General features: G+C 72.7%; 58 protein-coding genes (1 of these 58 only partly in view). 21 read left to right on the top strand and 37 right to left on the bottom strand.

Features of this window, described 5'->3' with window-relative positions:
• On the top strand, positions 1-97 hold the end of the coding sequence (locus tag AB0K80_RS12235; protein ID WP_365668508.1) for a helix-turn-helix domain-containing protein. The gene continues 500 nt to the left of window position 1, outside the view; the window shows 97 of its 597 coding nt (coding positions 501-597); its start codon lies off the left edge, out of view; the stop codon is at positions 95-97.
• A 6-nt stretch (positions 98-103) separates the two neighbouring features.
• Here the strand turns inward: AB0K80_RS12235 and AB0K80_RS12230 are convergent, their stop codons facing one another.
• The gene (locus AB0K80_RS12230; RefSeq protein WP_365668506.1) at positions 104-820 is read right to left on the bottom strand and encodes a M23 family metallopeptidase; all 717 of its coding nucleotides are present in this window, start codon (positions 818-820) and stop codon (positions 104-106) included.
• 384 nt (positions 821-1204) lie between these two features.
• Between AB0K80_RS12230 and AB0K80_RS12225 the strand changes: the two genes are divergently transcribed.
• Positions 1205-1867: an HAD family acid phosphatase gene (locus AB0K80_RS12225; RefSeq protein ID WP_365668504.1), complete on the top strand. Its 663-nt coding sequence runs from the start codon at positions 1205-1207 to the stop codon at positions 1865-1867.
• Between the two features lie 81 nt (positions 1868-1948).
• Here the strand turns inward: AB0K80_RS12225 and AB0K80_RS12220 are convergent, their stop codons facing one another.
• On the bottom strand, positions 1949-4474 hold the full coding sequence (locus tag AB0K80_RS12220) for an ATP-dependent Clp protease ATP-binding subunit (RefSeq protein WP_365668503.1): 2526 nt from the start codon (positions 4472-4474) through the stop codon (positions 1949-1951).
• Between the two features lie 763 nt (positions 4475-5237).
• Between AB0K80_RS12220 and AB0K80_RS12215 the strand changes: the two genes are divergently transcribed.
• Positions 5238-5822: an SCO3374 family protein gene (locus tag AB0K80_RS12215; protein WP_365668501.1), complete on the top strand. Its 585-nt coding sequence runs from the start codon at positions 5238-5240 to the stop codon at positions 5820-5822.
• 49 nt (positions 5823-5871) lie between these two features.
• Here AB0K80_RS12215 and AB0K80_RS12210 read toward each other — a convergent pair whose 3' ends face one another.
• The 10 genes from AB0K80_RS12210 to AB0K80_RS12165 form a co-directional block, all read right to left on the bottom strand.
• Positions 5872-6207, bottom strand: coding sequence for an Lsr2 family protein (locus tag AB0K80_RS12210; protein WP_365668499.1), 336 nt, complete (start codon positions 6205-6207; stop codon positions 5872-5874).
• Positions 6208-6461: 254 nt separating this feature from the next.
• The gene (locus AB0K80_RS12205) at positions 6462-6995 is read right to left on the bottom strand and encodes an amino-acid N-acetyltransferase (protein ID WP_365668497.1); all 534 of its coding nucleotides are present in this window, start codon (positions 6993-6995) and stop codon (positions 6462-6464) included.
• Positions 6996-7004: 9 nt separating this feature from the next.
• The gene (locus AB0K80_RS12200) at positions 7005-7496 is read right to left on the bottom strand and encodes a BlaI/MecI/CopY family transcriptional regulator (RefSeq protein WP_365668495.1); all 492 of its coding nucleotides are present in this window, start codon (positions 7494-7496) and stop codon (positions 7005-7007) included.
• 161 nt (positions 7497-7657) lie between these two features.
• Positions 7658-7843 carry a hypothetical protein gene (locus AB0K80_RS12195; RefSeq protein ID WP_365668493.1) on the bottom strand — a complete coding sequence of 62 codons (186 nt, stop codon included), beginning with the start codon at positions 7841-7843 and terminating at the stop codon, positions 7658-7660.
• A gap of 19 nt (positions 7844-7862) precedes the next feature.
• Positions 7863-8588, bottom strand: a complete 726-nt coding sequence (locus AB0K80_RS12190) for a hypothetical protein (protein WP_365668590.1) — start codon at positions 8586-8588, stop codon at positions 7863-7865.
• A 182-nt stretch (positions 8589-8770) separates the two neighbouring features.
• The gene (locus AB0K80_RS12185; RefSeq protein ID WP_365668491.1) at positions 8771-9568 is read right to left on the bottom strand and encodes a type III pantothenate kinase; all 798 of its coding nucleotides are present in this window, start codon (positions 9566-9568) and stop codon (positions 8771-8773) included.
• A 16-nt stretch (positions 9569-9584) separates the two neighbouring features.
• A complete protein-coding gene (gene nadC, locus AB0K80_RS12180) occupies positions 9585-10562 on the bottom strand; it encodes a carboxylating nicotinate-nucleotide diphosphorylase (RefSeq protein ID WP_365668589.1) in 978 nt (325 codons plus the stop codon).
• Positions 10563-10567: 5 nt separating this feature from the next.
• Positions 10568-12295 (bottom strand): L-aspartate oxidase, encoded by a 1728-nt coding sequence (locus AB0K80_RS12175; RefSeq protein ID WP_365668489.1) that lies wholly within the window; start codon positions 12293-12295, stop codon positions 10568-10570.
• Entirely contained in the window at positions 12292-13284 is a 993-nt protein-coding gene (panC, locus tag AB0K80_RS12170; RefSeq protein WP_365668487.1) for a pantoate--beta-alanine ligase, read from the bottom strand. Before panC ends, AB0K80_RS12175 begins: the two co-directional genes overlap by 4 nt.
• A 73-nt stretch (positions 13285-13357) precedes the next feature.
• Positions 13358-14377, bottom strand: a complete 1020-nt coding sequence (locus tag AB0K80_RS12165) for a DUF2520 domain-containing protein (protein ID WP_365668485.1) — start codon at positions 14375-14377, stop codon at positions 13358-13360.
• A 184-nt stretch (positions 14378-14561) separates the two neighbouring features.
• On the opposite strand from AB0K80_RS12165, the gene AB0K80_RS12160 reads away from it, so the two are divergent.
• Positions 14562-15746 (top strand): beta-eliminating lyase-related protein, encoded by a 1185-nt coding sequence (locus tag AB0K80_RS12160; RefSeq protein WP_365668483.1) that lies wholly within the window; start codon positions 14562-14564, stop codon positions 15744-15746.
• A gap of 60 nt (positions 15747-15806) precedes the next feature.
• Here AB0K80_RS12160 and AB0K80_RS12155 read toward each other — a convergent pair whose 3' ends face one another.
• Both AB0K80_RS12155 and AB0K80_RS12150 read right to left on the bottom strand, forming a co-directional pair.
• Positions 15807-16478: a response regulator transcription factor gene (locus AB0K80_RS12155; RefSeq protein WP_365668481.1), complete on the bottom strand. Its 672-nt coding sequence runs from the start codon at positions 16476-16478 to the stop codon at positions 15807-15809.
• Positions 16479-16591: 113 nt separating this feature from the next.
• Positions 16592-17794, bottom strand: coding sequence for a sensor histidine kinase (locus AB0K80_RS12150; RefSeq protein ID WP_365668479.1), 1203 nt, complete (start codon positions 17792-17794; stop codon positions 16592-16594).
• A 118-nt stretch (positions 17795-17912) separates the two neighbouring features.
• Between AB0K80_RS12150 and AB0K80_RS12145 the strand changes: the two genes are divergently transcribed.
• The gene (locus tag AB0K80_RS12145) at positions 17913-18935 is read left to right on the top strand and encodes an SAM-dependent methyltransferase (protein ID WP_365668477.1); all 1023 of its coding nucleotides are present in this window, start codon (positions 17913-17915) and stop codon (positions 18933-18935) included.
• Here AB0K80_RS12145 and AB0K80_RS12140 read toward each other — a convergent pair.
• Positions 18900-20051 (bottom strand): NADH-quinone oxidoreductase subunit D, encoded by a 1152-nt coding sequence (locus AB0K80_RS12140; protein ID WP_365668475.1) that lies wholly within the window; start codon positions 20049-20051, stop codon positions 18900-18902. The genes AB0K80_RS12145 and AB0K80_RS12140 overlap by 36 nt on opposite strands.
• On the opposite strand from AB0K80_RS12140, the gene AB0K80_RS12135 reads away from it, so the two are divergent.
• Both AB0K80_RS12135 and AB0K80_RS12130 read left to right on the top strand, forming a co-directional pair.
• Positions 19993-20613 carry a PH domain-containing protein gene (locus AB0K80_RS12135; RefSeq protein WP_365668474.1) on the top strand — a complete coding sequence of 207 codons (621 nt, stop codon included), beginning with the start codon at positions 19993-19995 and terminating at the stop codon, positions 20611-20613. The two genes, AB0K80_RS12140 and AB0K80_RS12135, sit on opposite strands and share 59 nt — an antisense overlap.
• Before the next feature lie 281 nt (positions 20614-20894).
• Positions 20895-22184 (top strand): PH domain-containing protein, encoded by a 1290-nt coding sequence (locus AB0K80_RS12130; RefSeq protein WP_365668472.1) that lies wholly within the window; start codon positions 20895-20897, stop codon positions 22182-22184.
• An 87-nt stretch (positions 22185-22271) separates the two neighbouring features.
• Here AB0K80_RS12130 and AB0K80_RS12125 read toward each other — a convergent pair whose 3' ends face one another.
• Together AB0K80_RS12125 and AB0K80_RS12120 are read right to left on the bottom strand one after the other, a co-directional pair.
• The gene (locus AB0K80_RS12125; RefSeq protein WP_365668471.1) at positions 22272-23480 is read right to left on the bottom strand and encodes a hypothetical protein; all 1209 of its coding nucleotides are present in this window, start codon (positions 23478-23480) and stop codon (positions 22272-22274) included.
• Between the two features lie 115 nt (positions 23481-23595).
• The gene (locus AB0K80_RS12120) at positions 23596-24720 is read right to left on the bottom strand and encodes an alpha/beta hydrolase-fold protein (RefSeq protein ID WP_365668469.1); all 1125 of its coding nucleotides are present in this window, start codon (positions 24718-24720) and stop codon (positions 23596-23598) included.
• Between the two features lie 233 nt (positions 24721-24953).
• Between AB0K80_RS12120 and AB0K80_RS12115 the strand changes: the two genes are divergently transcribed.
• The 6 genes from AB0K80_RS12115 (at position 24954) to AB0K80_RS12090 (ending at position 30279) form a co-directional block, all read left to right on the top strand.
• The gene (locus AB0K80_RS12115; RefSeq protein ID WP_365668467.1) at positions 24954-26807 is read left to right on the top strand and encodes a phosphatidylglycerol lysyltransferase domain-containing protein; all 1854 of its coding nucleotides are present in this window, start codon (positions 24954-24956) and stop codon (positions 26805-26807) included.
• A 165-nt stretch (positions 26808-26972) separates the two neighbouring features.
• Positions 26973-27947 (top strand): dihydropteroate synthase, encoded by a 975-nt coding sequence (gene folP / locus AB0K80_RS12110; protein ID WP_365668465.1) that lies wholly within the window; start codon positions 26973-26975, stop codon positions 27945-27947.
• Positions 27944-28465 (top strand): nuclear transport factor 2 family protein, encoded by a 522-nt coding sequence (locus tag AB0K80_RS12105; protein WP_365668463.1) that lies wholly within the window; start codon positions 27944-27946, stop codon positions 28463-28465. The genes folP and AB0K80_RS12105 overlap by 4 nt, the downstream gene beginning before the upstream one ends.
• 295 nt (positions 28466-28760) lie before the next feature.
• Positions 28761-29120, top strand: a complete 360-nt coding sequence (gene folB, locus AB0K80_RS12100) for a dihydroneopterin aldolase (RefSeq protein ID WP_365668461.1) — start codon at positions 28761-28763, stop codon at positions 29118-29120.
• On the top strand, positions 29117-29728 hold the full coding sequence (folK, locus tag AB0K80_RS12095; protein ID WP_365668459.1) for a 2-amino-4-hydroxy-6-hydroxymethyldihydropteridine diphosphokinase: 612 nt from the start codon (positions 29117-29119) through the stop codon (positions 29726-29728). Before folB ends, folK begins: the two co-directional genes overlap by 4 nt.
• Before the next feature lie 62 nt (positions 29729-29790).
• Positions 29791-30279, top strand: a complete 489-nt coding sequence (locus AB0K80_RS12090; protein ID WP_365668457.1) for a DUF3180 domain-containing protein — start codon at positions 29791-29793, stop codon at positions 30277-30279.
• A gap of 18 nt (positions 30280-30297) precedes the next feature.
• Here the strand turns inward: AB0K80_RS12090 and folE are convergent, their stop codons facing one another.
• The 6 genes from folE to dacB all read right to left on the bottom strand — a co-directional run bounded on the left by folE (position 30298) and on the right by dacB (position 38058).
• Positions 30298-30903 carry a GTP cyclohydrolase I FolE gene (gene folE / locus AB0K80_RS12085; RefSeq protein ID WP_365668455.1) on the bottom strand — a complete coding sequence of 202 codons (606 nt, stop codon included), beginning with the start codon at positions 30901-30903 and terminating at the stop codon, positions 30298-30300.
• Positions 30904-31028: 125 nt separating this feature from the next.
• On the bottom strand, positions 31029-33068 hold the full coding sequence (gene ftsH / locus AB0K80_RS12080; RefSeq protein ID WP_365668587.1) for an ATP-dependent zinc metalloprotease FtsH: 2040 nt from the start codon (positions 33066-33068) through the stop codon (positions 31029-31031).
• 186 nt (positions 33069-33254) lie between these two features.
• Complete coding sequence (hpt, locus tag AB0K80_RS12075; protein ID WP_365668585.1) at positions 33255-33815, bottom strand: hypoxanthine phosphoribosyltransferase; 561 nt, start codon at positions 33813-33815, stop codon at positions 33255-33257.
• Between the two features lie 65 nt (positions 33816-33880).
• Positions 33881-34981, bottom strand: coding sequence for a tRNA lysidine(34) synthetase TilS (tilS, locus tag AB0K80_RS12070; protein WP_365668454.1), 1101 nt, complete (start codon positions 34979-34981; stop codon positions 33881-33883).
• A gap of 192 nt (positions 34982-35173) precedes the next feature.
• Entirely contained in the window at positions 35174-36307 is a 1134-nt protein-coding gene (locus AB0K80_RS12065) for a zinc-dependent metalloprotease (RefSeq protein ID WP_365668452.1), read from the bottom strand.
• Between the two features lie 143 nt (positions 36308-36450).
• Positions 36451-38058, bottom strand: a complete 1608-nt coding sequence (gene dacB / locus AB0K80_RS12060) for a D-alanyl-D-alanine carboxypeptidase/D-alanyl-D-alanine-endopeptidase (protein WP_365668450.1) — start codon at positions 38056-38058, stop codon at positions 36451-36453.
• Positions 38059-38137: 79 nt separating this feature from the next.
• Between dacB and AB0K80_RS12055 the strand changes: the two genes are divergently transcribed.
• Positions 38138-38629, top strand: coding sequence for an inorganic diphosphatase (locus tag AB0K80_RS12055; protein ID WP_365668448.1), 492 nt, complete (start codon positions 38138-38140; stop codon positions 38627-38629).
• Between the two features lie 148 nt (positions 38630-38777).
• Positions 38778-40481 carry a threonine/serine exporter family protein gene (locus tag AB0K80_RS12050; RefSeq protein ID WP_365668446.1) on the top strand — a complete coding sequence of 568 codons (1704 nt, stop codon included), beginning with the start codon at positions 38778-38780 and terminating at the stop codon, positions 40479-40481.
• 6 nt (positions 40482-40487) lie between these two features.
• Here the strand turns inward: AB0K80_RS12050 and AB0K80_RS12045 are convergent, their stop codons facing one another.
• The 8 genes from AB0K80_RS12045 to AB0K80_RS12010 form a co-directional block, all read right to left on the bottom strand.
• On the bottom strand, positions 40488-41438 hold the full coding sequence (locus tag AB0K80_RS12045; protein WP_365668444.1) for a VTT domain-containing protein: 951 nt from the start codon (positions 41436-41438) through the stop codon (positions 40488-40490).
• 232 nt (positions 41439-41670) lie between these two features.
• Positions 41671-42432 carry a MerR family transcriptional regulator gene (locus AB0K80_RS12040; protein WP_365668442.1) on the bottom strand — a complete coding sequence of 254 codons (762 nt, stop codon included), beginning with the start codon at positions 42430-42432 and terminating at the stop codon, positions 41671-41673.
• A 38-nt stretch (positions 42433-42470) separates the two neighbouring features.
• A complete protein-coding gene (locus tag AB0K80_RS12035; RefSeq protein WP_365668440.1) occupies positions 42471-43364 on the bottom strand; it encodes a methyltransferase domain-containing protein in 894 nt (297 codons plus the stop codon).
• A 157-nt stretch (positions 43365-43521) separates the two neighbouring features.
• A complete protein-coding gene (locus AB0K80_RS12030) occupies positions 43522-44292 on the bottom strand; it encodes an ABC transporter permease (protein ID WP_365668438.1) in 771 nt (256 codons plus the stop codon).
• Complete coding sequence (locus AB0K80_RS12025) at positions 44289-45254, bottom strand: ATP-binding cassette domain-containing protein (RefSeq protein ID WP_365668436.1); 966 nt, start codon at positions 45252-45254, stop codon at positions 44289-44291. Before AB0K80_RS12025 ends, AB0K80_RS12030 begins: the two co-directional genes overlap by 4 nt.
• Before the next feature lie 78 nt (positions 45255-45332).
• A complete protein-coding gene (locus tag AB0K80_RS12020) occupies positions 45333-45974 on the bottom strand; it encodes a PadR family transcriptional regulator (RefSeq protein WP_365668434.1) in 642 nt (213 codons plus the stop codon).
• A gap of 42 nt (positions 45975-46016) precedes the next feature.
• Positions 46017-47477: an aldehyde dehydrogenase family protein gene (locus tag AB0K80_RS12015; protein ID WP_365668425.1), complete on the bottom strand. Its 1461-nt coding sequence runs from the start codon at positions 47475-47477 to the stop codon at positions 46017-46019.
• 91 nt (positions 47478-47568) lie between these two features.
• On the bottom strand, positions 47569-48393 hold the full coding sequence (locus AB0K80_RS12010) for a helix-turn-helix transcriptional regulator (protein WP_365668583.1): 825 nt from the start codon (positions 48391-48393) through the stop codon (positions 47569-47571).
• Between the two features lie 362 nt (positions 48394-48755).
• On the opposite strand from AB0K80_RS12010, the gene AB0K80_RS12005 reads away from it, so the two are divergent.
• Positions 48756-49256, top strand: coding sequence for an ATP-binding protein (locus tag AB0K80_RS12005; RefSeq protein WP_365668423.1), 501 nt, complete (start codon positions 48756-48758; stop codon positions 49254-49256).
• 117 nt (positions 49257-49373) lie between these two features.
• On the opposite strand, the gene AB0K80_RS12000 is transcribed toward AB0K80_RS12005, so the two are convergent.
• The 5 genes from AB0K80_RS12000 to rpmG all read right to left on the bottom strand — a co-directional run bounded on the left by AB0K80_RS12000 (position 49374) and on the right by rpmG (position 51663).
• Positions 49374-49592 (bottom strand): DUF397 domain-containing protein, encoded by a 219-nt coding sequence (locus tag AB0K80_RS12000; RefSeq protein ID WP_365668581.1) that lies wholly within the window; start codon positions 49590-49592, stop codon positions 49374-49376.
• Positions 49593-49862: 270 nt separating this feature from the next.
• Positions 49863-50096 carry a 30S ribosomal protein S18 gene (gene rpsR / locus AB0K80_RS11995; protein ID WP_365668421.1) on the bottom strand — a complete coding sequence of 78 codons (234 nt, stop codon included), beginning with the start codon at positions 50094-50096 and terminating at the stop codon, positions 49863-49865.
• A 4-nt stretch (positions 50097-50100) separates the two neighbouring features.
• A complete protein-coding gene (locus AB0K80_RS11990) occupies positions 50101-51231 on the bottom strand; it encodes a GTP-binding protein (protein ID WP_365668419.1) in 1131 nt (376 codons plus the stop codon).
• A 1-nt stretch (position 51232) separates the two neighbouring features.
• Positions 51233-51490 (bottom strand): type B 50S ribosomal protein L31, encoded by a 258-nt coding sequence (locus AB0K80_RS11985; RefSeq protein WP_365668417.1) that lies wholly within the window; start codon positions 51488-51490, stop codon positions 51233-51235.
• Positions 51491-51498: 8 nt separating this feature from the next.
• On the bottom strand, positions 51499-51663 hold the full coding sequence (rpmG, locus tag AB0K80_RS11980; protein ID WP_033321692.1) for a 50S ribosomal protein L33: 165 nt from the start codon (positions 51661-51663) through the stop codon (positions 51499-51501).
• A 62-nt stretch (positions 51664-51725) separates the two neighbouring features.
• Between rpmG and rpmB the strand changes: the two genes are divergently transcribed.
• The 4 genes from rpmB (at position 51726) to AB0K80_RS11960 (ending at position 54365) form a co-directional block, all read left to right on the top strand.
• Complete coding sequence (rpmB, locus tag AB0K80_RS11975) at positions 51726-51962, top strand: 50S ribosomal protein L28 (protein ID WP_365668415.1); 237 nt, start codon at positions 51726-51728, stop codon at positions 51960-51962.
• Positions 51962-52267, top strand: coding sequence for a 30S ribosomal protein S14 (gene rpsN / locus AB0K80_RS11970; RefSeq protein ID WP_365668413.1), 306 nt, complete (start codon positions 51962-51964; stop codon positions 52265-52267). Before rpmB ends, rpsN begins: the two co-directional genes overlap by 1 nt.
• Positions 52268-53187: 920 nt before the next feature.
• A complete protein-coding gene (locus AB0K80_RS11965) occupies positions 53188-53670 on the top strand; it encodes a hypothetical protein (RefSeq protein WP_365668412.1) in 483 nt (160 codons plus the stop codon).
• Between the two features lie 119 nt (positions 53671-53789).
• A complete protein-coding gene (locus tag AB0K80_RS11960) occupies positions 53790-54365 on the top strand; it encodes a DUF4232 domain-containing protein (protein ID WP_365668410.1) in 576 nt (191 codons plus the stop codon).
• Between the two features lie 21 nt (positions 54366-54386).
• Here AB0K80_RS11960 and AB0K80_RS11955 read toward each other — a convergent pair whose 3' ends face one another.
• A complete protein-coding gene (locus tag AB0K80_RS11955; RefSeq protein WP_365668408.1) occupies positions 54387-55502 on the bottom strand; it encodes a DUF2786 domain-containing protein in 1116 nt (371 codons plus the stop codon).
• Between the two features lie 14 nt (positions 55503-55516).
• Here AB0K80_RS11955 and AB0K80_RS11950 point away from each other — a divergent pair.
• Positions 55517-55715: hypothetical protein (locus AB0K80_RS11950; RefSeq protein ID WP_365668407.1), on the top strand; the 199-nt coding region annotated here is incomplete at its 3' end.

The raw sequence follows: 55715 nt of genomic DNA, 5'->3' as shown, positions 1-55715 counted from the left end.
GGACGTCGAGGCCGACCCCGAGGAGAAGCGCAAGGCCGTCCTCGAGGTCGCCACGGACCTGGTCACCCAGGCCCATCTGGGCGCCAGGCGCGCCTAGGGTCTGTCAGACCTTCACGCCCTTGGCGCGCAGGAACGCCACCGGGTCGATGGCCGAGCCGTAGTTCGGGGTCGTACGGATCTCGAAGTGCAGGTGCGGACCGCTGGAGTTGCCGGTGTTGCCGGACAGGGCGATCTTCTGGCCGGTCTTGACGACCTGGCCGATCCGCACGTCGATCCGGGACAGGTGGGCGTACTGGGAGTAGGTCCCGTTGCCGTGCTTGATGACTATGGCGTTGCCGTACGCGGGGCCGTCGCCGGCGCCGTTGCCGCCGGCCTTGACCACGGTGCCGCCGTGCACGGCCAGGACCGGGGTACCGCTCGGCACGGCGAAGTCCTGCCCGCTGTGGGTGGACTGCCACATGCCGCCGGCTTGGGCGAAGCTCGCGGAGAGCCGGTACTTCTTCACCGGGTCGATCCAGGAGGGCGCGGCCTTCTTCGCGGCGGCCTTCTTCGCGGCGGCCGCCTTCTTGGCCTTCGCCTCCGCGGCCTTCTTCGCCTCCGCGGCCTTCTTCGCGGCGGCGGCCTTGGCCTGCGCGGCCTTGGCCTGGGCGGCGGCCTGCGCCTGTACGGCACTGGCGACACCGGACGCGGCCGTGGTGTCGGCGGCGTTCGCGACCCCGGCCCCCAGTGCGACCGAGACTCCCAGGCCTGCGGCCAGGACGGACGCGCGGATACGGAGCCGGGACGTACGGGAAGAGCGGGGCGTGACGCGCTGGGACATCGAAACCTCATGGGGACGAGGGACAGAGAAAACCACCCGGCGCGATCAGGCCGCGCCGAATGGGCCATCCCTTGGTAACCCGAAGCCCGCAAAACGCCCAAAATGGTGATCTACGACAGCAGTTAGTACGTAGTCCGGCAATTCACCGGCATTCGGGCCATCACCGGAGTTTCTGTCCGGGCTTTGCCCCTATTCCGTCTAGTAAGTGACGCACGTCCTGTGCGGCATGTCACCGGACGGCTGGATCGGCCGACCCGGAAATGTGGCGCACGCCCCTATCCACCTACCGTTCGGTAACCCTACGGTTCCTCTCGCGCCACCCTCGCTGACGAGCATGCACACGACACATCGGCCAGCGTTACGGACGTGAAGGGACCCTCACACATGGCCAGCAGACGACCCTGGTTGTGCCGCGCCTCGGTGACCGCCGCCTCGGCGGCCGCCCTCCTGGCGATGGCCGCCCCGGCCGACGCCACGACACCCCTCACCGCCTCCCCGGGCATCACGAGCACCTCTGCCGAGGCGGGCACCTCCCGGGCGGCCGCAGCCGCGGCCGTGGACTACGCGACCTGGCAGAAGGACTGCCAGGCGGTGATGGACCAGGCGCTGCCGTACCTCAAGCAGCGGATCGCCGTCCCCAAGCCCGGGGAGAAGCAGGCGGTCGTCCTCGACATCGACAACACCGCCCTGGAGACCGACTTCGGCTTCAGCTACCCGCAGCCCGCCAACAAGCCGGTGCTCCAGGCCGCGCGCTACGCCCAGGAGCACGGCGTCGCCGTGTTCTTCGTCACCGCCCGCCCGGGCATCATCGCCGCGCCCACCGACTACAACCTCAAGCAGGCCGGCTACCAGGTCTCCGGCCTCTACGTGCGCGGCTTCCTGGACCTCTTCAAGAACGTCGCCGAGTACAAGACGGCCCAGCGCGTCGACATCGAGTCGAAGGGCTACACGATCATCGCGAACATCGGCAACAGCGCCACCGACCTCTCCGGCGGCCACGCCGAGAAGGCGTTCAAGCTGCCGGACTACGGCGGGCAGCTGTCGTAGGCCCGCGTCCGGGCATGCGGAAGGGGCCGGTGCCCCGGGCACCGGCCCCTTCTGCGCGCAGGCCCCTGAGGGCCGTGCCGCCTACTCCTTGCTCAGGTTCGGACCGGCACCGCCGGCCGCCTGCTCGATCGGCGGGACGTCGGGCAGGGCCGACTTCTCCTCACCGCGGAAGGTGAACTTCTTGGTCTCACCCTCGCCCTCGGTGTCCACGACCACGATGTGGCCGGGGCGCAGCTCGCCGAAGAGGATCTTCTCGGAGAGGGAGTCCTCGATCTCGCGCTGGATGGTGCGGCGCAGCGGGCGCGCACCGAGCACGGGGTCGTAACCCTTCTTCGCGAGCAGTTCCTTGGCGGACTGGGAGAGCTCGATGCCCATGTCCCGGTCCTTCAGGCGCTCGTCCACCTTGCTGATCATCAGGTCGACGATCCGGAGGATGTCGTTCTGCGTGAGCTGCGGGAAGACGACCACGTCGTCGACGCGGTTGAGGAACTCGGGCCGGAAGTGCTGCTTGAGCTCGTCCGACACCTTGTTCTTCATGCGCTCGTAGTTGGTCTTCGTGTCGCCCTGGGCGGCGAAGCCCAGGTTGAAGCCCTTGGAGATGTCCCGGGTGCCGAGGTTGGTCGTCATGATGATGACCGTGTTCTTGAAGTCCACGACCCGGCCCTGGGAGTCGGTCAGGCGACCGTCCTCCAGGATCTGCAGCAGCGAGTTGAAGATGTCCGGGTGGGCCTTCTCGACCTCGTCGAAGAGGACGACGGAGAACGGCTTGCGGCGGACCTTCTCGGTCAGCTGGCCGCCCTCTTCGTAGCCCACGTAGCCGGGGGGCGAACCGAACAGGCGCGAGACCGTGTGCTTCTCGCTGAACTCCGACATGTCGAGGGAGATCAGCGCGTCCTCGTCGCCGAAGAGGAACTCGGCGAGCGCCTTGGACAGCTCCGTCTTACCGACACCGGACGGGCCGGCGAAGATGAACGAGCCACCCGGACGCTTCGGGTCCTTGAGCCCCGCACGCGTACGGCGGATCGCCTTCGACAGCGCCTTGACGGCGTCGTCCTGGCCGATGACCCGCTTGTGCAGCTCCTCCTCCATGCGGAGCAGGCGGCTGGACTCCTCCTCGGTCAGCTTGAAGACCGGGATGCCGGTGGCCGTGGCGAGGACCTCGGCGATCAGCTCGCCGTCGACCTCGGCGACGACGTCCATGTCGCCGGCCTTCCACTCCTTCTCCCGCTTGGCCTTGGCGGCCAGGAGCTGCTTCTCCTTGTCGCGCAGGGAGGCGGCCTTCTCGAAGTCCTGCGAGTCGATCGCGGACTCCTTGTCCCGGCGGACGGCGGCGATCTTCTCGTCGAACTCGCGCAGGTCCGGCGGCGCGGTCATCCGGCGGATGCGCATCCGGGAGCCGGCCTCGTCGATCAGGTCGATCGCCTTGTCCGGCAGGAAGCGGTCCGAGATGTACCGGTCGGCCAGGGTGGCGGCCTGGACCAGCGCCTCGTCCGTGATGGAGACGCGGTGGTGCGCCTCGTACCGGTCGCGCAGACCCTTGAGGATCTCGATCGTGTGCGGCAGGGACGGCTCGGCGACCTGGATGGGCTGGAAGCGGCGCTCCAGGGCCGCGTCCTTCTCCAGGTGCTTACGGTACTCGTCCAGCGTGGTCGCACCGATGGTCTGGAGCTCACCGCGGGCCAGCATCGGCTTGAGGATGCTCGCCGCGTCGATGGCGCCCTCGGCGGCACCCGCACCGACCAGCGTGTGCAGCTCGTCGATGAACAGGATGATGTCGCCGCGGGTGCGGATCTCCTTGAGCACCTTCTTCAGGCGCTCCTCGAAGTCACCGCGGTAGCGGGAGCCGGCGACCAGGGCACCGAGGTCGAGCGTGTAGAGGTGCTTGTCCTTCAGCGTCTCGGGCACCTCGCCCTTGACGATGGCCTGGGCGAGGCCCTCCACGACGGCGGTCTTGCCGACGCCGGGCTCACCGATCAGCACGGGGTTGTTCTTCGTACGGCGGGAGAGCACCTGCATGACCCGCTCGATCTCCTTCTCGCGCCCGATGACCGGGTCGAGCTTGGACTCACGAGCGGCCTGGGTGAGGTTCCGGCCGAACTGGTCGAGGACCAGGGACGTGGAGGGCGTGCCCTCGGCGGGACCGCCGGCGGTGGCGGCCTCCTTGCCCCCGGAGTAACCGGAGAGCAGCTGGATGACCTGCTGCCGCACCCGGTTGAGATCTGCGCCCAGCTTGACCAGGACCTGGGCGGCGACGCCCTCGCCCTCGCGGATCAGGCCGAGCAGGATGTGCTCCGTGCCGATGTAGTTGTGGCCGAGCTGGAGCGCCTCGCGCAGGGACAGCTCCAGGACCTTCTTGGCACGGGGAGTGAAGGGGATGTGGCCGGACGGCGCCTGCTGGCCCTGGCCGATGATCTCCTCCACCTGCTGGCGGACCGCCTCGAGCGAAATCCCGAGGCTCTCAAGGGCCTTGGCGGCGACACCCTCACCCTCGTGGATCAGGCCCAGGAGGATGTGCTCGGTGCCGATGTAGTTGTGGTTGAGCATCCGGGCTTCTTCCTGAGCCAGGACGACAACCCGCCGCGCGCGGTCGGTGAACCTCTCGAACATCGTTAATCGCTCCTCAGAGCGGTCAGGCAGTGGGGGGAACTTCCCCTCCCTGTCCTTCCGCAGCTTAGTCCCGCGAGCGGGGACCGCTCATTCCAACTGCCGACACCGTCGATGGCCTCCTGACCCCGAACGCCGACATCTGCTCCAACCCGATGGTGCGAGACGATGTTCCCGCAGGCCAGGCAGATACCCCTCTCGCCAGTACGCCGATGGCGAACGCGAGACGGCCCGCCCTGCGTGTCGCCCCCTCCCACTAGGGATGTCTTACCCGTAGGGACCGACAGTCCATGCCGAGCGCCCCTGTCGGCTCCGCTACGGGCGAACAACCTTGCGCCGCCGCGCACCCCCACACGCCCCGGTTTCCGCAACGGTGTGCGTTCGCGCGAGCACTCACCGTAACTCGTCCGCGCTGCCGGCGGTTGCTCCTGGCATGGCTGGCGCCCCTGTTCCGGCGAGCACCACGGTGCCCCTTCCCCGCCGCCCCCTTGATCCGGGCGACCCACCGCCGTCGCCGCACCGGCCCGGGCAGCCGGGCCGCCGGCCGGATGACGGCCGGGATGACGGCCGGGCACCCCGGCCGCGGCAGAGCGACGGGCCGGGCAGCGGATCGGACGGCGGACCGGGCGATTGGACGAGCGACGGGCAGCACCACCAGCCGCCCGGCCGGGCCGGCGACGGGGGCCGGTCGGCTCACCGGCCGGCCGGCGTCCCGGCGTCCCGGCAGCCCGGCAGGGGGCAGTACGGCGGGTCCGGCGACGGGCCGGTGGGAGCGGCCGGCCGTGCGGCCGACCCGGCTCGGCGGTGGTACGAGGAGGAGCTGGGCTGGCCGACGGCGCCGGGCTGCCCCGTACGCCTCGTCGTGGGGGTGCGGTTCGATGTGCTGGAGGTGCCGGCCGAGGCGGGGTACGCGGCGCTGCGGCGCCTGGGGCCCGGCTCGCCGGTGGCCGTGCGGGGCGACCGGATGCGGCTGCTGGTGGCCGCGGGCAGCGCGGAGGAGCTGCCGGGGCTGCTGGAATGGCTGGAGTGGGGGACGCTGACGCTCGATCTGGTGGCGATGGGCGCCGGCGGCCTCCTGGACGCGCCCGCGCCGCCCATGCCCGGCCGGTGCCCGCGGTGGCCGCTTCCCCTGGACCACCGCGGTGCGCGGGGGGCCGGCGTGTGGCTGCGGCCCCCGAAGCCGGGATGCGAGACCGAGGCCTCGCTGCCGGCGCTGTCGGCCGTCGGGGGCGGTGGGGCCGCCCCCGATCTCGTACGGCTGGTGGACACGGTGGCGACACAGTGCCACCGAATCCGGCTGCGGCGCGCGTGCGCCCCGCCGCCCGCCCGCTCGCGGGCCTCGCGTCCGTAGTGCCGCGCGAAGGCCCGTGCGCCGCGTGGGGTGACGGCGCGGCCGACGCTCAGCCGTTGGCCTTCTCGTAGGCCTCACGAATGGACGCGGGAACACGGCCTCGGTCGTTGACCTCGTAGCCGTTCTCCTTCGCCCATGCGCGGATGGCCGCGGTGTCCTGGCTGCCGCCGGAAGAGGAACGCGCCTTTCCGCGTCCACCCGAAGCACGGCCTCCGGTGCGGCGGCCATTCTTCACGTAAGGCTCGAGAAGGCTGCGGAGCTTGTCCGCGTTGGCGGTGGTGAGGTCGATCTCGTACGTCTTGCCGTCCAACGCGAACGTCACGGTCTCGTCCGCCTCGCCGCCGTCGAGGTCGTCGACAAGAAGGACCTGAACCTTCTGTGCCACCGGATTTCCTTTCATCGATAACTTGAGGGCCGGGGTCTGCCGGCGTCCGCCGTATCGCCGTCCCCTGTTATATGCAGTACTGCAGTACGTCGGAAAGCAAACCGCTTTTGCCGGAAAAACACAAACCCCCGGCCAAGACCGGTGGGCCCGCCCCGGCCCGGAAACGTGCGCGTTTCGGACATAGGGCACCCGGCATGGGGCACGGGACGGAATACGACCAAGCGCGCCGGGCGGGCCTTGACGGCGCCCGGCGATCACAGATGCAGAAGCATCCGGCTGTTGCCCAAGGTGTTCGGTTTCACCCGTTCGAGACCGAGGAACTCCGCGACGCCCTCGTCATAGGAACGCAGCAGCTCCGCGTAGACATCGGTGTCGACGGGCGTCTCGCCGATCTCCACGAAGCCGTGCTTGCCGAAGAACTCCACTTCGAAGGTCAGGCAGAAAACGCGGCGAACGCCGAGCCAGCGGGCGGTCTGCAGCAACTTCTCCAGCAGCTGATGGCCGACCCCGGCGCCCTTCAGGCCCGGCTTCACGGCGAGGGTGCGGACTTCCGCGAGGTCTTCCCACATCACGTGCAGTGCGCCGCAGCCGACGACCTCGGCGTTGTCGTCCCGTTCCGCGACCCAGAACTCCTGGATGTCCTCGTAAAGCGTGACCGTCGCTTTGTCGAGCAGGATGCCGTCGCGGACGTAGGCGTCGAGGAGGCGGCGCACGGCCGGGACATCGCTGGTGCGGGCCCGTCGGACGGTGATGGCTTTTGTGGTGGCTTCGGGGCTCTTCGCGGACATGAGCGGACGCTATCGCCCGGCGCCGCCCTGTGCCGCGCCGGGGTTCTGCTCGCGGGGTTCGGCCGGTTCCCCGCGTTCGGCCGGTGCGGATGCTTCGCGTTCGGCGCCTTCGGGCCGGGACGGTTGTGGACCGGCGGGTTCCGCCGGCGCTTCCGGGCCTTGGACGATGCGTACGGCATCGTGCAGAGCCCGCCGCTGTTCCTCGCTCATCATGCCGAAGAAGGCGACGAGAGCGGCAGCGGGGTTGTCGCTCTGGGACCAGGCGTCGTTCATCAGCGCGGCGGCGTAGGCGGCGCGTGTGGAGACCGCTTCATATCGATAGGCCCGGCCTTCCGCCTCGCGGCGTACCCAGCCCTTCTGATGGAGATTGTCCAAAACGGTCATCACCGTGGTGTAGGCGATCGACCGCTCCTTCTGAAGATCTTCCAGGACTTCTCGAACGGTCACCGGGCGGTTCCACTTCCACACCCGCGTCATGACCGCGTCTTCGAGTTCTCCCAATGGGCGAGGCACACCTCAGAACAATAGTGGGAGAAGCCGTCAATCGCGTGACGGACGGGCGGCTTACCCTGCAAACGGGCACAAAAAGGGCGCACGGCTCGCGGGTGCGGGGTGCACCAGGGCGAGCCGTACGCGCGTGCCGGCGCCGTGGACCGGGAGGGTCAGGCGTCGGTCCCCGTCCGGGGAGAGGCCTGGCGGGCGCCCTCCGCACGCGCGAGGGCGGCGTCGACGGCCGCGTCCTCCTTGGCCTTGTTGGCGCCGCCCTGGGTCTTCACGATCACACGGATGACACCGATGAAGAAGACGGCCATGACGACCGGGGGCAGGAGCGCGGAGACGTAGTCCATGCGTCCAGGGTAGCCAGGCTCAGCCCGCGGCCAGTTGCTGGGGGTTCGCGGGGGGTGGGGTCGGTTTGCGGCGGGGGAAGACCTCGCCCGGGGTCGGGATCGGGCGGGTGGGCTTCGGGGCGCCCGGGGCGGGGGAAGGCGACGGCCGGGGAGCGGCCGGGGCCGGCTTGTCCGCGGGTTTCTCCTGGGGGTCCTGGCGCTGGGGGCTCTCGGCGCCCAGGCCTCCCGGGAGGGCCAGGAGGCGGGTGCGGGAGGCGGGGACGGGCGCGAGCGACGACGGCGTGGCGCGGGCACCGCCGGCGCGGACGCCGGCGGGGCGGGGCACGGCGGGGCGGGCGGCCGGGTGCCGTGCGCCGGGGCGGGCGGCGGGGCGCGGTGCGTCGGGGCAGGTGCGGCCGTCCTGCTCGGCGAGGGGCCGGCAGCGCTCCAGCAGGGCGGCGGCGGTGGGGTTGCCGCGCAGCGCGCGCAGGGCGGCGAGATCGCCGGAGTCCGGGCGGTAGCCGGCGCCCAGCGCCTCTTCCAGGAGCGTGAGGTAGCCGGCGGCGGTACCGGGCAGGGCGGCGCGGTACCGGCCGAGGTCCGCCACGAGAAAGGCACGCAGGCGGGCACCCTCGCGCATCGCCTCGTCGAGCGACTCGGCGAGGCGGAGGCAGTCCTGGACGTCGGTGGCCGAGGCGGGGCTGGGGTGGAGGGCGAGGGCGAGCGCGCGGCGGAGCACACGCAGCTCCTCCGCGCCGAACGCCATGCCGCCGCGGGATCCGTAGGGCGTGGGCATGCCGCGACGATACGCGCTAATCAGACAAATTCCGCGCATGGGGCTGGTGTGGCGTGAGGTACCACCCAGGTGGGCGGTGCGAGCGCCGGCCCGGTCAGGCCGGCCCGCCCGCCCCGGTGTGCGTCCGCGGGCGAGCGGTCAACCGGAGCCCCTCACATGCGGGACACGTTCCGCTCGTACACCAGCCGCAGGCCGATCAGGGTCAGCCACGGCTCGTGTTCGTCGATGACCGACGACTCGCCCAGCACCATCGGCGCCAGTCCGCCCGTGGCGATCACGGTGACGTCGTCCGGGTCGTCGGCCAGTTCCCGGGCCATGCGGCTGACGACCCCGTCGACCTGGCCGGCGAAGCCGTAGATGATGCCGGCCTGCATGGCCTCGACCGTGTTCTTGCCGATGACGCTGCGCGGCCGGGCCACCTCGATCTTCCGCAGCTGCGCGGCCTTGACGCCGAGCGCCTCGACGGAGATCTCGATGCCGGGCGCGATGACCCCGCCGACGTACTCCCCGCGCGCGCTGACCGCGTCGAACGTCGTCGCCGTGCCGAAGTCCACGACGATCGCCGGGCCGCCGTACAGCTCGTTGGCCGCGACCGCGTTGATGATGCGGTCGGCGCCGACCTCCTTGGGGTTGTCGAAGAGGATCGGCACGCCCGTCTTCACGCCCGGTTCGACGAGGACCGCGGGCACGTCGCCGTAGTAGCGGCGGGTCACCTCGCGCAGCTCGTGCAGGACCGAGGGGACGGTCGCGCAGATGGCGATGCCGTCGATGCCGTCGCCCAGGTCGTCGCCCAGCAGGGGGTGCATGCCCATCAGGCCCTGGAGGAGGACCGCGAGTTCGTCGGCCGTGCGGCGCGCGTCCGTGGAGATGCGCCAGTGCTCGACGATGTCCTCGCCGTCGAAGAGGCCGAGGACGGTGTGCGTGTTGCCTACGTCGATGGTCAGCAGCATGGCCCGTGCCTCCTCCCTACTGCGCCGGCGCCGGTCGCAGATCCAGGCCGATGTCCAGGATCGGCGAGGAGTGGGTGAGGGCGCCGACCGCGAGGTAGTCGACGCCGGTGTCGGCGTACGCCTTGGCGTTGTCCAGGGTGAGGCGGCCGGAGGCCTCCAGCCTGGCCCGGCCGTCGACGGCCTTGACGGCCTCGGCGCACTGGGCCGGGGTGAAGTTGTCCAGCAGGATCAGGTCGGCGCCGGCGTCCACCACCTCGCGCAGCTGGTCCAGGGTGTCGACCTCGACCTCGATGGGCACGCCGGGGAAGCGGTCCCGGACGGCCTGGAAGGCCTGGGCGACGCCGCCTGCGGCGACCACGTGGTTGTCCTTGACCAGGGCGGCGTCCGAGAGGGACATGCGGTGGTTCACGCCGCCGCCGCAGCGGACCGCGTACTTCTCCAGCGAGCGCAGGCCCGGGGTGGTCTTGCGGGTGTCGCGGACCTTGGCCTTGGTGCCCTCCAGGACGTCCGCCCAGGCGCGCGTGGCCGTGGCGATGCCCGACAGGCGGCACAGGATGTTCAGGGCGCTGCGTTCGGCGGTGAGCAGGTCGCGGGTGCGGGTGGTGACCGTGAGGAGCTTCTGGCCGGCCTCGACGCGGTCGCCGTCCTCGACGTGCCGCTCGACGGCCAGTTCGTCCTCGCAGACGACGGACAGGACGGCCTCGGCGACCCTGAGGCCCGCCACCACGCCCGCCTCGCGTGCCGTGAAGTCGGCGGTGGCGACGGCGTCCTCGGGGATCGTGGCGACGGTGGTCACGTCGACGCCGTGGGCCAGGTCCTCCTGGACGGCCACGTTGGCGAGGTCCTCGACCTCGACCGGGTCGAGGCCGGCGTCGGCCAGGAGCTGGGCGAGCGCGGGGTCGAGGCCGCACTCCAGGTAGGTGTCGCCGGCACCGCAGGCGCAGTCGTCGCCGCAGCCTGAGGACGAGGCGAGGGGGAGGTCGGGGGTGGTCACGTCGGTCACTGCTCCTGTTGCTGCCGGGTCGGGGGGAAGTCCGCGGTGTCGGTGGTGTGCACGGCCAGGGTGCGGTCGGGGTTCAGGCGTACGACGATGTGGCGGCGCCAGGCCGTGTCGTCGCGCTCGGGGCGGTCCTCGCGCCAGTGGCAGCCCCGGGTCTCCTCGCGCAGCTGGGCGGCGGCGACCAGGACGCGGGCGACGCACAGGAGGTTGGTGGCCTCCCAGGTGTCGACGCCGGGCTCGGCCGTCTTGCCGTTCTCGGCGAGGGTGTCGCGGGCGTCGGTGTGCAGCCGCTGGAGCTGGTCGGCGGCCCGGGCGAGGGACTCGGCGGAGCGCAGCACCCCGGCGCCCCGGCTCATGATCCGCTGGATGGTGAAACGGGCCTCCGGGCTGAGCAGGGGGTGCTCGGGCGTCTCCCGGTGGGGCAGGGGTTCGGGCACGCGCGCGTGGAGGCCGTCGCCGGCCCGGCTGGCCGCGATGTCTGCCGCGATGCGCTCGGCGTAGACCAGGCCCTCCAGGAGGGAGTTGGAGGCCAGGCGGTTGGCGCCGTGCACGCCGGTGCAGGCGACCTCGCCGCACGCGTACAGGCCGGGGACGGTCGTACGGCCGTGGGAGTCGGTGCGCACGCCGCCGGAGGCGTAGTGGGCGGCCGGGGCGACCGGGATGGGCTCGGTGACCGGGTCGATGCCGTGGGCCCGGCAGGCGGCGAGGATGGTCGGGAAGCGGTGCTCCCACATCTCGGCGCCGAAGTGCCGGGCGTCGAGGTACATGTGCTCGGCGTCCCGCTCCTGCATGCGGCGCATGATGCCCTTGGCGACGATGTCCCGGGGGGCGAGTTCGGCCAGTTCGTGCCGGCCGAGCATGAAGCGCACACCGTCGGCGTCCACCAGGTGGGCGCCCTCGCCGCGGACCGCCTCGGAGACCAGCGGCTGCTGGCCCTCCGCCTCGGGGCCGAGGAAGAGCACGGTGGGGTGGAACTGCACGAACTCCAGGTCGCTGACCTCGGCGCCCGCGCGCAGCGCCAGGGCCACGCCGTCGCCGGTGGAGACCGAGGGGTTGGTGGTCGCCGAGTAGACCTGGCCCATGCCGCCGGTCGCCAGCACCACCGCCGGGGCGTGGACCGCGCCCACCCCGTCGTGCTGGCCCTCGCCCATGACGTGCAGGGTGACGCCCGCCGTGCGGCCTTCGGCGTCCCACAGCAGGTCCAGGACCAGGGCGTTCTCGATGGTGCGCACGCCACGCGCGCGTACCGCCTCGACGAGCGCCCGGGAGATCTCGGCGCCGGTCGCGTCGCCGCCGGCGTGCGCGATACGGCGGCGGTGGTGGCCCCCCTCCCGGGTGAGCTCCAGGCCGCCCTCGGACGACTCGTCGAACCGGGCGCCCGTCTCGATGAGGCGCCGTACGGCGTCGGGCCCCTCGGTGACCAGGATGCGCACCGCCTCCTCGTCGCACAGGCCCGCGCCCGCCACCAGGGTGTCGTCGAGGTGCTGGTCGGGGCTGTCCCCCTCGCCGAGGGCCGCGGCGATGCCGCCCTGGGCCCAGCGGGTGGAGCCGTCGTCGAGGCGGGCCTTGGTGACGACGACGGTGTTCAGGCCCGCGGCCTCGCAGCGCAGCGCCGCGGTGAGGCCGGCGACGCCGGAGCCGACGACCACCACGTCCGCGGAGATGGACCACCCGGGCGCGGGCGCGTGCAGTCGTATGCCTGTGCTGGTGTGCCTGTGCTGGCTCACGAGGCGGCTCCGAAGGTGAGGGGGATGTTGTCGATCAGCCGGGTCGTCCCGACCCGGGCGGCGACGGCGAGGACCGCCTCGCCGGTGAAGTCGTCCCCGATCTCGGTGAAGTCGGACGGGTCGACCAGGGCGAGGTAGTCCAGTTCGAGGGGCGGGTCGAGGCGGGCGGCGTCGTCCAGGACCGCTTGGGCGGCGGCACGGACGGCGGCCGCGGCGCCCGGCAGGGCGGTGGCGACGGCGTGCGCGTCGGCCGCCGCGCGGGACTCCCCGAGAGCGCTGAGGGCCTCGGCACGCGCGTGGGTGGCGGGCACCTCACGCGCGCGTGCCCGCAGCGCCTCCTGGGCGGCGTGCCGGTCGCGGCCCGCGAACAGGGCCCGGGACAGGGCGAGGGCGGTGCGCCGCTCCCGGTGCGAGAGGTAGCGGTTGCGGCTGGACAGGGCCAGGCCGTCCTCCTCGCGCACGGTCGGCACGCCGACGACCTCCACGCCGAAGTTCAGGTCGCGCACCATGCGGCGGATCAGGGCGAGCTGCTGGGCGTCCTTCTGGCCGTACAGGGCCACGTCGGGGCGGGTGAGGTGCAGCAGCTTGGCGACGACGGTGAGCATGCCGTCGAAGTGCCCGGGGCGGGAGGCGCCCTCCAGGCGTTCGCCCATGGGTCCGGCGCTGATGCGGACCTGGGGTTCGCCGCCCGGGTAGACCTCGTCCACGGACGGGGCGAACACCACGTCCGCGCCGGACTCCCCGGCGAGCTGAACGTCGGCGTCCAGGGTGCGCGGGTAGCGGTCGAGGTCCTCGCCCTTGCCGAACTGGAGCGGGTTGACGAAGACGGTGACGACGACCTCGCCGTCCCGGCCGGCGATCCGGCGCGCGGTGCGGATCAGGGTGGCGTGGCCCTCGTGCAGGGCGCCCATGGTCATCACGACGGCACGGCGGCCCGCACGCGTGCGTGCGCGCAGTTCCTCGGCGGTGCGCAGCAGGGTGGTGGTCATCGGGCCTCTCCGTTGTGGGGCACACACCTCGTGGTGGGCGGGCAGCCGGGCGTACGCCGGGCGGGGGCGCCGCTCATCCGGCGTCTCCTTCGGTGCCGTGGCCACTGTCGTCGCTGTCGCCGTTGTCGTCGCCGTCGCGGCCGCCGTCGCCGCTGTCGTCGCCGCTGCCGGGCGTCCCAGCGACGCCGGTCGTCCCGTCGGCGAGTACCCCGAGGAGGTCCTCGGCGAGCTCGGCCTTGAGCAGGCCGTGGGCGAGCGCCCGGTCGGCGGTGGCGCGGGCCATCGCCAGGTAGCCGGCGACGGTCTGCGGGGCGTGCCGGCGCAGCTCGGCGACGTGGGCGGCGACCGTGCCGGCGTCCCCGCGCGCGACGGGGCCGGTCAGGGCCGCGTCGCCGGAGCGCAGGGCGTTGTCCAGGGCGGCGCCGAGCAGCGGGCCGAGCATCCGGTCGGGGGCCTCGACCCCGGCCGTGCGCAGCAGCTCCATGGACTGGGCGACGAGGGTGACCAGATGGTTGGCGCCGAGCGCGAGCGCCGCGTGGTAGAGCGGGCGGTTCTCCTCGGCGATCCACTCCGGCTCGCCGCCCATCTCGATGACGAGGGCCTCGGCGGCCAGCCGCAGCTCCTCGGGCGCGGTGACGCCGAACGAGCAGCCTGCCAGCCGCTGCACGTCCACGGCCGTGCCGGTGAAGGTCATCGCGGGGTGCAGGGCCAGCGGCAGCGCGCCCGCGCGCAGGGCGGGGTCGAGCACCTTCGCGCCGTACCGGCCGGAGGTGTGCACGAGCAGCTGGCCCGGCCGTACGGCGCCGGTCTCGGCGAGGCCGGAGACGAGCCCGGGCAGGGCGTCGTCCGGGACGGTCAGCAGCACCAGTTCGGCGCGCTGGAGCACCTCGGCGGGCGGGACGAGCGGCACGTCCGGGAGCAGCTCCGCGGCGCGCCGCCGGGAGGCGTCGGAGACCCCGGACACGGCGACCGGGCGGTGCCCGGCGAGCTGGAGGGAGGCGGCCAGTGCGGGTCCCACGCGTCCGGCGCCGACGACGCCGACCGTGAGACGCGCGGGGCGGTCCCTGGGGTCTGGCTGTGGGGTTGTGTTCACGCGACGGCGGCCTTCCCGTTCCAGTCCGCTCCGGGTACCGGACGATTTCTCGTCATGTTAACGCGATCGGTTCCGCGGGCGTCCGGTCGTCCACAGGCTGTGGGTTTCCCCACTCCGCGCGCGTACCGGCGCCGTACGGAAATCCGCATGCCCGGGTGCGCCCCCGCGCGGGATGATCCCGGGCATGAGCAGCGACACGGCGAAGCAGCAGGACGTACAGGCGGACGAGCGGCGCGGGGGGTTGCGGGAGCGACGGCTGGCCGCCCACGCGAGGGCGGAGCGCGTGCTGGCGCGGCTCGGCTTCCACGGGACGCTGCGGGAACGCCTGGCGCTGCTGTCGCAGGCCGGGGAGATATACGACCTGGACGAGCGGTCCGACCTGTACGGCGACGGCGTCGTCGAGGCCCTGGAGGAGAAGGTCGCCGGGCTGCTGGGCATGGAGGCCGCCGCGTTCTTCCCGACGGGCACGATGGCCCAGCAGGTGGCGCTGCGCTGCTGGGCGGGCCGCACCGGCAGCCCGGTCGTCGCCCTGCACGCGCTCAGCCACCCCGAGGTGCACGAACGGCACGCCTTCAGCCAGGTCAGCGGCCTGCGCCCGGTGCGCGTGACGAGCGAGCCCCGGCTGCCGACCGCCGCCGAAGTACACGACCTGGAGGAACCCTTCGGGGCGCTGATGCTGGAACTCCCGCTCCGGGACGCCGGATTCGTCCTGCCGTCCTGGGAGGAACTCACCGAGGTCGTGGCGGCCGCGCGGGAGCGCGAGGCGGTGGTGCACCTCGACGGGGCCCGGCTGTGGGAGTGCACCGAGCACTTCGGGCGGCCCCTGGAGGAGATCGCAGGCCTGGCGGACAGCGTCTACGTGTCGCTGTACAAGTCGCTCGGCGGCTACGGGGGCGCTGTGCTGGCGGGCCCCAGGGTGCTGGTGGAGGAGGCCAAGGTCTGGCGGCACCGGTACGGCGGGCTGGTCTTCCAGCAGTTCCCCGCGGCTCTGTCGGCGCTGGTGGGCCTGGAGCGGGAGTTGCCCCGGCTGCCCGCGTACGTGCGGCACGCGCGCGTGGTGGCCGCCGCGCTGCGCGAGGGCTTCGCGGCGGCCGGGCTGCCGTGGGCGCGCGTGCACCCGGAGGTGCCGCACACCCACGACTTCCAGGTGTGGCTGCCGTACGACGCGGAGGTCCTCGGTGAGGCCGCGGTCCGTACGGCCGAGGAGACGGGGACCGTGCTGTTCGGCCAGGCCTGGGACCCCGCGGGCCCGGGCCTGTCGTTCACCGAGGTGATGGTGCGGGCCGAGGCCCTGCAGTGGACGGCCGAGGACGTCAGGGCCGCGGTCGGGGAGTTCGTCGCACGGCTGACCGAACAGGCCGCGGGCTGACCGGACAGGCCGTGCCGCCCCGGTCCGCGGGCGGCCGGGGCCCGGGGTGCCCCCGCCGGGTCAGCCGTGTCCCCCGGCCCGCACCAGCCCCGTCTCGTACGCCAGGACGACCACCTGGACCCGGTCCCGCAGGCCCAGCTTGGTCAGGATGCGGCCCACGTGCGTCTTGACCGTCGCCTCGGACAGCACCAGCCGGGCCGCGATCTCGCCGTTGGACAGGCCCTGCGCGACCAGCACCATGACCTCCCGCTCCCGCTCGGTGAGCCGCTCCAGCTCCTTGTGCTCGGGCTGCTTCCCGGTGCCCGGCAGCATCGGCGCGAAGCGGTCCAGCAGGCGCCGGGTCGTGGAGGGCGCGACCACCGCGTCCCCGCTGTGCACGGCCCGGATGGCGGCCAGCAGGTCGCCGGGCGGCACGTCCTTGAGCATGAACCCGGAGGCGCCCGCCTTCAGCGCGGAGAAGGCGTACTCGTCGAGGTCGAAGGTGGTCAGGATGAGCACCTTCGGCGCGTCGGGGTCCGCACAGATCCGGCGGGTCGCCTCCACTCCGTCCAGCCGGGGCATGCGCACATCCATCAGCACCACGTCCACGGCCGTCGCGCGCAGCGCCTCAAGGGCCTCCGCGCCGTCGCCCGCCTCCGCGACGACCTCCATGTCCGGCTGGGCGGCGAGCACCATCCGGAACCCGGTGCGCAGTAGCACCTGGTCGTCGACGAGCATCACGCGGATCGTCATCGGGTCTTCTTCCGTTTCCGTGGTGGCGGCGAGCCGGTGTGCGCGTCCTCGCCGCGTTCCGCGGGTCGGGACGTCACCGGTCGTGACAGGTGTCAGTGGACGGCGTGCGGGGGTCAGTGCGCCGGTTTGAGCGGCAGCAGGGCGCTGATGCGGAATCCTCCGCCGGGGCGCGGCCCGGCGTCCAGGGTGCCGCCGACCATGCCGACCCGTTCGCGCATGCCGATCAGGCCGTGGCCCCGGCCGTCGTAGCCGCCCTCCTCGTACAGCTCGTGCGGGGCGCCCTTGCCGTCGTCCTCGACGAGCAGGCCGAGCCCGTCGTCGAAGTACACCAGGCGCACGCTGGCGCCGGCGCCCGGTCCGCCGTGCTTGCGGGTGTTGGTCAGCGCCTCCTGCACGATGCGGTACGCGGTGAGCTCGACGCCGCTGGGCAGCGGGCGGGGCGTGCCCTCGATCTTGAAGTCCACCGGCAGGCCCGAGCCGCGGCACTGCTCCACGAGGTCCTCGATCTGCCGCACGTCGGGCTGGGGCACGTACTCCCCGGCCTCCTGGTGTTCGCCGGTGCGCAGCACACCGAGCAGGCGGCGCATCTCGGCGAGGGCCTGGCGGCCGGTGGAGGAGATGGTCTCCAGGGCCTTCTTCGCCTGGTCGGGGGCGGTGTCGAGGACGTAGGCGGCGCCGTCGGCCTGCACCACCATCACCGACACGTTGTGCGCGACCACATCGTGCAGCTCCCGGGCGATCCGGGCGCGCTCGGCGGCGACCGCGACCTTCGCCTGCGCCTCGCGCTCCTTCTCCAGCCGGGCGGCGCGCTCCTCCAGCTGCGCGAAGTAGGCGCGCCGGGTGCGGATGGAGTCGCCGAGCACCCAGGCCAGCGCGAAGGGCACGGTCTGCAGGACCATCAGGGCGAGGTTGCCCGCGGTGCCGGTGTGCTCGGCCGGCCAGCGCAGCTGCGCCAGGGGCGCCGCGGCCAGGCCGCCGGCCAGCGCGAACCGCGAGGCCCAGCGGGCACCCTCCGCGGCCACCGTGTAGACGATCACCAGCATGGCGAAGTCGCCGGGCAGGACCGCCACGTCCGTGATCAGCTGCGCCACGCCGACACCCGCCGCGAGGAGCAGCATCTTCTCCGGCATCCGGCGGCGCAGCGCGATCACCAGGCACAACAACAGGGTGATCGGGACCGCGGCCACCGGGAGATCGGCCCGCCGGGCCTGCTCCTGGGCCGCGCCGCCGACCACCGACACCCCGAACAGGACGAGGGCCCAGAAGCCGTCGACCCACATCGGGTGCCTGCGGAGGAAGTCGTAGAGGCGCTGCACGTAACCCAGCGTAGGCAGGGCGGATGTGTGCAGGGGTCAACCGGAGGACCGATCCGCGTCGGGCGGGCCTACTCCGCAAGGTGGAGTTCTGGTGATTGTGTCCGCGTAGCCTGGGCCGGTGACGACGGCAACGACGGGTGAGTGGCGCGGCTGGCGCGCGGCGGCACAGCAGGCGCTGTACGGGCCGCGGGGCTTCTACCGCAGGCCGGAGGGCCCGGCGGGGCACTTCCGAACGTCCGTGCACGCCTCGCCGCTGTTCGCCCGGGCCGTGGCCCGGCTGCTGTGCCGGGTCGACGCGGCGCTGGGGCGGCCCGCGCGGCTGGACTTCGTCGACATGGCGGCCGGCCGGGGCGAACTGGCCGCCGGGGTGCTGGCGGCGCTGCCCTTGGACGTGGCCGCCCGCACACGCGCGTACGCCGTGGAGATCGCCGACCGTCCCGGCGGCCTCGATCACCGGATCGAGTGGCGGGCCGAACCCCCCGAGGGCGTCACCGGGCTGCTGTTCGCCAACGAGTGGCTGGACAACGTGCCGGTGGAGGTCGCCGAGGTGGACGCCGCGGGCGTGCCCCGCACGGTGCTGGTCCGTGCGGACGGCACCGAGCGGCTCGGGGATCCGGTCGGCGGGGCGGAGGCGCGGTGGCTGGCGCGGTGGTGGCCGCTGCCGGCCCAGCAGGGGCTGCGGGCGGAGATCGGGCTGCCCCGGGACGAGGCGTGGGCGTGGGCCGTGGCCCGGGTCGAGCGGGGGCTCGCCGTCGCCGTGGACTACGCGCACACGGTGCGGGCGCGGCCGCCGTTCGGGACGCTGACCGGGTTCCGGGAGGGCCGCGAGACCGCGCCCGTCCCGGACGGGTCGTGTGACCTGACCGCACATGTCGCGCTGGACGCGTGCGTGCTGCCCGGCGGGCGGATCGTCCGGCAGCGGGACGCCCTGCGCGCCCTGGGCGTGACGGGCGCACGCCCCCCGCTCGCGCTCGCCTCGACGGACCCCGCCGGGTACGTGCGCGCCCTCGCGGGCGCCTCCGAGGCCGCCGAGCTGACCGCGCCGGACGGGCTCGGCGGCTTCGGCTGGCTGCTCCAGCCGGTGGGCCTCGCGCAGGCGGAGGACCTACTTGTCGATGTCGCCGACCACGAAGAACATTGAGCCCAGGATCGCCACCATGTCCGCCACCAGCGTCCCCGGCAGCAGCTCGGTCAGCGCCTGGATGTTGTTGTACGACGCCGAGCGCAGCTTGAGCCGGTACGGCGTCTTGTCACCCTTGCTGACCAGGTAGTAGCCGTTGATGCCGAGCGGGTTCTCGGTCCACGCGTAGGTGTGCCCCTCGGGTGCCTTCAGGACCTTGGGCAGCCGCTGGTTGATCGGCCCGGGCGGCAGTTCGGCGAGCCGGTCCAGGCAGGCGTCGGCCAGGTCCAGCGCGTTGTGGGTCTGCGCGAGCAGGCACTCGAAGCGGGCCAGGCAGTCGCCCTCCTCGCGGGTCACCACCTGAAGCACGTCCCGCAGTTGGCCGTAGGCCAGGTACGGCTCGTCGCGCCGCAGGTCGAAGTCGACCCCGGAGGCGCGCGCGATGGGGCCGCTCACACCGTAGGCGTGCACGGTCTCCGGGGACAGGCGCCCCACGCCCCGGGTGCGCCCCCGGAAGATCTCGTTGCCGAGCACCAGGTCGTCGAAGACGTCCATGCGGGAGCGCACCGCGGCGACGGCGGCACGCGCGCGTGCGGTCCACCCGGCCGGCAGGTCCTCCTTGAGGCCGCCGACGCGGTTGAACATGTAGTGCATGCGCCCGCCGGAGACCTCCTCCATGACGTTCTGCAGCGTCTCGCGCTCCCGGAAGGCGTAGAACACCGGCGTGATGCCGCCGAGCTCCAGCGGGTAGGACCCGAGGAACATCAGGTGGTTGAGCACCCGGTTCAGCTCCGCGAGCAGCGTGCGCGTCCACACCGCCCGCTCGGGGACCTCCATGCCGAGCATCCGCTCCACGGCGAGCACCACGCCCAGCTCGTTGGAGAACGCCGACAGCCAGTCGTGGCGGTTGGCGAGCACGATGATCTGCCGGTAGTCCCGCGCCTCGAACAGCTTCTCCGCGCCCCGGTGCATATAGCCGATCACCGGCTCCGCGCGCGTGATGCGCTCGCCGTCCAGGACGAGCTTCAGGCGCAGCACGCCGTGCGTGGACGGGTGCTGCGGTCCGATGTTGAGCACCATGTCGGTGCTCTCCGCGGCGCCGCCGATACCGACCATGGTCTCCGTCGTAGGAGTCATGGACACAGTCTCTCCTACGTACGCTGGCCTCATGGAGACGGGGAGCCCGCAGGGCGTGGGGGCGGCGGAGGCGGAGCCGGTGGAGCCGGTGGACCACCTGGAGCCGGTGTGGACCGCGCTGCCGCCGGGGCTGCTGAGGATGCGGCGGCTGTTGCTGCTGGTGTGGATGGGCCCGGTCACCCTGGCCGCCGCCCTGCTGCCCGGGCTGCTGGCCGGGCCCGGCTGGGCGGCCTGCGGGCTGCTGCCGCCGGCGCTGACGGTGTGGGGCTGGGTGCTGCTGGGCCGCAACTGGCGCTCCTGGCGGTACGCCGAGCGCGCCGACGACCTGCTGATCAGCCGGGGCGTGCTGTGGCGGCAGGAGACCGTCGTGCCGTACGGGCGGATGCAGCTGGTGGAGGTGACCTCCGGGCCGGTCGAACGGCACTTCGGGCTGGCCAGCGTGCAGCTGCACACGGCGGCGGCGGCCACCGACGCGACCATCCCCGGCCTGGACCCGGCCGAGGCGGAACGCCTCCGCGACCGGCTCACCGAGCTGGGCGAGGCACGATCGGCGGGGCTGTGACGGCGCCGGGGGCCGAGGACGCCGTACGCGACGGGGAGCCCGGGGGCGAGGGGCCCGTAGGCCGGGGCCGATCCGGGGGCGAGGGGCCCATAGGCCAGGGCCGGCCCGGGGGCGAAGGCCCCATAGGCGAGGGGCGCCCCGAGGGCGAAGAGCCCGTACACGACGGCCGACCCGGGAGCGAAGAGCCCGTACACGACGGCCGGCCACGGAGCGAAGAGCCCGTACACGACGGCCGGCCACGGAGCGAAGAGCCCGGGCGCGCCGAAGGCGGCGGCCGGTCCGTGGCCGAGCGGCGGCTGCACCCGGTCACACCGTTCCGGCGCGCGTGGGCGCCGGTCGCCGTGCTGGTCGGGTGGGCGGTGCACGACCCCGACCAGGCGCAGCGCCACCTGACCCGGCTGACGACCCAGACCCTGCTGATCGCGCTGGCCGTGGTGGTCCCGGTCGCCGCGTTCTACGGCTTCTGCTCCTGGTGGTTCACGCACTACGCGGTCACCGGCACCGAACTGCGCATCCGTACCGGCCTGGTGTTCCGCCGCACCGCGCACATCCGGCTGGAACGCGTCCAGGCCATCGACCTCACCCAGCCGCTGCTCGCCCGGATCGCGGGCGTCGCCAAGCTGAAACTCGACGTCCTGGGGACCGACAAGAAGGACGAGCTCGCCTTCCTCGGCGCCGACGAGGCCCGGGCACTGCGGGCCGAACTCCTCGCCCGGGCGGCCGGTTTCGCGCCCGAGACCGCGCACGCGGTCGGCGAGGCGCCCTCGACACGGCTGCTGCGCGTCCCCCCGGGCGTGCTGGCGGTGGCGCTGGCGCTGACCGGCGCGGCCTGGGGGTGGCTGCTCGTCGCCCTGGTCGTGGTGCCGGTGGTGTGGCTGGTCAGCGGCAGCCCCTGGACGGTGCTGGCGGCCGGCGTCCCCCTGCTGGGCGCGGCCGGGGCGAGCAGCGTGGGGCGGTTCGTCGCCGAGTACGACTGGACGGTGTCCCAGTCCCCCGACGGGCTGCGCGTCGACCACGGGCTGCTCGACCGCGCCCACGAGACCGTGCCGCCGGGGCGCGTGCAGACCGTGCGGATCGTCGAACCGCTGCTGTGGCGGCGGCGCGGCTGGGTGCGGGTGGAGCTGGACGTGGCCGGCTCCTCCAACTCCATGCTGGTGCCGGTCGCTCCCCGGGAGATCGCGCAGTCCGTCATCGCGCGCGTGCTGCCCGGCGTGACCGTACCGCCGCCCGAGGCGCTGTCCCGGCCGCCGGCGCGGGCCCGGTGGTGCACGCCGCTGTGGTGGCGCGGGTACGGACTCGCCGTCACCGACGCGGTGTTCGCGGCCCGCTCCGGGCTGCTGCGCCGGACCCTGGCGCTGGTGCCGCACGCCAAGGTGCAGAGCGTACGGCTGACGCAGGGGCCCTGGGAGCGAGCCCGGGGGGTCGCCGACGTCCACGTGGACACGGGCGCGAACAAGACCGTCACGGCCCGGTTGCGGGACGCCGACGAGGCGGCCCGGCTGCTGCGGGCCCAGGCGGAGCGGTCGCGCACCGGCCGCAGGGACGCGCGGCCGGACCGCTGGATGGCGTGAACCACGCCCGGGCACGACGCTGCCCGCGGCTCGGGGCGAGCCGCGGGCAGCGGGGGCCGGTCGGCCCGTCAGGATTCGGTCAGCCCGTCAGGAAGCGGCGCTGCGCAGCCCCTGCACGTCGATCTGCTCGGTCTCGTCGTGGGCCGTGAGGTCGATGACCTGGCCCACCGCACGCGACTGGGGACCGGCCGGCTTGAACCGGGCCTCGGTCTCCGCCTTGTGCAGGGCGAGGGCCTCCTGGCCGACCACGTCGGCGAGGTCCTCGTTCTGGACGGCCTCCAGGGCGGCCCGCGAGGTGCCCTTCTTGGTGCCGAAGAAGTCGAACCCGCCCTCGTTCACCGGACGCCGTACGGGCGCGGACTGCGGTACGACGGCCACCGCGGTCGGCACGGTGAAGTGCCCGGAGGGCTGCTGGGCGGACGGCTCGGGCTGCTCGGGCTGCTCGGACCGGTCGCTGGTGGAGGAGGCGGCGGTCGCGTGCTCCTGCCCGGCGACCGCCTCGAGCGGCCCCTGTGGCTCGTCCTCCCGCTCCGGCGCCGGCTCCGCCTTCCCGCCCTTGGGCGTGGGCTCGGGCCCGTCGTCCGCCGGGACGTCGCCGTCCGGGTCCGGGGCGCCGCCGTCGAACCGGGCGAGGGCCGCCATGGCCCGCAGGAACAGCCGGGAGCCCTCCGGCGAGAACACGGAAGGAACCGCCGGCCCGTCCTGCCCGGCCTCCGGCTCGCTCCCGGACTCGGGAGCGGTCCCGCCGTCACCCGCGGCCGTCGGCGCACCGGCCGGCCGCGCGTCCGCCGGCTGGGCTTCGGCCGGCTGTCCACCGGCCGTCAGCGCGCGTGCCGGAGTGGTGGCCTCGATCTCCAGGACCCGGCGTTCCTCCAGCACGCTCGCGCGTTCGGTCTCCGCCGTGGCGTAGCGGCGCAGCAGGGCCGCGTGCTCGTTGCGCAGGCCCGCCAGCTCCGCGCGCTTGGCCCGCAGCCGCTGCTCCAGCTTGGCGCGCAGCTCGCGGGACTCCTCCAGGTCGGCCTCCAGTTCGGCGACCCGCTCCTCGAAGCGCCACTCGTCGCTGGCACGCGCGCGCGTGAGGTCGGCGACCTGTTTGCCCGCCTGGATGTCCCAGCGGCGCATCACGGCCGCGCCGACGAGTGCCGTGGCCGCGCCGGCCGCTGCCAGCGTGCGCAGCACACCGGGCGCGGTGAACACCCAGGGGCCGAGCGCGCAGACGAGTGAGACGCCGGCGATCGCCGAGGGCGGCAGCAGCCTGTGCAGGGGTGGGGAATGGCGGTGACGTCCACGTGGCATGGCCAGAAACTTACCGCGCGTAGGCGAATCGTGGTGCCCCGCCCCGCAAAAACAAAGTGTCCTCTCGGAGTTCACACCGGATCAGAACGGAATACCGAATTCTGCAAGATCGTTTTCAGCGGTCGCTCAGCCGTCCGCTGATCCACTGGAGCGTCCCCGGAATCTCCCGCCGCCAGGTGTTGAAGTTGTGCCCGCCGCTTTCCAGGATGATCGACGAGATCCGGGTCAGCCCGGTGGCCTTCACGCGTGCGATGAACTTCAGTGTGTCCTGGTAGTTGGCCTCGCCGATCCTGCTGCTGGTGACGAGCAGTGAGGTGTCGGGAGCGGGCATGTGCTTGAGGTACCACCACAGATTCGCGCGGTTCTTCAGCGCCTTGTCGCCGTGGAACAGGTCGCCCGTGGTGGGGTCGGTCGGCGCCTTGTAGTACGCCGACAGACCGGCCCCCGCGGCATACACGCCCGGGTGGTGCATCGCGAGCTTCAACGCGCAGTATCCGCCCGTGGAGTCGCCGATGATGCCCCAGCTGCCGGGTTCCCTGCCCACCCGGTAGTGGGCGAGGACGGCGTCGGGCAGGTCCCTGGCGAAGAACGACTCGGTCTGCGGCCCCCGCGGGATGTCCACGCACTCGGTGTCCCGGGGCGGTGCCACCGTCGGGCGCAGCATGACCAGGATCATCGGCTGCATCCGGCCGTCCTTGGCCAGCCGCAGGGCGGTACGGGGATAGCGCAGCTTGTCCACCAGCGCCTCGGCCGTTCCCGGGTAGCCGGTGAGCACGACCGCGGCCGGGAAGGTGCGCGTGCGGTACCGCGGCTGGAAGTACTCCGGCGGCAGGTACACGTACGCGGGCGTGGCGATGTGCGTCGTCCGGCCCACCAGGGCGACCTTCTGTATCTGGCCGCTGACCCGGGGTCCGCCGGCCGTGCCCGGCACCCGCAGGGTGTCCACCACCTGCAGGGGGCCGCCCGAACGGCTGCCCGCCGTGTGGTCGACGACCACGCCCTGGTCGGTCTCCTGCCCGAACAGGTCCGCCCAGCTGGCGTAGAAACCGAAGGCCTGGTTCGCGGACAGGCCCACCGCGACGAAGATCGTCAGCTGGGTGGCGAGCAGCAGGCCGATCCGCCCGCCGACCGCCCGCCACCCGCGCCGGGCCAGCCGTGGCCACAGCCACACCGTTCCGGCGAACAGCAGCACCGCGGCCAGGACCGCCAGCACCAGCACGTTGTTGCTCGTGAGACCCATTGGGGTTACCTGCCTGCGCTTTCCGCCCGGGCCCGGCCGCCCTCGCTGCTTCTTCGCAAGGGCTTGCCCCGGGCTTTCCTCGGCCTTTGAACCGGCTTTGACGACGGGAGTGAACCTCTTCCCCCGAGACACCGTCCTAGAGGGCGCAATGTCGCCGGATGCCCGAAAGGGCACCGGATCCAAGGTCTCTCGCAGAACTACGGGATGCGATGTCTGTCAGGACAGATGAGGAAATGTCGGGCGGGGTTCCGAGTCGTACGAACGACCCGGACCGCACGAGCCCGACGAGCCGTGTGCGCCGCGTGCTGCGCGGCCCGCGCCCCGAGGCCGTCCCCGTCCTCGTCGGCAGAGCGTGTGCCCTGGTGGGCCTCGTGGACATCGCCGCGGGCGTCTTCCCGCGCTTCCGGTACAGCCGTATGCACGCCCTCGCGGAGGTGCTGCCCGGTGCGCTCGGGCCGTTCGCGGCCGCGCTGTCGCTGAGCGCCGGTGTGCTGTTGCTGCTGCTCGCGCACGGCCTCAAGCGGGGCAAGCGCCGGGCCTGGCGGGCCGCCGTGGCCCTGCTGCCGGCCGGCGCCGTGGCCCAGTTCAGCTACCGGCACTCGATCGTGGGCGTCCTGGTCTCGCTGGCGCTGCTGCTGCCCCTGCTGCGGCACCGCGACCAGTTCGCGGCGCTGCCCGACCCGCGCAGCCGGTGGCGGGCGCTGGCCAACTTCGTGCTGATGAGCGCCGGCTCGCTCGCCCTGGGCCTGGTCATCGTCAGCGTCCACACCGAGCGCATGGTCGGCGACCCCAGCCTGGCCGACCGCCTCACCCACGTCGTCTACGGCCTGTTCGGCTTCGAGGGCCCGGTCGACTACCAGGGCAACACCTCCTGGACGGTCGCCTTCTCCCTGGGCGCCCTCGGCCTGCTCACCGCCGTCACCACCATCTACCTGGCCTTCCGCCCCGAGCACCCGGCCGCCCAGCTGACCGTCGAGGACGAGGAGAAGCTGCGCGCCCTGCTGGCCCGGCACGGCGGCCGCGACTCCCTCGGCCACTTCGCGCTGCGCCGCGACAAGGCCGTCGTGTTCTCCCCCAGCGGCAAGGCGGCCGTGACGTACCGGGTCGTCTCCGGCGTGATGCTCGCCAGCGGCGACCCCATCGGCGACGTCGAGGCCTGGCCCGGCGCCATCGAACGCTTCATGGACGAGGCCCGGGCCCACTCCTGGACCCCCGCCGTCATGGGCTGCTCCGAGACCGGCGGCGAGGTGTGGACCCGCGAGACCGGGCTGGACGCGCTGGAGCTGGGCGACGAGGCGGTGGTGGACGTGAAGGATTTCTCGCTCGCCGGCCGCGCGATGCGCAATGTGCGCCAGATGGTCAAGCGCATCGAGCGGGCCGGTTACGAAACCCGCGTCCGACGTGTCCGTGACCTCGGCGAGACCGAGCTGGAGCGGATCCGCCGCGCCGCCGAGGACTGGCGCGGCACCGACACCGAGCGCGGCTTCTCCATGGCGCTGGGCCGCATCGGCGACCCGGCGGACGGCGACTGCCTCATCGCCACCGCCCACAAGGCCGACGACCAGCCCGGCCCCTACGGAGACCTGAAGGCGATCCTGCACTTCGTGCCGTGGGGCAAGGACGGCGCGTCCCTGGACCTGATGCGGCGCGACCGCTCCGCCGACCCCGGCATGAACGAGCTGCTCATCGTGGCCGCCCTCCAGGCCGCCCCGAAGTTCGGCATCGAGCGCGTCTCCCTGAACTTCGCCATGTTCCGCTCCGCCCTGGCACGCGGCGAGAAGATCGGTGCGGGTCCGGTGCTGCGCGCCTGGCGCGGGCTGCTGGTCTTCCTCTCCCGCTGGTTCCAGATCGAGTCCCTGTACAAGTTCAACGCCAAGTTCCAGCCGCGCTGGGAGCCGCGCTTCGTCGTCTACCGGGCCTCCGCGGACCTGCCGCGCATCGGTTTCGCCGCCATGCAGGCGGAGGGCTTCGTCAACCTGGCCCTGCCGCTGCCGCGCTTCCTGCGCCGCCGCCGCGCCGCGACCCGTCAGCCGTGTGCCCACCGCACCCACGGGGCGCCGTCGGAGCGCAACGTCCGCGCGGCGTGACCCACCGGGCCGCAAGGCCCTCCCAGGACCGGCCCGAGCGGAAGCCGCAGCCCCCCGCCCCCGGGGCTTCCGCTCGGGCCGCTTCGCGCGGCCGGGGGATCGTTGCGGGCGGGAAAGGAAACGCCCGCAACGATCCCGCACCGCCCCACGCCCTAGGCTGAACACATGAGCACTGAGACCGGCCGCCGCCACGTGGCGGGCCTTCCCGCATGGGACCGCTGCGCGGTCATGGGAGTCGTCAACGTGACCCCCGACTCCTTCTCCGACGGCGGCCGCTGGTTCGACACGACGGCCGCCGTCAAACACGGCCTCGCCCTGGTCAGCGAGGGCGCGGACCTGGTCGACGTCGGCGGCGAGTCCACCCGGCCCGGCGCCACCCGGGTCGACGAGGCCGAGGAGCTCAGGCGCGTCGTCCCCGTGGTCCGCGGCCTCGCCTCCGAGGGCGTCACGGTCTCCGTCGACACCATGCGCGCCTCGGTCGCCGAGCAGGCCCTCGCGGCCGGTGCCGCCCTCGTCAACGACGTCAGCGGCGGCCTCGCCGACCCGGCGATGATCCCGGCGGTGGCCGAGGCCGGCGCCCCCTTCGTCGTCATGCACTGGCGCGGCTTCCTCCAGGGCGGCAACGTCAAGGGCGTCTACGACGACGTCGTCACCGAGGTCGTCGACGAGCTGCACGCGCGCGTGGAGGCCGTCCTGCGGGGCGGCATCGCCCCCGACCGGATCATCGTCGACCCCGGGCTCGGCTTCTCCAAGGACGCCGAGCACGATCTCGCGCTCCTCGCCCGCCTCGACCGCCTGCTCGGCCTCGGCCGCCCGCTGCTGGTGGCCGCGTCCCGCAAGCGGTTCCTCGGCCGCGTCCTGGCGGGCCCGGACGGCGCGGTACCGCCCGCCCGGGAGCGTGACGCGGCCACCGCCGCCGTCTCCACGCTCGCGGCGCACGCCGGCGCGTGGGCCGTGCGCGTCCACGAGGTCCGCGCGACGGCGGACGCCGTACGGGTGGTACGCGCCGTCCAGGAGGCGCGCACGGCTCACGGGGACGCGCGTGCGGCACACCAGGAGGCGCGTGCGGCACACCGGCACACGCACACGGGAGCAGACGGCGCGCAGGGCGCAGGTCACGGCGCAGAGGGAGCCCGGTGAGCGCCCCCCACACCGACGTCGAGCAGGTCGAGGCCGCCAACACCGCCTTCTACGAGGCACTGGAACGGGGCGACTTCGAGGAACTGGCGTCGCTCTGGCTCACCCCCGCCGACCTGGGCATCGACGAGACCTACCACGACCCGGCCGACGCCGGTGTGGTCTCCTGCGTGCACCCGGGCTGGCCGGTCCTCACCGGCCGCGGCGAGGTCCTCAGGTCCTACGCCCTGATCATGGCCAACACCGACTACATCCAGTTCTTCCTCACCGACGTGCACGTCTCGGTCACCGGGGACACCGCCCTGGTGACCTGCACGGAGAACATCCTCAGCGGCGGCCCGGCCCCCGACGACGGCGACGAACTCGGCCCGCTGGTCGGCCAGCTGGTGGTCGCCACCAACGTGTTCCGGCGCACACCCGACGGCTGGAAGCTCTGGTCGCACCACGCCTCCCCCGTCCTGGCCGAGGACGACGACAACGACGACAACGGCGAGAACACGGGCGGCGACATCTCCGCCTGAGTGGGTAGCCGGTCCCCCGAGGAATACGTCCCGGGCGACACGGGAAAGGGACTGACTCACCGGGACGAGGCCGGGCGTGGCGGGGATCACGCACCCGTGGGCACGAGCGCCCCCGCGTGGTGAACCGCCGGGCAAACCAGGGGAAACACACGGTGAATCCTCCCGGTCCCGGCCGTGGCCGGCGCCCCTGTGGCCCGGCCCTGTCAGCGGCCGCAGGTAGATTCGACCTCAGGCCGGCGTGCCGCTCGCACCCGGCACGAGCCGGCCGACACCGACGATTGCAGGAGTGATTCGCGTGGATCGTGTCGCGCTGCGCGGCCTGAAGGCCCGCGGGCACCACGGGGTGTTCCCCCGGGAACGCGAGGAGGGCCAGACCTTCATCGTGGACCTCGTCCTGGGTCTGGACACCCGTCCGGCCGCGGCCGACGACGACCTGGCGAAGACCGTGCACTACGGCATCGTGGCGGAGGAGGTCGTGGCCGTCGTCGAGGGCGAGCCCGTCAACCTCATCGAGACGCTCGCCGAGCGCATCGCCCAGGTGTGTCTGAAGCACGAGGGGGTCCGGCAGGTCGAGGTCTGCGTCCACAAACCGGACGCGCCGATCACCGTCCCCTTCGACGACGTGACCGTCACCATCACCCGGAGCCGAGTATGACCGCAGCCTTCCTGAAGGGTCCCAGCGACCCGACCGTCCAGCCCGTGCCCGCCTCCGTCGTCGACAAGGTCGACGCCGCCGACACGACCCTGCACAACCCCAAACGGGCCGTGGTCTCCCTCGGCTCCAACCTCGGCAACCGCCTGGAGACCCTCCAGGGCGCCGTCGACGCCCTGGCGGACACCCCCGGCGTCCGCGTCAAGGCGGTCTCCCCCGTCTACGAGACGGAGCCCTGGGGCGTCGAGCCCGGCACCCAGCCGTCGTACTTCAACGCGGTCGTGGTGGTGAAGACCACCCTGCCCCCGTCCTCGCTGCTGGAGCGGGCGCACGCGGTCGAGGAGGCCTTCCACCGCGTCCGTGACGAGCGCTGGGGTCCGCGCACCCTGGACGTGGACATCGTCTCCTACGCCGACGTCGTCTCCGACGACCCGCAGCTCACGCTCCCCCACCCGCGCGCCCACGAACGCGCCTTCGTCCTCGCCCCCTGGCACGACGTCGACCCCGAGGCCCAGCTCCCGGGCCGCGGCCCGGTGGCCGCCCTGCTCGACGGCGTGACCCGCGAGGGCGTGACACCGCGCGAGGACCTGGAACTTCGACTGCCCGAATAGCCGTTAAGGTCAAAGCGGCCACACAGCCGGCCGGTCACCGTCGGGGGAACTGAAGGGACACCGTGAGAGAGCTGCGCATCAGGGTGCTGGCCGGCGTGTTCGTCGTGGCCGGGGTGCTGTCCTGGGCGGGCGCCCGCCTGTGGAACTCCCTCGGGACACTCCCGAGCGTCCCCCTGGCCGCGCCCATCGTCCTGGCTCTGATCGCCGTGGTCCTGCTCGCGACGGCGCTGTCGATCCGCGCCCGCCTCAAGGCCCAGCGCGAGCGCCGCCCCGAGGCCAAGGGCGTCGACCCCCTCATGGCCGCCCGAGCGGTGGTTTTCGGTCAGGCCAGCGCCCTGGTCGCCGCCCTCGTCGCCGGCATGTACGGCGGTACGGGCGTCTTCCTGCTGGAATCCCTCGACATCCCGGCCCGCCGCGACCAGGCCATCTACGCCGGCTTCTCGGTCCTGGCCGGCATCGGCGTCATAGCGGCGGCCCTGTTCCTGGAGCGCGTCTGCAAACTCCCGGAGGACGACGAACACAACGGCGCCGGGGCGGCCCCGGCAGCCTGAAGCGCGACGCGGGGCGCCTCAGCGGGCCATGATGAGGCTCATCGCCTCGTTGCGCGTCGCCGCGTCCCGCAACTGCCCCCGCACGGCCGACGTGAGCGTCTTCGCGCCGGGCTTGCGGATGCCGCGCATCGACATGCACATGTGCTCGCACTCGATGACCACGATCACCCCGCGCGGCTCCAGGATCTCCATCAGCGAGTCCGCGATCTGGGTGGTGAGTCGTTCCTGCACCTGCGGGCGACGGGCGTAGACGTCGACGAGCCGGGCCAGTTTCGACAGGCCCGTGATCTTTCCGCTGGTGGACGGAATGTACCCGACGTGCGCCACGCCCCGGAACGGCACCAGATGATGCTCACAGGTCGAGTACACCTCGATGTCCTTCACGAGCACCATCTCGTCGTGCCCGATGTCGAACGTCGTCGTCAGCACGTCCTCGGGCTTCTGCCACAGGCCGGCGAATATCTCCTTGTAGGCCCGCGCGACCCGCGCCGGCGTCTCCCGGAGCCCCTCCCGGTCCGGGTCCTCGCCGACCGCGATCAGCAGTTCCCGTACGGCGTTCTCGGCCCGCTTCTCGTCGAACTCGCCGATCTGGCCCTCGCCGTCCAGCATCACGGGGTCGGTCATGGGGTGCCTCGTTCCTGTCTTTCATCCGGGCAGCAGCGGACATGGCGAAAATGCCGCGCCCCCCAGGCTAGAACCTGGGGGGCGCGGCATTCATTCCGGGCCAGGCGGGCCGCCGGTGAGCCGGGTCAGCTCTCGGGGCGGTCCTCCGTAGCTCGCTCCTGCGTCACGGAGGGCTCCGTGGCGGTGCTCTTCGCGGTGCTGATGGCCGGCGTGGCGCCGTTGGCCCCGTTGGTCAGTGCGAGCTCCTTGGGGGAGAGCACCGGCGGGCGGGTGGACGGCGTACGGCGGGAGGAGCCGGTCCAGGCGGGCCGCGGCGGGCGCTTGACGACCGGGGCGAAGATCTCGGCGATCTCCTCCTTGCCCAGCGTCTCCTTCTCCAGCAGGGCGAGAACGAGGTTGTCGAGGACGTCGCGGTTCTCGACCAGGATCTCCCAGGCCTCGTTGTGCGCCGTCTCGATGAGCTTCTTGACCTCTTCGTCGACGAGCGCGGCGACCTCTTCCGAGTAGTCGCGCTGGTGAGCCATCTCACGTCCGAGGAACGGCTCGGTGTTGTCGCCGCCGAACTTGATCGCGCCGAGCCGCTCGGTCATGCCGTACTGCGTGACCATCGCGCGGGCCAGGTTGGTGGCCTTCTCGATGTCGTTGGCGGCGCCGGTGGTCGGGTCGTGGAAGACGAGCTCCTCGGCCGCGCGGCCGCCCAGCATGTAGGCCAGCTGGTCCAGCATCTCGTTGCGGGTCGTGGAGTACTTGTCTTCGTCCGGCAGAACCATCGTGTAGCCGAGGGCCCGGCCGCGCGACAGGATCGTGATCTTGTGGACGGGGTCGGCGTTCGGCGAGGCCGCCGCGACCAGGGCGTGTCCGCCCTCGTGGTACGCGGTGATCTTCTTCTCCTTGTCCGACATGATCCGGGTCCGCTTCTGCGGGCCCGCGACCACGCGGTCGATCGCCTCGTCCAGCATCTGGTTGTCGATCAGCTTCTTGTCGCTGCGGGCCGTGAGCAGCGCGGCCTCGTTCAGGACGTTGGCCAGGTCGGCACCGGTCATGCCGGGCGTGCGGCGGGCGACGGCGGCGAGGTCGACGTCGGGGGCGACCGGCTTGCCCTTCTGGTGGACCTTGAGGATCTCCAGACGGCCCTGCATGTCCGGGCGGTCGACCGCGATCTGGCGGTCGAAGCGGCCGGGGCGCAGCAGGGCCGGGTCGAGGATGTCGGGCCGGTTGGTGGCGGCGATGAGAATCACACCGCCCTTGACGTCGAAGCCGTCCATCTCGACGAGCAGCTGGTTCAGGGTCTGCTCGCGCTCGTCGTGACCGCCGCCGAGGCCGGCGCCGCGGTGGCGGCCGACCGCGTCGATCTCGTCGACGAAGACGATCGCCGGGGCGTTCGCCTTGGCCTGCTCGAACAGGTCACGGACCCGGGAGGCACCGACACCGACGAACATCTCGACGAAGTCGGAACCGGAGATCGAGTAGAACGGCACACCGGCCTCGCCCGCGACGGCACGCGCCAGCAGCGTCTTACCGGTGCCGGGCGGACCGTAGAGCAGAACGCCCTTGGGGATCTTGGCGCCGACGGCCTGGAACTTGGCCGGCTCCTGGAGGAACTCCTTGATCTCCTGGAGCTCCTCGACGGCCTCGTCCGATCCGGCGACGTCGGCGAACGTCGTCTTCGGGGTGTCCTTGGTGATGAGCTTGGCCTTCGACTTGCCGAAGTTCATCACCCGGGAGCCGCCGCCCTGCATCTGGTTCATCAGGAACAGGAAGACGACGACGATGAGGACGAAGGGCAGCAGGGAGAGCAGGATGCCGACGAACGGGTTCTGCTTGGACGGCGAGACCGTGTAGCCGTCCGGAAGCTGCTTGTCCTGGAACTTGTTCTGCAGGGTGTCGGCCAGTGCCTTGCCCTGGTCGCCGATGTAGCTCGCCTGGATCTTCGAGCTGCCCTCGACCTTCTGACCGTCCTTGAGCTGGACCTTGATGGTCTGCTCGTCACCGGTGGTCAGCTTGGCCGACTCTGCCCTGTTCTCGTTGATCGCCTGGACGACCTGGCCCGTGTCCACCGTCTTGTAGCCACCGGACGAGCCGACGACCTGCATCAACACGACCACGGCAAGGACGGCCAGCACGATCCACATGACCGGCCCACGGAAGTATCGCTTCACGTCCATCCATACGGAGCGGTGCCGCCCCGTCCCTCCTGCCATAGTGAGTTTGATAAAGGCTGTTCTTCGGACGGTACCCCAGCATTGTCACCTGAAGCCGCGTGGGACGGCTGGCAATCCCGTCTACGCATGCTCCAACGGCGCGGGACCCGCTGGGGTTCCCGATCACCGGTACGACGCCCCGGCGGGGTGTCAGCCGCCGTAGACGTGGGGCGCGAGCGTACCGACGAACGGGAGGTTGCGGTACTTCTCGGCGTAGTCGAGGCCGTAGCCGACGACGAACTCGTTGGGGATGTCGAAGCCGACCCATTCCACGTCGATGGCGACCTTGGCGGCCTCGGGCTTGCGCAGCAGCGTGCACACCTTGAGGGAGGCGGGCTCGCGCGAGCCGAGGTTGGAGATCAGCCAGGACAGGGTCAGGCCGGAGTCGATGATGTCCTCGACGATGAGAACGTGCTTGCCCTTGATGTCGGTGTCGAGGTCCTTGAGGATCCGCACCACACCGGAGGACTGGGTGCCCGCCCCGTACGAGGATACGGCCATCCAGTCCATGGTGACGGGGGTGGACAGCGCCCGGGCGAGGTCGGCCATGACCATGACCGCGCCCTTCAGGACGCCGACGAGCAGCAGGTCCTTGCCCTCGTACTCCGCGTCGATCTTCGCGGCCAGCTCGGCCAGCTTCGCGTCGATCTCTTCCTTGGTGATGAGTACCTGCTTGAGGTCGGCACCCATGTCTTTCGCGTCCACCCGCATCACTTTCGGTCGGTCGTCCCACCGGCTGACCAGCCCCTCCGCGGGGAGCCGGGAGGGGGCACTGTTCAGCCTTGCCGAATCACCAGTCTGCCACCCTGCCGCTGGGCGACGACTTTGCCGGGGAGGTTGATGGCGCCCTGGCCGCGCCAGCCGGTGATGAGCCGGTCGACTTCCTCGATGTGGCGGGCGAACAGCGAGCCGGCCGGGGCGCCGGCCTCGATGGCGGCGCGGCGCAGGATGCGGCGGCGTACGGCGGGCGGCAGCGCGTACAGCTTGGCGCACTCCAGCAGGCCCGCGGCGTCGCGGACGGTGGCCTCGGCCTGCGCGGCCCAGGCATCCAGGGCGTCGGCGTCGTCGCGGGAGAGCTGGGCGGTGCGGGCGAGGGCCTCGACGACGCCCTTGCCGAGGGCCTTCTCCAGGGCGGGCAGGCCTTCGTGCCGCAGGCGGGAGCGGGTGTAGGCGGGGTCGGCGTTGTGCGGGTCGTCCCAGACGGGGAGGGACTGGGCCATGCAGGCCTTGCGGGCGGTCTGCCGGTCCAGCTGGAGGAAGGGGCGCCGGTAGCGGCCGGCGGCCCCCGAGACGGCGGCCATGCCGGACAGGGAGCGGATGCCGGAGCCGCGGGCGAGGCCGAGCAGGACGGTTTCGGCCTGGTCGTCGCGGGTGTGGCCGAGCAGGACGGCGGCGGCGCCGTGGCGTTCGGCGACGGAGTCCAGGGCGGCGTAGCGGGCGTCGCGGGCGGCGGCCTCGGGGCCGCCTTCGCGGCCCACGGTGACGGCGACGGACTCGACCGGGTCGAGGCCGAGTTCGCGCAGCCGCAGGACGACTTCCTCGGCGCGCAGGCCGGAGCCGGGCTGCAGGCCGTGGTCGACGGTGACGCCGCCGGCGCGGATGCCGAGCTTGGGCGCCTCGAAGGCGAGGGCGGAGGCGAGCGCCATGGAGTCGGCGCCGCCGGAGCAGGCCACCAGCACGAGCGGCGGGGACGGGGGGACCGCCCCGTTCGAATCGGTGGAGGGCCGGCCGCCGGTGGGCGCCGTCGTGCGCGCGGGCGCGTGAGCGGGCGCGTACGCGGGATCGCCGCCGGTGGTGCGGCTGTGTTCGGTCAGGATGTCGTGGAGGACGCGGCGGACCGCCAGGCGTATCGCCGCGACCGCAGGATGGGGACCCATGTCCCGTTCCCTTCATGAAGTTGTCGGGGGGTGAGCCCGAGGTCGGTCACGCAGAGTGTGTAGATGGTGACAGAACCGGGCCCTTCCCCGAGCATTGCACGCCTACCCCTCGCTCACGGTCCCTCGGACGGGTGATTGAAGGGGCGTTCGCCTGCCGTCCTCCGGATTCCTTTCACGACCTCGCCACCGGGTTCACGCCTCCGGCCTGCGATGCACCCGCGTGACCCAGTCCGCCGGTTTGGCGATCTCCGACTTGGTGGGCAGGGTGTTCGGGGAGGTCCACACGCGGTTGAAGCCGTCCATGCCGACCTGGTCGACGACGGCCCGCACGAAGCGTTCGCCGTCGCGGTACTGGCGGAGTTTGGCGTCCAGGCCGAGCAGCTTGCGCAGCGCCAGGTCCAGGCGGGAGGCGCCCTTGGCGCGGCGCTGCTGGAACTTCTCGCGGATCTCCGCGACGGAGGGGACGACCGAGGGGCCGACGCCGTCCATCACGAAGTCGGCGTGGCCCTCCAGCAGGGACATCACGGCGGTGAGGCGGCCGAGGATCTCCCGCTGGGCGGGACTTTGGACGAGCTCCACCAGGGAGCGGCCGCCGTCGTCCTCCTCGCCCTCGGGGCGCCCGCCGGCCAGGGACTGGGCGGCCTCGCGGATGCGTTCCAGGACGGTCATGGGGTCGACGTCGGTCTCGGCCAGGAACGCCTGGATCTCCCCCTCCAGGTGGTCGCGCAGCCAGGGCACGGCGGTGAACTGGGTGCGGTGCGTCTCCTCGTGCAGGGCGACCCAGAGGCGGAAGTCGTGGGGGTCGACATCGAGTTCGCGTTCGACGTGCACGATGTTGGGGGCGACGAGCAGCAGCCGGCCGCCGCCGTTCTCGCCGGCCGGGAGTTCCCGGGTGGCCGGTGCGAAGGTCTCGTACTGGCCGAGGACGCGCGAGGCGAGGAAGGACAGCAGCATCCCCAGTTCGACGCCGGTGACCTTGCCGCCGACGGCGCCGAGGACCGCGCCGCCGGGGGAACTGCCGCGCCGCTCCTGCATCTTCTCCAGCAGCGGCCGCAGGATCTCCCGGAATCCGGCGACGTTGGCCCGGATCCAGCCCGGCCGGTCGACGACGAGGACCGGGGTGTCGTGGCCCTCCTCGGTGGCCAGACCAGTGAAGCCCCGGACGTGTTCCTCCGAGGCCTTGGCGTGCCGGCGCAGCTCCGCGACGACGGCGCGGGCCTCGTCGCGGCTGACGTCGGGGCCCGGCCGCACGAGCCGGGTCGCGGTCGCGACCGCGAGATTCCAGTCGACCATGCCGGATGAGGCAGCACCACCGATGCTCGTCATGTGTCAACCGTACGTGAGCGCCGCCGCTGGGGGCAGGGCGTGCGGCCGGGCGGGGTCCGGGGCGGTGCCGGGTGCCCGGCGCCGTCGCCGGCGGCCCCGGTCGCCCCGGCCGCACCCACTGCCCGCGGCCGGGGGCGCAGGACCTACCGGCAGCCGCACCCCGCCAGCGCCGTCGCCGCCTTGTCCAGGGTCGTCTGGGCCGTGGCGGCGCTGGTCGTGTCCGAGGTCAGGAAGGCGAACGCCAGGAGGCGGCCGTTGCGGTCGACCACCGTGCCCGCCAGGGCGTTCACGCCCGTGAGGGTGCCGGTCTTGGCGCGTACCACGCCGGCCGCGCCGTCGGTGTAGCGGCTCGCCAGGGTGCCGGTGAAGCCGGCCACGGGCAGGCCGGTCAGGACGGGCCGCAGGTCCGGATGGCGGGGGTCGGCCGCGGTCACCAGCAGGGCCGTGAGGAGGTCGGGGGTCAGCCGGTCGGCGCGGTCGAGGCCGCTGCCGTCCTTGAACGCGGCGCCCTTGAGGGGCAGGCCCAGTTTCGTCAGCTGGGCCGCGATCGCCTCACCCGCGCCGGCGAAGTCGGCCCGCTTGCCGATGGCGAGCGCGGTCTGGCGGGCGAGGGCCTCGGCGAGGTCGTTGTCGCTGTGCGTGAGCATGCGCTCGACCAGGGCGGACAGGGGCGGTGAGGAGACCGTCGCGAGGGTCTGCGCGCGGGTGGTCGCTTTGGAGGGGCCGGGGGCCTTCGCGAGGATGCCGCGCTCCTTCAGAAGGCCGCCGAAGGTGCGGGCCGCGTCGGCCGGCGGGTCCGGGACCCGGGTGGCCGGACCGCTGGTGGAGTCGTCCGTACGGCCCTCGTCGGTCATCAGGGCGGTGACGGGGGCGAGGTTGGTGTTGACCCCGATCGGGTGCGTTTCGGGGCCCGTGTAGAGGGTCTTGTCGTACGAGAGGGTGACCTCGCGGATGCCGCGCTGGGCGAGTGCGGCCGCCGTCCGGTCGGCCAGCTCGGTGAGGCTCGCGGACCCGCCGGCCGGTGCGCGGGCCGTGAGGGTGGGGTCGCCGCCGCCGACCAGGACGACCTCGTTGGTGTCGGGCTCCAGCACGGCGCGGGTGGTGAGGCGGTGGTCCGCGCCCAGGGCCGACAGGACCGCCACCGCGGTGGCGATCTTCGTGGTGGAGGCGGGGGTGAGCGCGGTACCGGGCCCGGTGCCGTACAGGCGCCTGCCGGTGGCCACGTCGACCACCGCGACGGCCTGGCGGCCGCCCAGCGCCGGCGACTTCAGCAGCGGGCCCAGGACGTCCGCGAGGGCCTTGCCGTCCGGGGCGGCCCGCACGGCATCGGCGCGCCCGCCGAGGCCGGTGAGCACGGCGGGCGCGCTGGGGGCCGGGCGCGGGGGCGCGGGGGCGGGCGTACCGGCGTGATCTGTGCCACGCGCGCGTTCCTGCGCCGCGGCCCAGTCCCGCTCGGCCTTACGCTGACCCGAGTCGTCCCAGGGGCCGGCGGCGGTGACCACTGCGGCGGCCAGCGCCAGTCCGGCGGTGGCGGCTCCCGCGGTGTACTGCCAGGTCCGCCTCGCCTGCGGGGTCCGCGGCCGCGCGGCCCGCGCGAGCCGTCCGGCCCGGGGTCCGGCGGCCGCCGCGGCCCGGGCCAGGTGCGGTCGTACGCTGTCCGCGGCCCGTGCCAGACGGGGTCGTACGGCCTGCGCGAGCCGCACCACGTGCGGTCTCGCGGCGCGCCAAGGCCTCAGTTCTGGCACGACCACCAGCCCCTTTCGCGATCACACACCTGCGTGAGGGACACTTAACCACCAGAACTATGTGCTGATCATGGAGGAGCCACCGGTGGAGTTCGACGTCACGATCGAGATCCCGAAGGGTTCGCGCAACAAGTACGAGGTGGACCACGAGACGGGTCGGATCCGCCTGGACCGGCACCTCTTCACCTCGACGGTCTATCCGGCCGACTACGGCTTCATCGAGGGCACCCTCGGTGAGGACGGCGACCCGCTGGACGCGCTGGTCATCCTGGACGAGCCCACCTTCCCGGGCGTCCTGGTCAAGTGCCGCGCCGTCGGCATGTTCCGGATGCGCGACGAGGCCGGCGGCGACGACAAGGTGCTGTGCGTGCCGGCGTCCGACCCGCGCATGGAGCACCTGCGTGACATCCACCACGTCGCCGAGTTCGACCGCCTGGAGATCCAGCACTTCTTCGAGGTCTACAAGGACCTGGAGCCGGGCAAGTCGGTCGAGGGCGCCAACTGGGTGGGCCGCACGGACGCCGAGGCCGAGATCGAGCGGTCGTACAAGCGCTTCAAGGAGCAGGGCGGTCACTGAGACCCCCAGGTCACTTCGGACCCCAGAGGCCTGAGGAGTGCGGACGGGTCGCACGCGTACGCGTGCGGCCCGTTCGTCCGTCTGTGCGCATACTGGCTCTTTCGGGTACTGAGGCTTACGGGCAGTGTCGTACAGGGAGCGCTACGCAGTGACGGACGCGGAGGACCGCAAGCCGCAGTCGGACGAGGCGAGGAGCACCTACCCGCCCCTGCCGCGCGCCGGGATCGCGGCGCCGGCCGACAGCGAGTCGTCGACGACGTCCGAGTTCGCCGTCCCGGAGGGGCTCGCCCCGCCCCGCGCCGGTTCGGAGTCCGAGGCGACGTCGGAGTTCGCGATCCCCGAGGGGCTCGACGTGCCGGGGCCGCCGGCCGCCGAGCCGGAGGGGTCGGCGTTCAGCCCGCCGAGCACGTACAGCGCCCGCAACGCCCCGCCGGCGTTCACCCCGGCGAGCGGTGTCCCCGTGGTCAGCCTGACCAAGGACGTGCCCTGGCAGGACCGGATGCGCACGATGCTGCGGCTGCCGGTGGCCGAGCGGCCGGCGCCCGAGCGGGTGCAGAAGGTCGAGGACGAGGGGCCCGCGGTCCCGCGCGTGCTCGACCTGACGCTGCGGATCGGCGAACTGCTGCTGGCGGGCGGGGAGGGCGCCGAGGACGTGGAGGCGGCGATGTTCGCCGTGTGCCGGTCCTACGGCCTGGACCGGTGCGAGCCCAACGTCACCTTCACGCTGCTGTCGATCTCGTACCAGCCGTCCCTGGTGGACGACCCGGTGACGGCCTCGCGGACGGTGCGCCGCCGGGGCACCGACTACACGCGGCTGGCGGCCGTGTTCCGGCTGGTGGACGACATCAGCGACGACGAGACGCAGGTCTCCCTGGAGGAGGCCTACCGGCGGCTCGCGGAGATCCGCCGCAACCGGCACCCCTATCCCGGCTGGGCGCTGACCACGGCGAGCGGGCTGCTCGCGGGCGCGGCGTCCGTGCTGGTCGGCGGTGACGTGGTCGTGTTCGTCGCGGCCATGCTGGGCGCGATGCTCGGCGACCGGCTGGCGTGGCTGTGCGCGGGGCGCGGGCTGCCGGAGTTCTACCAGTTCACGGTGGCCGCGATGCCGCCGGCCGCGATCGGGGTCGCGCTGACCCTGGCGCACGTGGAGATGAAGGCGTCCGCCGTGATCACCGGTGGGCTGTTCGCGCTGCTGCCCGGGCGGGCCCTGGTGGCGGCCGTCCAGGACGGGCTGACCGGCTTCTACATCACGGCCTCGGCACGTCTGCTGGAGGTCGTGTACTTCGTCGTGGGCATCGTCGCCGGGGTGCTGGTGGTGCTGTACTTCGGTGTGCAGTTGGGCGCCAAGCTCAACCCGGACGCGGCGCTCGGCAGCGCCGACGAGCCGCTCGTGCAGATCGGCGCGTCGATGCTGCTGTCGCTGACCTTCGCGGTGCTGCTGCAGCAGGAGCGGTCCACCGTGGTGTGGGTGACGCTGAACGGCGGTGTGGCCTGGGTGGTGTACGGCGCGATGCACGACGCCGGGAACATCTCGCCGGTGGCCTCCACGGCGGTGGCGGCGGGCGTCGTCGGCCTGTTCGGGCAGTTGCTGTCGCGGTACCGGTTCGCCTCGGCACTGCCCTTCACCACGGCGGCGATCGGGCCCCTGCTGCCGGGTTCCGCGACGTACTTCGGGCTGCTGGCGCTGGCGCAGAACGAGGTCGACACGGGGCTGGTGTTCCTCACCCAGGCGGTGGCGCTGGCGATGGCCATCGCGATCGGTGTCAACCTCGGTTCGGAGATCTCCCGGATGTTCCTGCGGATCGGGTCCGCGGAGAAGCGGCGGGCGGCGAAGCGGACCCGGGGGTTCTAGCGCGGCTCAGTAACCGGGGTTGCGGGGGTACTGGCCGCCCTGCTGGTAGTCCTGCTGGTAGTCCTGCGGGTGATCCTGCGGGTAGCCGTAGCCCTGGTCCTGGTCCGGGTGCCGGGACTGGTTCTGGTGCTGGGGGTACTGGCCGTAGTACTGCTGGTCGTAGCCGCCCTGGTGGCCGTACGGGTGCTGCTGGGGGTGCTGCTGCTGCGGGTGCTGCTGCTGGGGCTGCTGCTGCGGCGGCTGCTGGGTGGGGGTGATGCGGCGGAGCTGGGTGGTCGCGTCGTCCATCACCGGGGGGTGGGGCTGCTGCGCGGCTGCCGGGGCCTGGGCGGCGGCGCGCTTCTTCTTGCCCCGCTCGCGCAGGTACTCGATGAGGATCGGCACCACGGAGACGAGGACGATCAGCACCAGGATCGCCTCGACGTTCTTCTTGATGAAGTGGATCTGGCCCAGCCAGTAGCCCGCGACGGTGACGCCCGTGCCCCAGGCGACGCCGCCGATGACGTTGTACGTGAGGAACGTGCGGTACTTCATGCGGCCGGCGCCCGCCACGATGGGGGCGAAGGTGCGCACGATCGGCACGAAGCGGGCCAGGACGATCGCCTTGGGCCCGTACTTCTCCATGAACTCGTGGGCCTTGTCCAGGTTCTCCTGTTTGAAGAGCTTGGAGTTGGGCCGGCTGAAGAGCTTCGGTCCGAGGAACTTGCCGATCATGTAGCCGACTTGGTCGCCCAGAACGGCGGCGAGCACGATCAGCGCGCACACCAGCCACAGCGGCTGGCTGATGTAGTTCCCCTCGGCCACGAACAGGCCGGCCGTGAACAGCAGGGAGTCGCCGGGCAGGAAGGCGAACAGCCCCGACTCCGCGAAGACGATCAGGAGGATGCCGGGGAGGCTGAACGTCGAGATCAGGTAGTCCGGGCTGAGCCACTCGGGGCCGAGCGCAAGCGTGGTCACGGGGATGTGGCTCCTGCTGCTGGGGGGACGGGCTGGGGCTGGCTGCCCAAATTATCAACGTGGGCACGGGCTCCCAGGTTCCACGGGGGTACCCAGGATGCCCTGTGGCCCCGCTGGGGCAAAGCCGGGAGCCCTGCCGTGCGGTCCCCGCACAGCGGTGGCACGGGCCGTGGCGCGGTGCGTGCGGCACGGCCGTGGTCCCGGCCCGGGAGCAGGGCTCCCGGGCCAGGGGTCACGAGGTGTGGCGGGCGGCGTTGGCCAGGATCGCCTCGCGCTGGTAGGCCGCGAGGCCCGGCCTGGCCTTGTCGATGTTCCGCGTGAACCGCTCGTCGGTGACGTACATCTCGCCGAGGCAGGTGTGCATCTCGTACCCGCAGTCGTAGTGGTTGCGGGAGATCCACTGGCGGTGCTCCTCGGCGGCGTCCATGGCGGCCTCGGAGCCGGCGGGTTCGCCGGCCTCCATCAGGGCGACGAAGCGCTGCGTGATCTCGTCGCCCTCGCGCTGGATGCGCTGCCAGTCCTCCTTGGTGTAGGTGGCGGCGCGCTGCTGGGACTGCCGGTAGGCGTCCGTGTCGCCCCAGCGCTCGCGCACCTCGTCCTCGTACTGGTCCGGGTCATGGTCCCCGAACACCTCGAACTTCTCCTCAGGCGTGAGGTTGATGCCCATCTTGCGTGCCTCCATGGCGTGCTCCACGGCCGCGGCCATCTTCTGCAGCTTCTCGATCCGGGCGGTCAGCAGGTCGTGCTGGCGGCGCAGGTGTGCGCGCGGGTCCGCGTTCGGATCGTCGAGCAGGGCCGCGACCTCCTCGAGCGGGAAGCCGAGCTCTCGGTAGAACAGGATCTGCTGCAGCCGGTCGAGGTCGGCCTCGGTGTAGCGCCGGTGGCCCGCGTGGCTGCGCTCGCCGGGGACGAGCAGGCCGATGGCGTCGTAGTGGTGCAGCGTGCGCACCGTGACGCCGGCGAAACCGGCGACCTGTCCCACGGAGTAGTTCACTTCCGCTCCCTTCTCGGTACGCACTCCACGGTGGGGCCTCACGTCGCGTGAGGTGCAAGCCCGTTTTCCTCCCCGCCACGGTGCGGCCGGTAGGCGGTGGCCAGGACGGAGACGGTGACCCGGCCGGGCAGCAGGCCGTCACCGGTCAGGTCCGCGCCGGTCACGTGGTGCGCGCTCGGGGTCATCGCCAGCAGGTCGCGGACCTGCGGGCCGGTCAGGGACACCGGGTACTCGACCTGTTCGGTGACGGCGGCCCGGAAGAAGGGGGCCAGCGCCCGGTGCAGGCGCTGTTCCTTGTGCGGGTCGACGGTGACCATCGCCGGGATCCGGCCGCGCAGCTCGGCCAGGTGCCGTGCGGTGGGACGGACCACGACCAGCCGGCCCGCCGGGCGCAGCACACGGTGGAACTCGGCCGGGTTGCGCGGGGCGAACACGTCCAGCACGACGTCGGCCACCGCGTCGGCCAGCGGGAACGGCCGGAAGACGTCCCAGGTGGCCGCGGCGGCCCGGTCATGGGCGCGGGCCGCCGAGCGCAGGGCGCGTACCGAGGTGTCCAGCCCCAGGCCGCGGGCGGCGGGCAGCCGGTCGAGCACGCCGGACAGGTAGTAGCCCGTGCCGCACCCGGCGTCCAGGACCGTGCCGCCGCGCTGGGGCACGGCGCCGGCCGCGAGGCGGGCGACGGTCCGGCGCAGCGGTTCGTAGGTTCCGGTGGCCAGGAAGCGGTCCCGGGCGCGGGCCATGGCCGCGTCGTCACCGCTGGTGGCGCGGGTGCCGGTCAGCAGGCCGGCGTAGCCGTGGCGGGCGATGTCGAAGGTGTGGCCGGCCGTACAGCGCAGGGCGCCGCGGTCGGCGCGCAGGCGGCGCGTGCGGCACGCCGGGCAGCGCAGCAGGTCGAGGAAGGGTCGCAGGGCGGGGGGAAGCAACACGGGCACGAGCACTCCTGGGGGTGGGAAACGGACACACCGAGGAGGGCGACGCCGTCCGGCGCCGCCCTCGGCGTGCTCCGCTCACAGGAAGCAGCAGTGCGGGGTGCTCATGAAGGCCACACCGCGAGTCTACGAACCCCGCACCGGCCCCGCGTGCCCCGCCCTAACGGCTCAGCCTCGCGAACCGCCGTACCGCCAGCGGGAAGAACACCGCGAGCAGTGCCAACGGCCACAGGACGGCGGCCCCCGCGTGCCCGGAGTGGCCGGCCGGGCCGAACAGCTCCCGTACGGCCGTGGCCGTGTGGGACATCGGGTTCCACTCGACGATCGTGCCCAGCCAGCCGGGCATGGACCGGGGTGTCGCCAGGGCGTTGGACAGGAAGCCGACCGGCCAGACGAGGATCTGCACGGCCTGCACCAGCTCGGGCCGGCCGGCCACCAGCGCCAGGTGGATGCCGACCCACAGCATCGCGAACCTGAAGAGCAGCAGCAGGCCCACGGCGTGCAGGAAGGCCGCGAAGCCGCCCTGCGCGCGCCAGCCCAGGGTGTACGCGACGGCGGTGAGAACGGCCACGGCCAGCACCGACTGGAGCATGTCGGCGGCGGAACGGCCCACCAGGACCGCGCCGTTGGCCATGGGCATGGAGCGGAAGCGGTCGATGACGCCCTTGCCGAGGTCCTGGGTGACGGCGAGCATCGTGCCCTCCAGGCCGAAGGCCATGGTGAGCGCGAGCATCCCGGGGACCAGGTAGTCGAGGTAGTCGCCGGTCACGCCCCGCCCGCCGCCGACCAGGTAGCCGAACATCAGCAGCAGCATCACGGGGAAGACCAGGCCGACGACGACCTGCGCGGGCCGCCGTCCCCAGCGGGCGAGTTCGCGGCGGGTCATGGTCCAGGAGTCGGTCAGGGCGTACGCGTACGCGTGCGTGCTCATGCTCGTGCGGGCTCCTTCGCTCGGTGGTCCTCTCCGGTGAGGTGCAGGAACACCTCGTCCAGCGTCGGGCGGCGCAGGGCGACGTCCTCCGCCTCGATCCCGGCCTCCTGAAGGGCCCGTACGACCCCGGAGAGCGCTGCCATCCGGTCGGTGACCGGGGCGCTGAGGAGGCGGCGGTCGGGGTCGGCGGTGACCCCGTCGAGCGGCAGCAGGGCGACGGCCGCCCCGAGGTGACCGGCGTCCCTGAGCACCACGTCGATGCGGTCGCCGCCGGTCGCCGCCTTCAGCTCGTCCGCCGTGCCGTCGGCGATGACCCGGCCGGCGTCGACGACCGAGATGCGGTCGGCGAGCTGGTCGGCCTCCTCCAGATACTGGGTGGTGAGCAGGACCGTCGTACCGCCGCCGACCAGGGAGCGGACCGAGTCCCACACCTCGGCGCGGCCGCGGGGGTCGAGGCCGGTGGTCGGCTCGTCCAGGAACAGCACCTCCGGTTCGGTGATGAGGGACGCGGCGAGGTCCAGCCGGCGCCGCATGCCGCCGCTGTAGGCGCGGACGGGCTTGTGGCCGGTGTCCGCGAGGCCGAAGCGCTCCAGGAGCTCGGCGGCACGCGCGCGTGCCCGCCGGGCGCCCAGGTGGTACAGGCGGCCGAACAGTTCCAGGTTCTGCCGGCCGCCGAGCTCCTCGTCGAGGGCCGCGTGCTGGCCGAGCAGGCCGATGCGCTGCCGTACGGCGTACGCCTCGCGCACCACGTCGTGCCCGGCCACCTCCACCCGGCCCGCGTCGGGCCGCAGCAGGGTGGACAGGATCCGGACCAGGGTGGTCTTGCCCGCGCCGTTCGGGCCGAGCACCCCGTGCACCGTGCCGCGCGCGACCGTCAGGTCGAGCCCGTCCAGTGCGGGGGTGCTCTTCTTGCCGCCGTAGTGCTTGCGTGCGCCTTCGACGGTGATCGCCGGGTCGGCCACAGCTCACTCCCTCGCTAGTTAGTCAAATTTGACTACCGCGTCGAAGGTATCCCCGCGCCCGCCATTCGTCAAACTTGATTAGTGCGCGTCCCCGGGATGCCGCTCACCCGTCGCGTAGGGGTTCTCCTGGCCGTCGGCCAGGACGCCGACGAACGGCTCGCCCTCGCCGGCGAAGGTGTAGGCGCCGCCCTCGATCCGCTCGATCAGGCCCCGGGTCCACTCGGCCTCGGAGTCGGCCGTGTGGACCCACATGTGCATGATCTCCCCGATGTGCCCGAGCTGTTCGGGCCCGTCCTCGGGCACGTAGTCCTTCAGGACCGCCGACCGCCACTCCTCGATGCGCCGGACGCGCTCCTTTAGCAGCGTCACCGCCTCGGACCTGGGCAGGTCGACGAGGAAGCCGACGGCCGCCGTCTTGACGTCACCGCGCTGGTCGTACGTGGTCAGCGCCTCGCGGAGCAGGGCGAAGTACTCCTCGGTGCCCTTCTCGGTCAGCTCGTACTCGGTGCGCGGGGGCCCGCCGGCCGTGGACGGGGCGATCTCGTGCGCGTGCAGCAGCCCCTGCTTCGCCATCTGCTTCAGGGCGTGGTAGATCGAGCCGGGCTTGGCGGTGGACCACTCGTGCGCGCCCCAGTACTCCAGGTCGTTGCGCACCTGGTAGCCGTGAGCCCGCCCGTGCATGCGGACCGCGCCGAGCACGAGGAGACGGATCGCTGACATGGGGCCAGCGTAGGACCCGCGGGCAGCCCCGGGACCGCCGCCCTAGAACGGGAAGCCGCTCCGGCCGTGCTGCACCGAGATCCACTTCACCGTGGTGAAGGAGTCCAGCATCGTGTCGCCGTTCAGCCGGCCGATGCCCGAGTGCTTCTCGCCGCCGAAGGGGACGATCGGCTCGTCGTGCACGGTGCCGTCGTTCACGTGGAACATGCCGGTGTCGATCCGCTTGGCGAACGCCACGCCCCGCTCGACGTTCCCGGTGTGCACGGCACCGCTCAGACCGTACGGGGTGTCGTTGACCAGGCGTACGGCCTCGTCCTCGCCGTCGAAGGGGATGACGAAGGCGACCGGGCCGAACACCTCCTGCCGCAGCAGCGGGGAGCCGGCGGGCACGCCGGTCAGGACGGACGGCTCGAGGAGGTTGTCGGTCCGGCCCCCGCGCACCAGGGCCGTGGCGCCCTCGGCGAGCGCCTGCTCGACGACGGCCGAGACGGCGTCCGCCTGTGAGGAGTTGATGAGCGGGCCGATCACGGTCTGCGGGTCGCGCGGGTCGCCGGCCTTGAGCGTCTTCACCTTGGCGACGAACTTCTCGGTGAACGCGTCCGCGACCGCACGGTCCACCAGGACGCGGTTGGCGGCCATGCAGACCTGGCCCTGGTGGACGTACCGGCTGAAGACGGCCGCGTCGACCGCGTAGTCCAGGTCGGCGTCGTCGAGGACCACCAGCGCGCTGTTGCCGCCCAGTTCGAGCACCGAGCGCTTGAAGTGGGCGGCGCAGACGGTGGCGACGTGGCGGCCGACCTTGTCGGAGCCGGTGAAGGAGATCACCTTCGGGACCGGGTGTTCGAGGAAGGCGTCGCCTATCTCGGCGATGTCGGTGATGACGACGTTCAGCAGGCCGGCGGGCAGCCCCGCGTCCTCGAAGATCTTCGCGACCAGGGAGCCGCCGACGATCGGCGTGTTCTGGTGCGGCTTGAGGACCACGCCGTTGCCGAGCGCGAGGGCCGGGGCGACCGACTTGATCGACAGCAGGAAGGGGAAGTTGAACGGGCTGATGACGCCCACGACACCGACCGGCACGCGGTAGACGCGGTTCTCCTTGCCGTCCACCGGCGAGGGGATGATCCGGCCCTCGGGGGCGAGCGCGAGGTGGACCGCCTCACGCAGAAACTCCTTGGCGAGGTGCAGTTCGAAGGCGGCCTTCAGACGGGTGCCGCCGAGCTCGGCGATGATCGCCTCGCTGATCTCCGCCTCGCGCTCCTCGATCAGCCGCAGCGCCTTGTCGAACACCGCCCGGCGGACGTACGGGTTGGTCGCCGCCCACTGCCGCTGCGCCCGCTCGGCCGCCCGGTACGCCTGGTCGATCTCGTCGACGGTGGCGATGGTGATGGACGCCAGCTTCTCGTCGTCGTACGGGTTGAAGTCGATGATGTCCCAGGAGCCGGTACCCGGGCGCCACTCACCGTCGATGTACTGCTGAGCCAGGTCGGTGAAGTACGACGACATGTGATCCCTCAATCCCTTGCGATCCGGCACGCTGCCGCGGCAGAGCGAGGACCGACATCACGGTCTGATCACACGTCATCGTACTTGTGTTTCAAGTGAGTTGGAGGAGACCTCGGAGAAGATCCCGACTCTCCGAGGGGCCCGGACTGTCCTGCTGGAGCTCCTTGAGCGCCTTCTCGTACTGGGCCACGTCCTCGGCCTTGTCGAGGTAGAGGGCGCTGGTGAGCTGCTCCAGGTAGACCACGTCCGACAGGTCGGACTCGGGGAAGCTGAGGATGGTGAACGCGCCGGACTCACCGGAGTGGCCGCCGAAGCTGAACGGCATGACCTGCAGCCGCACGTTGGGCCGCTCCGACATCTCGATCAGGTGCTGGAGCTGGCCGCGCATCACCTCGCGGTCGCCGTACGGGCGGCGCAGGGCGGCCTCGTCGAGGATGACGTGGAACTCGGGAGCGTTCTCGGCGACCAGGTACTTCTGCCGCTCCAGGCGCAGCGTCACGCGCTTTTCGACGTCGGCCTCGCTCGCGCCCTTCATCCCGCGCCGCACGACCGCCCGCGCGTACTCCTCGGTCTGCAGCAGCCCGTGCACGAACTGCACCTCGTAGGCCCGGATCAGCGAGGCCGCGCCCTCCAGGCCCACGTACGTCGGGAACCAGCTGGGCAGCACGTCGGAGTAACTGTGCCACCAGCCCGCGACGTTGGCCTCTCTGGCGAGGGAGAGCAGGGAGGCGCGCTCCTGCTCGTCCGTGATGCCGTACAGCGTCAGCAGGTCCTCCACGTCCCTCGTCTTGAAGCTCACCCGGCCCAGCTCCATCCGGCTGATCTTCGACTCCGAGGCGCGGATGGAGTACCCCGCGGCCTCCCGCGTGATCCCCCGCGCCTCACGCAGACGCCTGAGTTGTGATCCGAGCAGCATGCGCCGCACCACCGATCCCGGCTCTCCCGCGCTCACGTTCGCCAGCCTCCCCAACGTGTTCAGGGGCCGAAGTCTGCCACTAAAACACTTCGAGCAGTACTCGTCCGGTTACGGAAACGGAATTGAGACAGCCGGTCCGTGCGGCCGGGGACGGGCCAGGGGGTCGCCAGACGCAAGAAAACGGCGAGAGGAGTGCGAGAACAGGTCGGGAAGATGACGGAAAAATTGGCCAAGAAGCGGTACGGGAAGGTCCATTTCGGTCACGTGCACGTGCATCTGCCCTTGCATCTGCCCTACGCATCCGAAACCATGGTCCCGCACCACCGCATCGCTTCGGCCGCGAACTCCCGGGAGTGCCTCGCATGGGGACGAATGGATCGACCATGCTCGAGCCTTTACGGCAGGGCCTTCCGCCGCTGGATCCCGCGGCCGTGTCCGACGCCGCATCCTGCGCCCTTCCCGCCCGCTACGAAGCGGTGCGCGAGGCCCGGCAGTTCACCCGCAGAACCCTCGACCAGTGGGAGCTGGGCGACCGTTTCGACGATGTGTGCCTGGTGGTCTCCGAGCTGGTCACCAACGCCCTGCGGCACGCGCTGCCGGCCGGCACCCCGCGCGGGCCGGAGCAGGACCCGCCGGTGCGGCTGCACCTGATGCGCTGGACGGAGCGGCTGGTGTGCGCGGTGCGCGATCCCAGCAACGACAGCCCCGTCGCCCGGGATTCGGACGACTTCTCGGCCGAGTCGGGGCGGGGACTGTTCCTGGTCGACTCGTTCAGCGACAGCTGGGGCTGGCACCCGCTCGCGGGCGCGCTCAGCGGCAAGGTGGTCTGGGCGCTGTTCCGGCTGCCGCGCAACGCCGGGTGAGGCGGGGCGGCGCCTTTTCACGCGGGTTTTCTACGCGTGTTGCGGCACCCTGCGTCTACGCGCGTTGAGCCGCGTGGCCGACATCCCGTGCGCGGCGGGTCAGCCCCGCCGCGGGTGTCAGCCCGCGATCAGGTGGTCGAACTCGCCGTCCTTGACGCCGAGCAGCATCGCCTCGATCTCCGCGCGGGTGTACACCAGCGCGGGGCCGTCGGGGAAGCGGGAGTTGCGCACGGCCACGTCCCCTCCGGGCAGGCGGGCGAACTCCACGCAGGAGCCCTGCGAGTTGCTGTGCCGGCTCTTCTGCCAGGCGACGCCGTGCAGTTTCGTGGCCGCCATGCCGTTGTAGTACACGTCGTGGTCCACAGGTCGCTCCCCGGTGGTGCACTGGCTGGTGTGGCCATTGATGCAGTGGTCAACTGACCCGGATCATAGCTCTGTTCATGTGCAGCTGCATGAGCAGATGCACGTGCACGGGGGGTGGTCCTGCGGTTACAGCCGTGACGACCGCTCCACCAAGCCCTCTGCCTGTTGGACGCCCGCGCCCGGAAAGGCGTTCCAGGATTTCGGCACCTGTTCGGGGAGGGCTTGGTCGCGGCGGGCGCGGGGTCAGCGGCTGGAGTACGGCAGCAGCGCCATCTCCCGGGCGTTCTTGATGGCCTTGGCCAGCTGCCGCTGCTGCTGGGACGTCACGCGGGTGACCCGGCGGCTGCGGATCTTGCCCCGGTCGGAGATGAACTTCCGCAGCAAGTCGGTGTCCTTGTAGTCGATGTAGGTGATGCCGGCCTGGTCCAGGGGGTTGGGCCGCGTCCTGGCGGGCTTGCGGTCGGTCTTGCGGGGCATGGGGTCAGACCTCCAGGAGGGTGTCGAAGGCGTGCGGCAGCCGCTGCCAGGCGTCGCGCCCGGCGGCGTACTCGGCGTCGGTGAGCAGGCAGGACTCCAGGAGCCGCTGGAGTCCGTCGCGGTCCAGGCCGGGGGACGTGAAGACCAGGTGCTGGCAGCGGTCGCCGTGTTCGGGGTGCCAGTCGAGCGCGGCGGCGGCGCGGCGCACCGGCGGGACCATCTCCCAGGCGGCGTCCGGCAGGGCGGCGAGCCACGGCCCCGCGCTCTCCACGCACAGGGCGCCTCCGGCCGCGTCCCAGTGGAACAGCGTGTCGGGCTTGTCGGCGAGCCAGAACCGGCCCCGGCTGCGGGCGGCGGCGCAGGTCAGGTCCTCCAGGGCCGCGTAGAGCCGCTCGGGGTGGAAGGGGCGGCGGCGGTGCCAGACGAGGGTGGCGACGCCGTGCGCGTCGGCCTCGGCGGGCAGCAGGGCGCAGGCCGGGTGCTGGGCGGCGGCCGCGGCCTCCACGTCGAAGCCGGCCAGGGCGGCGCCCGCCAGGTCACCGTGGCCGATCGGGACCTGGCGGGCCGTCGGGTGGAGCTGGGCGAGCAGCTCGCGGTCCTCGTCGTCGGCCTCCTCGGAGTCGGCGACGGCCAGGACGGGGGCGTACTCCAGCTGGCGCGCGAAGGTGTCGGCGACCGTGCGCTGGTCGGTGGCGGCTGCGGCGAGACCGCCGTCCGCGAGGTCGTCGCCGTTGCCGAGGTACGGCAGGACGAGGGCCGGGTCCACGGCGGTGATCACGCCGGTGACGGTGAGCCCGCCGGAGGTGACGACCTCGGCCATCGCCTTCGGCTCGACCGAGTCCCACAGCTCGACGATCGCGAGCCGCGTGCCGCCGGCGTCCCGCAGCCGCACCAGCTCCGGGACCAGGTCCTCGCGCAGGGCGCAGCAGGCGCAGTCGTTGACCAGGGGCGTCTCACCCGTGTCGAGCACGCCGGTGGCGTCCCTCACGGTGCGTACGACCGTGCCCGCGGCGGCCGTCGCCAGGTCGTGGTGGAGGACGACGCTGCCGGGCACCTGGGCGAGCAGCCGCTGGACGGCCGCCCTGCGGGCGTCGGCGTGCAGGCCGCCGACGATCACGACGGAGAGCTCGGGCACCTCAGCCCTTCTTTCCGTAGCGGCGCTCGAAGCGCTCCACGCGGCCGGCGGTGTCCAGGACCCGGGCGGTGCCGGTGTAGAAGGGGTGGCTGACGTTGGAGATCTCGACGTCGACGACCGGGTAGGTGTTGCCGTCCTCCCACTCGACGGTCTTGCCGGTGGGCACCCCGGCGAGGGTCGAGCGGGTGAGGAAGGCGTGGTTCGCGGCGCGGTCGCGGAAGACGACGGGGCCGTACTCCGGGTGGATTCCCTGGCGCATGGCGGTCCTCAGCGCTCCTCTCGGAAGTCGACGTGGCGGCCCACGACCGGGTCGTACTTGCGCAGGGTCAGCCGGTCCGGGTCGTTGCGGCGGTTCTTGCGGGTGACGTACGTGAAGCCGGTTCCGGCGGTGGACCGGAGTTTGATGACCGGGCGGAGTTCGTTGCGTGCCATGCCGCTATGCTACTGAAAATGAATTCCATTTACACACCTGCCGAAGAGAGGTGCATCACCCCTTGTCCGCGCACTGCATGCTGACCGGCGCACAGCCCGCGTTCGGCAACACGATCTCCCACTCCCACCGGCGGACCTCCCGCCGCTTCGACCCCAACATCCAGACCAAGCGGTACTGGCTGCCGAGCGAGGGGCGGTACGTACGGCTGAGGCTGAGCGCCAGGGCGATCAAGACCGTCGACGCGATCGGCGTCGAGGCGGCCGTGGCCCGGATCCGCGCGCGGGGAGTGAAGGTCTGATGGCGAAGAAGAGCAAGATCGCGAAGAACGAGAAGCGGCAGGAGATCGTCGCGCGGTACGCCGCGCGCCGGGCCGAGCTGAAGGAGATCATCCGCCGGCCGTCCTCCACGGACGCCGAGCGGCTCGCCGCCCAGGCGGAGCTGCGCAGGCAACCGCGCGACGCGAGCGCCACGCGCGTACGCAACCGGGACCAGGTGGACGGGCGCCCGCGCGGGTACTTCCGGGCGTTCGGGCTGTCCCGGGTGAGTCTGCGGGAGCAGGCGCATGCGGGGTATCTGCCGGGGGTGCGGAAGTCGTCCTGGTAGGACGGGGTCGGGTGTGGGTGGGGGGTGGCTGGTGGGGGTGCTTGGGGGGCTTGGCCGGTAGGCCCGGTGGCGGGACCCGCGTGAGGGGGCCGTGGGCCCGGCGGCACCCGGTGTGGGGGGGCCGTGGGCCCGGCGGCGGCACGCGCGTGTGGGCCGTGGGCCCGGCGGCACCCGGTGTGGGGGGCCGTTGGCCCAGCGGCGGCACGCGCGTGTGGGCCGTGGGCCCGGCGGCGGACGCGTGTGGAGGTTGGCCGGCAGGCCCGGCGGCACCCCCGTGGGGGGTTGGCCAGCAGGCCCGGCGGCGGCACGCGCGTGTGGGCCGTGGGCCGACGGCGGCACCTCCGTGGGGGGTGGCCGGGGCCCGGCGGCGGCACCCGTGTGGGGGGTGGCCGGGGCCCGGCGGCGGCACGCGCGTGTGGGCCGTGGGCCGACGGCGGCACCTCCGTGGGGGGTGGCCGGGGCCCGGCGGCGGCACCCGTGTGGGGGGCCGGGGGTGGATCGCACGTGCTGGCCTTTGCCCTGGCGCGGGACCCACGCGTGTGTGTCTCGCCATCGGCGGGGATCCGCGCGTGTGTGCTCTTCGGCTCGGACGCATGCGTGCGGTTCATCGCCCCGGTGGGGAACACGCGCGCGTACCCCACACCCACCAGCCGGGACCCGCGCGGCTCAGTGACGGACTGGCACCCGGCTCGCCAGGGCGGAGGGTCAGTGTCTGCGGTCCGCCCGCGCCCCGCACGCCCCCGGCGGGGACACACGCCCCCTTCGCCCCCCTGGGCAGGGGCCCCACAACGCGTAGCTTCGCCCCGGGCAGGGAGCGCGTGAGCCGCTGCCCGGGGCGAAGCCACGCACGCCGCTGGGGGGCTTGACCCGTGCTGGTAGCTTGCTGCGGTCCGGTCGGTGCACATCCCTTGGGGGCTGCGGTGTTCCTCTCGCGTTCCTCCGGCTCCTGGTGTGCCGCGCTCGCCGTGGCCGGTGCGCTCGTGCTGACCGCGTGCAGCGGTGGCGGCTCCACGGCCGGCCCCCGCCCGTCCGTGACGACCAGCCCGGACACCGCGGGCAGTACGGGTGACCCCAGCGCGTCCCCGGCCGGGCCGCTGGAGGGCAGTTGGCTGGCCACCACCAAGGGCAAGGCTGTGGCCCTGATCGTCACCGGCCGGCAGGCCGCGCTCTTCGCGACCGGCGGCACCCTGTGCAGCGGGACCACCGGCAAGAAGGCCGGGGTGCGGGTGATCCACCTGAAGTGCGCGGAGGGCGGCAAGGACCGGACGACCGGCACGGTCGACTCCGTGACGAAGGCCTCGCTCAAGGTGACCTGGCAGGGCGGCGCCGGTACCGAGACGTACACCAAGGCCGAGGGCGGCGAGCTGCCGTCCGGTCTGCCGACGGCGCCCCCCGGGTCGTAGTCCGGCGCGTCGGCGGGCGGGGGTGGCAACCGGGACGTGCCCTCGTGCGTGATGATCCTTGCGTCGGGCTCCGTTCCCGGCATCGCAGGCTTACGACGTCCACACCCCCGAGGATCCCCATGCGCTCCCTTCCGACCGCCCTCACCACCGCCACCGCCGCCCTGGCCGCCGCCCTCCTGCTCACCGCCTGCGACGCCGGGGGCAGCGACGCCAAGGGCACGGACAGCAGCACGGGCAGTGCCGCGAGCTCCGGAACCGGAACGGACAAGGCGGCGGGCTCGGCCTGCTCGGTCGACGGCCTGGGCGTGGAGGTGGCGTCGGGCACCGCGCCGGCCGCCGGGGACACCGGCACCGTCACCGTGACCCTCACCAACCACGGCGCCCCCTGCACCCTGGACGGCTTCCCCAAGGTCGACCTCGTCGCCGGGAGCACCTCGGCCGCCGTCCCCGCGGACCCGGCCGCCAAGGCGCAGCGGCTCACCCTCGCCAAGGACGGCTCCACGGCCTTCACGATCACGTACGTCCGCGGCGAGGAGGGCGGGAGCAAGAGCCTGGCCGTGCGGACGGCGCGGTTCCAGCTGCCCGGCGGCACCGGCACGCACGACCTGTCGTGGTCGTACGGCGCTGTCGCGCTGAAGGGCGGCGCGGGGGAGCCGGACGCCTCCGTGAGCTCCTTCCAGCCCGCGGGCGACTGACGCGGCGCCGGCCCGCACGCCTCAGTCGAGCGGCGGGCGGGCCCTGACCTGGGCGCGGTCCGCCGCCCGCGCGCCCTCGGTCCAGCCCGCCGCGTCCCGCGCACCGCGCAGCCGGGTCGTGGTGGTCTGCGGGAACAGGCGCTCCAGGCGGTCGGTGACGGCGACGTCGCGGGAGGCGAGAACCGGCAGGAGCTCGTCGGTCACCTGGGTCTCGGCGGCGGCCCGGAGGCGGGTGCCGATCCGGTGGGCGTAGGCGGCGAGGAAGGACTGCCGGAAGGTCTTGGTGCGTTTGCGGCCCCCGGCGCGCTGGGCCGCCTCCGCCCGCGTCATCGCCGTGGTGGCCTGCACGAGCAGCGAGGTGTAGAGGAGTTCGACGGCCTCCAGGTCGGCCGCGAAGCCGACGATCGTGGAGAAGCCGAGGGGTTCGTTCCACACCGCGCGGCAGTGGTTGGCGGTGGCGACCGCGTCCAGCAGGACCGCCTTGGCCTGCTCGTACGGCGGTTCCACACCGATCCGGCAGGCGGCCGGGCTCTCCGGTGCCGGGGCCCGGGCGGCGAGCAGCGCCTCGTCGACGCTGTGCCGGGCCATCAGCTCCTGCGCCTTGGCGCTCAGCGCCTCCGCCTCCTCCGGGAACCCGGTCGCCTCCGCCTTGGCCAGCAGCGCGCGGATGCGGGTGAGCATGCGGGACCCGGTCCCCCGCGGGCCCGGTGCCGGCTCCCCCAGGGGTTCTTCGAGGGGTTCGAGGGCGGGCAGCCGCAGCAGCAGCCGGTACAGCTCCAGTACGGCGGTGGCGTGGGAGAAGCGGTCGGTGCGGGGCGGGGGCTCAGCGGGCAGCTCGTCCAGCTGGGCGCGCCAGCGGGGGCCGCGGGGGCCGTCGTGCGCCGCCTGGGCGCGGATCAGCGCCGCGGCCAGGTGTACGTGGGGCTCCTCCAGCTCGCGCCGCACGATCCGTACGACGTCCGCCGGCTGCCAGCCGCGCCGCCAGGCCGCCGCCACGAACTCCTCGCCGCGCCGGGCGAGCTCGGCGTCCGCCGCCGGATCCGACGCGAGCAGCGAGGCGCCGGTGTCCAGGGCGGTGTCGGCGGTGTCGTACAGGGCGGCTGCGAAGGCGCGGTCGACGGTGGAGGGCGTACTCACGAGCCGATGGTGTCATGCGCCCACGGGCGTGTGTCCGGCAGCGGCCGGGCGTGGGGTCGTACGCGCGCGTGGCCGGGCAGCGGCCGGGCGTCGGGGCGTACGCGCGCATGGCCGGGCAGCGGCCCGGCGTCTGGCCGTACGCGCGTGTGGTCGGGCAGCCGCCCGGCGTCAGGCCGTACGCGCGCGTGGCCGGGCAGCCGCCCGGCACCAAGC

This window comes from Streptomyces sp. NPDC052682, assembly GCF_040678435.1.
Classification (GTDB): domain Bacteria; phylum Actinomycetota; class Actinomycetes; order Streptomycetales; family Streptomycetaceae; genus Streptomyces.
Note: the sequence above shows the minus strand (reverse complement) of the source record. Positions and strands in the feature narration are given on the sequence as shown.

Excerpts from the sequence above, each read along its gene's own strand:
- AB0K80_RS12005 (WP_365668423.1), top strand. The coding sequence starts at position 48,756 with ATGGGGACGAATGGATCGACCATGCTCGAGCCTTTACGGCAGGGCCTT.
- folP (WP_365668465.1), top strand. The coding sequence starts at position 26,973 with ATGAGCACTGAGACCGGCCGCCGCCACGTGGCGGGCCTTCCCGCATGG.
- AB0K80_RS12020 (WP_365668434.1), bottom strand. The coding sequence starts at position 45,974 with ATGTCAGCGATCCGTCTCCTCGTGCTCGGCGCGGTCCGCATGCACGGG.
- panC (WP_365668487.1), bottom strand. The coding sequence starts at position 13,284 with ATGACCACCACCCTGCTGCGCACCGCCGAGGAACTGCGCGCACGCACG.
- AB0K80_RS11960 (WP_365668410.1), top strand. The coding sequence starts at position 53,790 with ATGCGCTCCCTTCCGACCGCCCTCACCACCGCCACCGCCGCCCTGGCC.
- AB0K80_RS12230 (WP_365668506.1), bottom strand. The coding sequence starts at position 820 with ATGTCCCAGCGCGTCACGCCCCGCTCTTCCCGTACGTCCCGGCTCCGT.
- AB0K80_RS12185 (WP_365668491.1), bottom strand. The coding sequence starts at position 9,568 with ATGCTGCTGACCATCGACGTAGGCAACACGCACACCGTCCTCGGCCTC.
- AB0K80_RS12010 (WP_365668583.1), bottom strand. The coding sequence starts at position 48,393 with ATGCTGCTCGGATCACAACTCAGGCGTCTGCGTGAGGCGCGGGGGATC.
- AB0K80_RS12030 (WP_365668438.1), bottom strand. The coding sequence starts at position 44,292 with ATGAGCACGCACGCGTACGCGTACGCCCTGACCGACTCCTGGACCATG.
- AB0K80_RS12205 (WP_365668497.1), bottom strand. The coding sequence starts at position 6,995 with ATGTCCGCGAAGAGCCCCGAAGCCACCACAAAAGCCATCACCGTCCGA.
- AB0K80_RS12220 (WP_365668503.1), bottom strand. The coding sequence starts at position 4,474 with ATGTTCGAGAGGTTCACCGACCGCGCGCGGCGGGTTGTCGTCCTGGCT.
- AB0K80_RS12000 (WP_365668581.1), bottom strand. The coding sequence starts at position 49,592 with ATGGCGGCCACGAAACTGCACGGCGTCGCCTGGCAGAAGAGCCGGCAC.
- AB0K80_RS12115 (WP_365668467.1), top strand. The coding sequence starts at position 24,954 with ATGTCGGGCGGGGTTCCGAGTCGTACGAACGACCCGGACCGCACGAGC.
- AB0K80_RS12125 (WP_365668471.1), bottom strand. The coding sequence starts at position 23,480 with ATGCCACGTGGACGTCACCGCCATTCCCCACCCCTGCACAGGCTGCTG.
- AB0K80_RS12120 (WP_365668469.1), bottom strand. The coding sequence starts at position 24,720 with ATGGGTCTCACGAGCAACAACGTGCTGGTGCTGGCGGTCCTGGCCGCG.
- tilS (WP_365668454.1), bottom strand. The coding sequence starts at position 34,981 with ATGGGTCCCCATCCTGCGGTCGCGGCGATACGCCTGGCGGTCCGCCGC.
- folE (WP_365668455.1), bottom strand. The coding sequence starts at position 30,903 with ATGACCGACCCCGTGATGCTGGACGGCGAGGGCCAGATCGGCGAGTTC.
- AB0K80_RS12140 (WP_365668475.1), bottom strand. The coding sequence starts at position 20,051 with ATGACTCCTACGACGGAGACCATGGTCGGTATCGGCGGCGCCGCGGAG.
- rpsN (WP_365668413.1), top strand. The coding sequence starts at position 51,962 with ATGGCGAAGAAGAGCAAGATCGCGAAGAACGAGAAGCGGCAGGAGATC.
- AB0K80_RS12065 (WP_365668452.1), bottom strand. The coding sequence starts at position 36,307 with ATGACGAGCATCGGTGGTGCTGCCTCATCCGGCATGGTCGACTGGAAT.
- AB0K80_RS12190 (WP_365668590.1), bottom strand. The coding sequence starts at position 8,588 with ATGGCGTTCGGCGCGGAGGAGCTGCGTGTGCTCCGCCGCGCGCTCGCC.
- AB0K80_RS11985 (WP_365668417.1), bottom strand. The coding sequence starts at position 51,490 with ATGCGCCAGGGAATCCACCCGGAGTACGGCCCCGTCGTCTTCCGCGAC.
- AB0K80_RS12135 (WP_365668474.1), top strand. The coding sequence starts at position 19,993 with ATGTCGGTGCTCTCCGCGGCGCCGCCGATACCGACCATGGTCTCCGTC.
- ftsH (WP_365668587.1), bottom strand. The coding sequence starts at position 33,068 with ATGGACGTGAAGCGATACTTCCGTGGGCCGGTCATGTGGATCGTGCTG.
- rpsR (WP_365668421.1), bottom strand. The coding sequence starts at position 50,096 with ATGCCCCGCAAGACCGACCGCAAGCCCGCCAGGACGCGGCCCAACCCC.
- AB0K80_RS12155 (WP_365668481.1), bottom strand. The coding sequence starts at position 16,478 with ATGACGATCCGCGTGATGCTCGTCGACGACCAGGTGCTACTGCGCACC.
- AB0K80_RS12015 (WP_365668425.1), bottom strand. The coding sequence starts at position 47,477 with ATGTCGTCGTACTTCACCGACCTGGCTCAGCAGTACATCGACGGTGAG.
- AB0K80_RS12195 (WP_365668493.1), bottom strand. The coding sequence starts at position 7,843 with ATGGACTACGTCTCCGCGCTCCTGCCCCCGGTCGTCATGGCCGTCTTC.
- rpmG (WP_033321692.1), bottom strand. The coding sequence starts at position 51,663 with ATGGCACGCAACGAACTCCGCCCGGTCATCAAACTCCGGTCCACCGCC.
- AB0K80_RS12160 (WP_365668483.1), top strand. The coding sequence starts at position 14,562 with ATGAGCAGCGACACGGCGAAGCAGCAGGACGTACAGGCGGACGAGCGG.
- hpt (WP_365668585.1), bottom strand. The coding sequence starts at position 33,815 with ATGCGGGTGGACGCGAAAGACATGGGTGCCGACCTCAAGCAGGTACTC.
- folK (WP_365668459.1), top strand. The coding sequence starts at position 29,117 with ATGACCGCAGCCTTCCTGAAGGGTCCCAGCGACCCGACCGTCCAGCCC.
- AB0K80_RS12225 (WP_365668504.1), top strand. The coding sequence starts at position 1,205 with ATGGCCAGCAGACGACCCTGGTTGTGCCGCGCCTCGGTGACCGCCGCC.